This is a genomic window from Photorhabdus luminescens subsp. luminescens (assembly GCF_001083805.1).
Taxonomy (GTDB): Bacteria; Pseudomonadota; Gammaproteobacteria; order Enterobacterales; family Enterobacteriaceae; genus Photorhabdus; species Photorhabdus luminescens.
Window position 1 is genome coordinate 230,686 of record NZ_JXSK01000006.1, and the last position, 57,671, is coordinate 288,356.

The 57,671-nt window shown below is 45.9% G+C and carries 35 protein-coding genes and 3 pseudogenes (1 of these 38 running past the window's edge); 25 read left to right on the forward strand and 13 right to left on the reverse strand.

The window, feature by feature from the left end; all coding sequences use genetic code 11:
• Positions 1-83 precede the first annotated feature (83 nt).
• Positions 84-1,961, forward strand: coding sequence for a lipase family protein (locus TI10_RS15590; RefSeq protein WP_049584333.1), 1,878 nt, complete (start codon positions 84-86; stop codon positions 1,959-1,961).
• A 307-nt stretch (positions 1,962-2,268) separates the two neighbouring features.
• On the forward strand, positions 2,269-2,820 hold the full coding sequence (gene yfcD / locus TI10_RS15595; RefSeq protein ID WP_049584334.1) for an NUDIX hydrolase YfcD: 552 nt from the start codon (positions 2,269-2,271) through the stop codon (positions 2,818-2,820).
• A 147-nt stretch (positions 2,821-2,967) separates the two neighbouring features.
• Here yfcD and TI10_RS24030 read toward each other — a convergent pair.
• Positions 2,968-3,363 (reverse strand): annotated as a pseudogene (locus TI10_RS24030) (AraC family transcriptional regulator); the annotation flags it as partial.
• A 745-nt stretch (positions 3,364-4,108) separates the two neighbouring features.
• Between TI10_RS24030 and TI10_RS24035 the strand changes: the two are divergent.
• The 6 genes from TI10_RS24035 to TI10_RS15630 all read left to right on the forward strand — a co-directional run bounded on the left by TI10_RS24035 (position 4,109) and on the right by TI10_RS15630 (position 6,830).
• On the forward strand, positions 4,109-4,891 hold the full coding sequence (locus TI10_RS24035; RefSeq protein WP_074525072.1) for a DUF4225 domain-containing protein: 783 nt from the start codon (positions 4,109-4,111) through the stop codon (positions 4,889-4,891).
• Positions 4,881-5,234, forward strand: coding sequence for a hypothetical protein (locus tag TI10_RS15610; protein ID WP_049584336.1), 354 nt, complete (start codon positions 4,881-4,883; stop codon positions 5,232-5,234). The genes TI10_RS24035 and TI10_RS15610 overlap by 11 nt, the downstream gene beginning before the upstream one ends.
• The gene (locus tag TI10_RS15615; protein ID WP_049584337.1) at positions 5,227-5,583 is read left to right on the forward strand and encodes a hypothetical protein; all 357 of its coding nucleotides are present in this window, start codon (positions 5,227-5,229) and stop codon (positions 5,581-5,583) included. Before TI10_RS15610 ends, TI10_RS15615 begins: the two co-directional genes overlap by 8 nt.
• A 355-nt stretch (positions 5,584-5,938) precedes the next feature.
• Positions 5,939-6,253 carry an antitoxin of toxin-antitoxin stability system gene (locus tag TI10_RS15620; RefSeq protein ID WP_049584338.1) on the forward strand — a complete coding sequence of 105 codons (315 nt, stop codon included), beginning with the start codon at positions 5,939-5,941 and terminating at the stop codon, positions 6,251-6,253.
• The gene (locus TI10_RS15625; RefSeq protein ID WP_049584339.1) at positions 6,244-6,423 is read left to right on the forward strand and encodes a hypothetical protein; all 180 of its coding nucleotides are present in this window, start codon (positions 6,244-6,246) and stop codon (positions 6,421-6,423) included. Before TI10_RS15620 ends, TI10_RS15625 begins: the two co-directional genes overlap by 10 nt.
• Before the next feature lie 2 nt (positions 6,424-6,425).
• The gene (locus TI10_RS15630) at positions 6,426-6,830 is read left to right on the forward strand and encodes a type II toxin-antitoxin system YafO family toxin (protein ID WP_049584340.1); all 405 of its coding nucleotides are present in this window, start codon (positions 6,426-6,428) and stop codon (positions 6,828-6,830) included.
• A gap of 203 nt (positions 6,831-7,033) precedes the next feature.
• Here the strand turns inward: TI10_RS15630 and lsrG are convergent, their stop codons facing one another.
• From lsrG to lsrA, 6 genes are all read right to left on the reverse strand, one after another.
• Positions 7,034-7,333 carry a (4S)-4-hydroxy-5-phosphonooxypentane-2,3-dione isomerase gene (gene lsrG, locus TI10_RS15635; RefSeq protein ID WP_049584341.1) on the reverse strand — a complete coding sequence of 100 codons (300 nt, stop codon included), beginning with the start codon at positions 7,331-7,333 and terminating at the stop codon, positions 7,034-7,036.
• Positions 7,334-7,344: 11 nt separating this feature from the next.
• The gene (gene lsrF / locus TI10_RS15640; protein ID WP_011147358.1) at positions 7,345-8,220 is read right to left on the reverse strand and encodes a 3-hydroxy-5-phosphonooxypentane-2,4-dione thiolase; all 876 of its coding nucleotides are present in this window, start codon (positions 8,218-8,220) and stop codon (positions 7,345-7,347) included.
• A 67-nt stretch (positions 8,221-8,287) separates the two neighbouring features.
• Positions 8,288-9,307 carry an autoinducer 2 ABC transporter substrate-binding protein LsrB gene (gene lsrB, locus TI10_RS15645; RefSeq protein ID WP_049584342.1) on the reverse strand — a complete coding sequence of 340 codons (1,020 nt, stop codon included), beginning with the start codon at positions 9,305-9,307 and terminating at the stop codon, positions 8,288-8,290.
• 60 nt (positions 9,308-9,367) lie between these two features.
• Complete coding sequence (gene lsrD / locus TI10_RS15650; protein WP_049584343.1) at positions 9,368-10,369, reverse strand: autoinducer 2 ABC transporter permease LsrD; 1,002 nt, start codon at positions 10,367-10,369, stop codon at positions 9,368-9,370.
• Entirely contained in the window at positions 10,369-11,370 is a 1,002-nt protein-coding gene (lsrC, locus tag TI10_RS15655; RefSeq protein WP_049584344.1) for an autoinducer 2 ABC transporter permease LsrC, read from the reverse strand. Before lsrC ends, lsrD begins: the two co-directional genes overlap by 1 nt.
• Positions 11,364-12,899: an autoinducer 2 ABC transporter ATP-binding protein LsrA gene (gene lsrA, locus TI10_RS15660; RefSeq protein WP_049584345.1), complete on the reverse strand. Its 1,536-nt coding sequence runs from the start codon at positions 12,897-12,899 to the stop codon at positions 11,364-11,366. The genes lsrC and lsrA overlap by 7 nt, the downstream gene beginning before the upstream one ends.
• Positions 12,900-13,291: 392 nt before the next feature.
• Here lsrA and lsrR point away from each other — a divergent pair, with 392 nt between their 5' ends.
• The 8 genes from lsrR (at position 13,292) to TI10_RS15700 (ending at position 23,787) form a co-directional block, all read left to right on the forward strand.
• The gene (gene lsrR, locus TI10_RS15665; protein WP_049584346.1) at positions 13,292-14,257 is read left to right on the forward strand and encodes a transcriptional regulator LsrR; all 966 of its coding nucleotides are present in this window, start codon (positions 13,292-13,294) and stop codon (positions 14,255-14,257) included.
• 88 nt (positions 14,258-14,345) lie between these two features.
• Positions 14,346-15,938 (forward strand): autoinducer-2 kinase, encoded by a 1,593-nt coding sequence (gene lsrK, locus TI10_RS15670; RefSeq protein WP_049584347.1) that lies wholly within the window; start codon positions 14,346-14,348, stop codon positions 15,936-15,938.
• Between the two features lie 363 nt (positions 15,939-16,301).
• Positions 16,302-16,604, forward strand: coding sequence for a hypothetical protein (locus tag TI10_RS15675; protein ID WP_049584348.1), 303 nt, complete (start codon positions 16,302-16,304; stop codon positions 16,602-16,604).
• A gap of 193 nt (positions 16,605-16,797) precedes the next feature.
• A complete protein-coding gene (locus TI10_RS15680; protein ID WP_049584349.1) occupies positions 16,798-18,264 on the forward strand; it encodes a nucleotidyltransferase domain-containing protein in 1,467 nt (488 codons plus the stop codon).
• Between the two features lie 161 nt (positions 18,265-18,425).
• A complete protein-coding gene (locus TI10_RS15685; RefSeq protein ID WP_049584350.1) occupies positions 18,426-19,637 on the forward strand; it encodes a citrate/2-methylcitrate synthase in 1,212 nt (403 codons plus the stop codon).
• Complete coding sequence (locus TI10_RS15690) at positions 19,634-20,998, forward strand: Gfo/Idh/MocA family oxidoreductase (protein WP_049584351.1); 1,365 nt, start codon at positions 19,634-19,636, stop codon at positions 20,996-20,998. Before TI10_RS15685 ends, TI10_RS15690 begins: the two co-directional genes overlap by 4 nt.
• Positions 20,999-21,017: 19 nt before the next feature.
• Complete coding sequence (locus TI10_RS15695; protein ID WP_049584352.1) at positions 21,018-22,043, forward strand: MFS transporter; 1,026 nt, start codon at positions 21,018-21,020, stop codon at positions 22,041-22,043.
• 133 nt (positions 22,044-22,176) lie between these two features.
• Positions 22,177-23,787, forward strand: a complete 1,611-nt coding sequence (locus TI10_RS15700; protein ID WP_049584353.1) for an AMP-binding protein — start codon at positions 22,177-22,179, stop codon at positions 23,785-23,787.
• A gap of 73 nt (positions 23,788-23,860) precedes the next feature.
• On the opposite strand, the gene TI10_RS15705 is transcribed toward TI10_RS15700, so the two are convergent.
• The 6 genes and pseudogenes from TI10_RS15705 to TI10_RS15725 form a co-directional block, all read right to left on the reverse strand.
• A complete protein-coding gene (locus tag TI10_RS15705; RefSeq protein WP_049584354.1) occupies positions 23,861-24,859 on the reverse strand; it encodes an Rpn family recombination-promoting nuclease/putative transposase in 999 nt (332 codons plus the stop codon).
• 145 nt (positions 24,860-25,004) lie between these two features.
• Positions 25,005-26,051: an Rpn family recombination-promoting nuclease/putative transposase gene (locus TI10_RS15710; protein WP_049584355.1), complete on the reverse strand. Its 1,047-nt coding sequence runs from the start codon at positions 26,049-26,051 to the stop codon at positions 25,005-25,007.
• A gap of 145 nt (positions 26,052-26,196) precedes the next feature.
• Complete coding sequence (locus TI10_RS15715) at positions 26,197-27,123, reverse strand: Rpn family recombination-promoting nuclease/putative transposase (RefSeq protein WP_049584356.1); 927 nt, start codon at positions 27,121-27,123, stop codon at positions 26,197-26,199.
• 145 nt (positions 27,124-27,268) lie between these two features.
• Positions 27,269-28,207 carry an Rpn family recombination-promoting nuclease/putative transposase gene (locus TI10_RS15720; protein ID WP_049584357.1) on the reverse strand — a complete coding sequence of 313 codons (939 nt, stop codon included), beginning with the start codon at positions 28,205-28,207 and terminating at the stop codon, positions 27,269-27,271.
• A gap of 101 nt (positions 28,208-28,308) precedes the next feature.
• Positions 28,309-28,374: pseudogene (locus TI10_RS26685) on the reverse strand (hypothetical protein); the annotation flags it as partial.
• Between the two features lie 9 nt (positions 28,375-28,383).
• Complete coding sequence (locus TI10_RS15725) at positions 28,384-28,806, reverse strand: hypothetical protein (protein ID WP_049584358.1); 423 nt, start codon at positions 28,804-28,806, stop codon at positions 28,384-28,386.
• Positions 28,807-28,960: 154 nt separating this feature from the next.
• Here TI10_RS15725 and TI10_RS15730 point away from each other — a divergent pair, with 154 nt between their 5' ends.
• The 9 genes and pseudogenes from TI10_RS15730 to TI10_RS15775 all read left to right on the forward strand — a co-directional run.
• On the forward strand, positions 28,961-30,391 hold the full coding sequence (locus TI10_RS15730; protein ID WP_049584359.1) for a gamma-aminobutyraldehyde dehydrogenase: 1,431 nt from the start codon (positions 28,961-28,963) through the stop codon (positions 30,389-30,391).
• Positions 30,392-30,436: 45 nt separating this feature from the next.
• Positions 30,437-31,180 carry a nuclear transport factor 2 family protein gene (locus TI10_RS15735; RefSeq protein ID WP_244161615.1) on the forward strand — a complete coding sequence of 248 codons (744 nt, stop codon included), beginning with the start codon at positions 30,437-30,439 and terminating at the stop codon, positions 31,178-31,180.
• 268 nt (positions 31,181-31,448) lie between these two features.
• Positions 31,449-32,713: pseudogene (locus tag TI10_RS15745) on the forward strand (4-aminobutyrate--2-oxoglutarate transaminase).
• A 33-nt stretch (positions 32,714-32,746) separates the two neighbouring features.
• Entirely contained in the window at positions 32,747-33,115 is a 369-nt protein-coding gene (locus TI10_RS15750) for a DUF805 domain-containing protein (RefSeq protein ID WP_049584362.1), read from the forward strand.
• Positions 33,116-33,179: 64 nt separating this feature from the next.
• Positions 33,180-34,715, forward strand: coding sequence for an NAD(P)/FAD-dependent oxidoreductase (locus tag TI10_RS15755; protein ID WP_244161616.1), 1,536 nt, complete (start codon positions 33,180-33,182; stop codon positions 34,713-34,715).
• A gap of 268 nt (positions 34,716-34,983) precedes the next feature.
• A complete protein-coding gene (locus tag TI10_RS15760; RefSeq protein WP_049584364.1) occupies positions 34,984-36,306 on the forward strand; it encodes an MFS transporter in 1,323 nt (440 codons plus the stop codon).
• A 987-nt stretch (positions 36,307-37,293) separates the two neighbouring features.
• A complete protein-coding gene (locus TI10_RS15765) occupies positions 37,294-47,214 on the forward strand; it encodes a non-ribosomal peptide synthetase (protein ID WP_049584365.1) in 9,921 nt (3,306 codons plus the stop codon).
• Positions 47,215-48,012: 798 nt separating this feature from the next.
• Positions 48,013-56,895: a TcdA/TcdB pore-forming domain-containing protein gene (locus tag TI10_RS15770; protein ID WP_049584366.1), complete on the forward strand. Its 8,883-nt coding sequence runs from the start codon at positions 48,013-48,015 to the stop codon at positions 56,893-56,895.
• A 622-nt stretch (positions 56,896-57,517) separates the two neighbouring features.
• Positions 57,518-57,671 carry the start of a ShlB/FhaC/HecB family hemolysin secretion/activation protein gene (locus TI10_RS15775; protein ID WP_074525100.1) on the forward strand. It continues 1,544 nt past the right edge of the window, so the window shows 154 of its 1,698 coding nt (coding positions 1-154); its start codon is at positions 57,518-57,520; the stop codon falls past the right edge of the window.

Below are 57,671 nucleotides of genomic sequence, written 5' to 3' on the forward strand. Positions count from 1 at the left end.
TTCTCTCCCACTATTATTGGTGTATCGACCTAATAATAAGCGTCGAATTAATATTCCAGAATAAAAAAAGGAAAATAATAATTATGAGCGAATTATGCCTGGGCAGCATTATTGATAGCCAAAAAATTACAGAAAATTGGGTGGAGTTTCAATTAGTTGATGAACAAGGTAATCCATTAGTGAATATGCCTTATCGTCTGATAAGTAGCGGGAGGTTTCGAGATGAACGTAAAGGTGTGACGAATAATCAAGGATTGCTTAGGGAAGAAAACTTATCATCTGATGCGGTAACGTTATATATCAGTGCTCAACCATTAGCTGATGAAATGGAACAGCGTCCATTACGGGAAAAACGCAGTATTGGGGCGTCAGTTGTCAAACCAAAAGCAGAAACGGAAGGTCATCAATACCGTTATGTGACGATTGGACAGATAAGTGATGGCTTGCCTGTAATTGATAAATGGATAGAAGAGAAACCGCCACGTTATCATTTCCCGGACCCGATACCGAAAGGTTTTCGTGTTCTCTCAACAAACTGCCGGTATGTTTTGGAAGTATGTCCGTTTCGTGCGTGGGTACTATTGTTACATCATCAGAAAGATTATTCCTTGGTGAATGCTTATAATTTGGCATTAATGGGATTGCTGTCATATTTTGATGATAATGTCGATATAACCGGTTCTATTACTCATTTTTTTAACCGACAAATGCTGGATATATCTCAATTGCCTAGTAAGGTGGAAAAAATAGCGCGTACTCCCATTGTTTATGATGTACCATTTCGTGAACGTTACACTGATGTTGTATTTATTGATTCAAAAGCGGGTGAAAGTGGGATAGGAGATACGGAATTATTTTATGTCGCTAATCAACAGGAAATTATTGTTAGCTGGCGGGGAACGGCGAGTGTCAATGACGCTCTCACTGATATTATGTATCAACCATTAAAATTGGGTTGCGAGCCAGGAGGTGTATGCAGTGGTTTTATTAATAATGGTAAGGTTCATCGGGGTTTTTGGGAGGCATTTAATCTTATTGGTCAATTAAAAGCTCCCGGTTCTGATAAAAATATGTTTGATAAAGTTATTGATTTAGTTAAAAACCGGAACTTATTTGTTTGTGGGCATAGTTTAGGGGGCGCTTTAGGGCTATTGCATAGTGCCCAACTGAAAAAATATGATCCTTGCTTGTATAGTTATGGAATGCCACGGACATTAACCCGTAGTGCGGTAAAAGAATTAGAGGATATTACGCATTACCGACATGTGAATGAAAATGATCTGGTTACCTCTACGCCGCCGGAAAAAGACTTGGATAACTGGCTTTATGATTATTGGGGGCCGTTGGGTTATCTATTTAGTACTATTGAATTATTAGGTTTAACGAAAGGTTACGAAGTTTTCTTACATCATGGGAAAATAGTTCACTTTTATAAAGCTGATCTTATTATTGAAACTTTAAAAGAGAAGGATTTAAATAACTGTATACGGCTTACAGAGGTATTGCCTGTCATGGCGAAATTGTATTTGATTCCGTCATTGAATCATCAAACGGAAGATAATATGAAGCAAGCATTGGAGATTCAAAAAGAGTTTTTCAAACAGATAAGCGATGCTGATAGGGAGAAATGGTTTCCACGTAATGCAAACCCGACCTTAAAATATGCCTTGGGTGTGCCTGACCACCGCATGCTTAGATATATTCATTATATTGGTGATCGAATTGCAGAGCTGTTTGTTTCCGATAAATATTACTTTTATCGTGATCAGAAGAAATTATTTAAAGAAACAATGGATGAAAGGAATGATGTTATTCCTGATATTAGGCAACGTAATACACTGTTTTTGAATATGGATGATCAATTAGAGCTAGCACTTATTGATACTTTGCAAGATAAACGGGGTACTTTGGCTTTAACACGTTATACCAATATTGCTACGCGGATTGAGAAAGAGTTATGATGAAACAGAGGTGAATAAATTAAATATTAAGATTAATAAATAGACATTTATAACCAAATAAATAGAACGCCAGAAAATAATGCCGTCATAATGAGGAATATGGACGGGAGATGGTTAAGATTCTCTTTTCTAATTTTCAGGGTTGATAAGATGAAGCTATCAACCCTGTTATCATTATTAGCGAAAAGGTTGCATGAGTCGTCCGAAACGAATAACTTCATAGAGTCCTTACCGATTTGGTTGTTTTCAGTAGAATAAACATTTTGTAGATTTGCAATTTTCTGCTAATAAAAAAAGGTTTTTGAAGATGGAACAAGAGAATCAAGAGAACGTAGTGAGTGTTGAGTGGATCGATATCGTTAATGAAAATAATGAAGTCATTGCTCAGGCTACGCGTCGGCAAATGCGTGCCCAACGTTTACGACACCGTGCGACTTATATTGTCGTTCACAACGGCATGGGAAAGATTTTGGTTCAACATCGTACAATAACTAAAGATTTTTATCCGGGAAAACTGGACGCGACTGCGGGCGGTGTGGTGTTGACGGGTGAAAATATGCTGGATTCTGCCCGGCGCGAAGCAGAAGAGGAGTTAGGTATTGCCGGTGTGCCTTTTGCAGAACATGGTAGTTTTTATTATGAAGCAGAGGATTGCCGCATTTGTGGCGCATTATTTAGTTGCATCAGTCATGGTCCGTTTGCTTTACAGGAAGCGGAAATTGATGATGTGTGTTGGTTGACACCGGAGGAGATAACCGCCCGTTGCGATGAATTCACCCCTGATTCGTTGAAAGCGCTTTCTCTATGGCTGACACGTAATAACGATTTTGATGAAATTATTATCAATAGGAAAAAATGAGAATAGTCCAATAAAGAATTATCTAAATCAATCTGAGTAAAAATTAATGATGTTGTACATTCTTATTGATGAAGAGCTGGAGGATGGCTGGCGCTATCCTCCAATTAACGTGTCGTAAAATATGCGTATAGTGGTACAAGTACTATTCTATTTAAGTGGCAAATAAATATCCGTTAGTAATTCGTGTGTAGCGACTTCATGTACGAAGTTAAGGTAATGAAAGTACAGTGGGAAATCGCGCAGTTCCTCTCCGCTGGCAGGTAGCCAGTCGCGATACAAATACCGAGCACTCTCCGATAAAGAATCATGTGAACCATAATGGCGAGCTACGGCACAACGGCCACCGGGTATGGTGCCGTTGATCACTCCGAACAGATTATCCTCTTGGATTGGCGCTTCTACTGTGCCGCAAATATCAAAGTGGAAATCTTCTCCTTTTATCGTTGCCGGATCGTGTGGAGCAATACCGTAGGTTTGATTGCTGGTAACTGGCGACAGTCCTGTAGTTTTACGCCATTCGATAAAACGTGCGGCTGTTGCATTGCATCCTCCAATTAGAGAGCACTATGCCTGAATATAAGAAACATTGCCTGACTGATATTGCTGACTTTTGCATTAAGCCGATGTAGGAAACGTTATTTCAAATGAAATTCTAATCGTGTAAGGAAGAAAATAATAGCACATAGCAGGGCAATGAATTTAAAACGCATTAAATAGTAAAAAGAGCATGAAGATTTTAAACCTCTTGATCTTGTTAATAAAAATAACCGGATTCTTTAGGGATAAAAAACTCTACGGGGATATGATTATTAGGTTTGAATAACAGATAGCATTTAAAGAGTCTAAAGAATAAAATTGGGTTTTAATGATGGCTAGTGTTTAAGAAATTAAGTGTTTGGGGAAGAAAAGACTATTTGTTGTTCTATTATTGTGATTTAATGGGTATCCGTTATGATAAAAGCATTTCTCGATATTGGAGTGCCTTATTAGCTGTTGTTATTTGGTTATGAGGGAGCCAATCAATGGGGCTATTTCGTCTTAAATCAATGATAAATTGGGTTTGAGTTAAGCTGAATGTTGTTAGGAATTAGGATTATGTGGGACTAAATCATAGCTATCTGATTCAGCAATGGATGGCAGCCTTTTTATATAACGGCCATCCATTGGAATTTATAATCAGCATTCTAAGGTTCAGGGCTTACAGCGTTCTTTTGGACAGGATCATGGAATGGTTATCGCATTGTTTGAGGATCGTATGAGTCAAAATTAACGAGTTTAGAGGTTTAACATGGTGTGTTCATCAAGACAAAGTTGGCATAATTTAGAGCTAAAAATTAAAGAACTACATGAGATATCATCCAGGCTTAATTTTAGATATCTTTATGATGTTAGAAGCAGCAGTCGTTTCATTTTCGAAATAAATGAACTAATCAGAACGGTTAATTATGAGATAGGTACAAATTGCTTATCTGTTGATGGTGGTATTGCAATCCTGCAAGATGAAATAGATAATCTGAGGAGACAGGAGCTTGACCTGTTAATAAATGATAGCAAGCTATATATGATTGTTCAAAAAGAAAAAAAAGAAAAAGAGCATGAGACAACCAATTTAATTTTGAAACAAGTTGGTTTTGTGAGTGGTGGCTCTCAAATCTTTGCAGGTATTGGCATATGTGTAGCTTCTCTTGGTGCAGCGTGTGCGGGTTTTGGTGTTCCATTGTTGGTGCAAGGAGGAAATAACGTTTATGAGAATGGGTATTATCTGTTATTAAGAAAAGAGGCTTCTGGTCCGGTAAGAAATGTTTATCGTGATGCAGCTAAAACACTGGGTTATAGTGAAGCTGATGGTGATAAAATTTACGGCTACGTAGATCTGGGGGTGTCTGGATATGCAATGGCAAGATCTGTTGTGAGGCCCGGAACTTTTCGTTTATTTAGGTATATAAAAACTGATTACATCAGAGGGTGGCAGGAGATGGGGAAAATACCTTTGCTTGCTGAACTTTTCGGTGATGGTGTGACTGGATTCAGTATTTATTCGATTTCTAAAGGTGAGAAAAATGAACGATGATGTGACGTTATCCTATTATAATGTCTTTTTTGTAATTATTTATTACGCAATATCTATTTTCGTGCTTATTGTACTGTTTAAGCTGAGGGGATATGTAAGGGGCTATATTCGAGAGGTGTTTTTTACTGTTATTGTTGTGGTTGTTAGTACTGCTCAATATAGTATTTGTGTAAATGGTGGTGTGCTGGTATATATATTACCACATTATTTTAGTATTTACGATTATGATTCAATTAAGTATGGTGCTTGGGTTTTTGTATTTTTATATCCTTGTCTTCTTATTATGGATAAACCCTATAGTGAGGAAAGGAAAAGCAGAAACAATGGTGAAGAAAATGAGTGATAGTATGACATTATCCAATTATAATATCTTTTTTGTAATTATTTATTACGCAATATCTATTTTCGTGCTTATTGTACTGTTTAAGCTGAGGGGATATGTAAGGGGTTATATTAGAGCGGTACTTTTTACTGTTATTTTTGTGGTTGTTAATACTGTACAGCATAATATTGCTGTAAATGGTGGTGTACTGGTATATATATTTCCACATTATTTTAATATTTATGATTATAGCTCAATCCGGTTTGGTGCTTTGTTTTTTGCAATTGCATATTCTTGTCTTCTTACTATGGGTAAACCTTATAGTGAAGAAAAAGAAAAAGAAAAAGAAAAAGAAAAAGAAAAGGATTAATATTTATTTAATGGATTACAGAGTGAAATTTATTTTCAAGTTTATCTAAATTCTTGGAAGATAAAGTTTGTTGTAATCGTTTTGTAGGTCAATACATTCATTTTGCAAATGGCAATATATGTCTGCCTTATGGTAATTGATTCGGGCCAATAATCGCACTATAGGCGAGTGTTTAATCAATACGTGCGCATATTCAGAGTGAACGGTAACTACAAAATGTAGGAAAGGATTGCTTGCTAGACGGTGATAAAATTGTTGTCTACAGCCAACAAAATGTTGGTGGTCTCCAAATATAGGGCTATAATCTGACCTAAATTTAGATCTATATGTGACTATGTTAAATGGAGGTGTTTATATGTTACAGAAGGTTATGTGTGGTTACACCATACCCATAAGCAAGTTCAAATCCAATCCTAGTGCGGCTTTGGCGGAAGCCCAAGGGGATGCTATTGCTGTCTCATCAAACAATCAGATCCAGTTCTATGCTGTGCCTGCACATATGTATGAAGAGATTATTAATTTTGTTGAGTTTGCTCAGCGAGGGACAACTGAGTTAAAAAACATTCCAGCTAATTTTACTGGTGAAGATTTGGATATGAATCAGATTGCTACCAAGATGGCAACGAAATTCAAACATGGCTCCACTGGAGACTACGAAGAATGGTCATAAAAAGCATACAAATTTTTTCTAAGAAAGGGCAAGGAAAGCCACTAGTGATCTGTGAGTTTGATGAACAAGGAGTATTTTCAGTTACCGGCAACTTTCATCTTAATGAACGTGAGATGAAAAAAGTTGCAGATAAAATGGTGGAGTCGCTGACCAAGAAAAAGGGAATTTAACGGTGGTAAGGATATTTACATACAGCGATTTGAAAGATGTTTTGGGCGAACAAAAAACCAAAGCCTTGGTTGATGACTTCAAAGCCTACAAAGAAGGAAAAGGTTTGCCCATTACCTTTGGTCGGGATGTTCCCTATAAGTTCACGAATAACCGTTCTTACCTTGAGTTGCAACACTTGCATTATAGAGAAAGTGGTTTTTCACTCAAGCTGGTGCAATTTAGACGAACGAGTAATTATGTTTTAGTTTACTGTTTTGGGTTCTTTGACCCAAGTATCTATTTGTTAATTGCGATTATTAAGCACTGGAATCACAATGAACCTAATGACATAGTGGGAACTGACAGAGACATTGAGTTAATGAACGAGCTTGAAAAGATTGCTGAACGCTTCAGGGAAAAATTTTAATTTTGTTGAGCTTCAAGCTTGATTCTCTATTAGGATTTATTTTTGATTGATTTTACTGATACACCAGATGGAAGCAATGTTGCTCTTGGTTATGAGATATTAAGAGTGATACGGGGATAGAATCCCCGGGCAGGGTATTCTGTCCCGGGTAATTTAATTATTTAAACGATGTTGTATTTTATCGTTATATTGAAACGTTTTATTTATTTTATTTCTGGCATCACACCAATAAACGATCTCTTTTTCCTTGGTTCAGACATCAGAAAGTCAAGTTGTTCAACACATTTCAGATAATGAGGAGTTTGTTTGTGTGCGTAAGCCGCTTTTTCATCAACATAGGCTTCATAAATATAAAAGCGGGTAGGGATATTTTCATCCCGTAATACATCAAAACGTAAATTGCCTTCTTCTTTAATTGATCCCAGATGATTAAGGCGAAAAACTTCAATAAATTCATCTAATTTATCTTGCTTCACATTAATTTCAACCAGAGTTACGTGCATTTTGATCCTCCTTATTGTTTTTCACTTAAAAATAACTCGTAAGCTTTGCTGGCATTCTCATTCTGGTGTACGACGGCTTGAACTGCTTTTAACATGGCAACCGGTGCTTCGGATTGGAATATATTACGTCCCATATCAACACCGGCAGCCCCTTGATCAATTGCCTGATAACACATTTCCAGCGCCTCTTTTTCTGGCAGCTTTTTACCACCGGCAATGACAATAGGAACCGGGCATCCACTGGCAATACGCTCAAAGCCTGTATCGACATAGTAAGTTTTAATAATTTGCGCGCCCATTTCGGCCGCGATGCGCGTCGCCAGAGAAAAATAACGTTGATCCCGAACCATATCTTTCCCAACGCCGGTGACTGCCATCGTCGGCATACCGTAACGCATTCCCTGATCGACTAATTTGATAATATTCTTAATTGACTGATGCTCATATTCAGAGCCGATATAAACCTGAGCGGCTACTGCACAGACATTCAGGCGTAAAGCATCTTCCATCGCAACCGCGACCGCCTCATTGGATAGCTCTGTCAGAATCGAGTTGGCGCCGGAAGCACGCAAGACCACAGGTTTGTTGGTCGCGGGTGGAACCTGGCTACGCAGAATACCGCGGGTACACATTAAGACATCGGTATGGGGAAACAGTGGAGCGATATTGATATCGATGCGTTCAAGCCCGGTTGTTGGCCCCTGAAAATAACCGTGGTCGAAAGCCAACATAACCGTTCGATTAGTTTTAGGATTAAAAATGCGTGAAAGTCGTGATTGCATTCCCCAATCCAGTGCGCCGCAACCTTTCAGTTCGAACAGGCTGTTCTTTTGCGGGATATCAATACCAAAATCTTTACCGTCTTTAATATCATCTAAATCTGCCATTTTTCTTCTCCTAACTCACTTACATTGGGCCAGCAACCATGCGTGGCAGAATTGCTGGGCCGTAGTATTAGAAATTGTATTGATTGATATTGTCTTTGGTGAAAATGACCCGTTCAGGCAGAACAACAATACCGTTTCCTTTGGCTTCATAGCGGTAACCCTGAACGCGGTTTGGTACAACTTCAACAATGCCAATATCGGGAATATCCAATTTATCGCCGACATTTAAATCACCTTTCTTGAGTAATTCATTGGCGATATAAATTGATATTTTGCCTTGGTTGACGACATCCCATAGCCCGAATTGCTTGACAGTTCCGCGTTCAACATAAGGGCGCATGACATTGGGGGTACTGAAACCCACAATTGCAACATTTTGTCGTTTCAGATTTTCTGCCGCTTGTGCCGCGGCTGGCAGGGCGTTGGCATCCGGGGCAATAATGGCGTCCAGATCACTCCAGGCTTTTAAGATCCCTTCTGCGGTTTGTAAGGATTTGGTTGCATCGTTATAGCCAAACTGAGTCGTGACAATTTCCCAATCTGGATGTTCCGCCGCAATTTTATCTTTGGCTTCTTTTACCCATTGGTTTTGGTCAGTTACCGTTGGGCTGGAGTAGAAAAACGCGACTTTGGCTTGCTTTTTTTGCACCTGATTGGCGGCCATATCCACCAGCATTCCGCCCAGTTGGTCTGGTGTTCCTTGGTTAATATAAATTGAACGGCATTCCGGCGAAGTGTCTGAATCCCAGGTTAGAATTTTCACTCCCCGTTTCATGGCCCGTTTTAACGCGGGACATAGGCCATCCGGTGAAACCGCAGAGACCACAATAGCGTTATAGCCTTGGTTTACGAAGTTGTTGATAAGTTGGACTTGGCCGGCAACACTGGGTTCTGTTGGCCCATCATAGGTAACATTGACGCCTAAGGCTTTCCCGGCGGCTACGGCACCTTGGCCGCCACTGGTAAAAAAGCCGACACCGACCAGTTTAGGGATAAAAGCGATTCTTTCGGCGGCGTGTACCCAAGAGGCGCAAGCCAGGCTTAGTAGGCTAATTAGAGCCAGTTTTTTCAGGATTAATGTTTTCATTACTCTCTCCATTTGTTGGGTTTCAGAGGACTGTAATGTCATAAAATTCAATCTGTAGGTTTATGAAGACAATCTCTGATTTCGCCATCGCTGTATCCAGTCACGGATTTGGTGGTGGTGCAGGCTGATGGAACGTCCTACCACGGCAATAATCAACAGGGCGCCGGCGAGAGCGCTGGATACCTGATTGGGAACGCCAGCCATCTGTAACCCCTGTTGTAAATAACCAATTAATAATATAGCTAGCGCGGTGCCGATGATTGAACCTGAACCACCGTAAATATTGGCGCCACCCAATACTACCGCGGTGATTGCCGGCATTAGAAATGACGCTCCAAGGTCAGAGCGTGCTGATCCAAAATAGGAAACTAATACAATAGCGGCGATAGCAGAAGCTATGCCGGTCAGGGTATAGAGAAGATACAGTGTTCGGGCAATGGGAATTGCCGCGTAACGGGCAACTTTACTGCTTTGCCCAATCAGAAAAATGTTGCGTCCACTGTGTGTACGATGCATGAACAGCCAGCAAATAAGGACGCAGAGTAGAAATAGCATTAATGGCATAGGCAGCCCGAACAAAGTCAAATTAGCGAAATCAGTCAATGCTTGTGGAAAGCCGCCAATGCCTTCGTACCCGGTTGCGCCGGAGATGCCGGAAAGCAGTAAGGCACTGCCGCCGAACAGATATAGGGTGCCGAGTGTGATAACCAATGGGTTAATGCCGGTATATAAAATGAGAGCCGCATTGATTACTCCACATATTGCACCGACCAGTAGCGTCAAAGGAATAGCGGCGGCCATTGGAATCCCAGCCTGATTCATCACTCCGAGCGATATTGCGCACAGACCAATGGTTGAGCCGAATGAAATATCGATACCGCCACTCACAATAACCATCGTCAGTGGCAAGGCCACAATCCCGATACAGATAAAATCACTGGTACTGAGCAACAATATATTGATATCCAGCATGCGCGAATTTGCTATGCCAAACAGCAGAATTTCAATAATCAGTAATGCGGCTAAGGTGAATTCCCAGCCATAACGTTGACCGATATTCATTATGTCACCTGATTACTTTTGTCATTTTTGAGGAAACGGGCATATTTTTGTTGGCGGATATTTTTTTCGATGGCGCAACGAAGGCGGCCATCAAAAATCAACACCGCCAGCAGAACAAATCCGGCAATAAAATCGTTCCACCAGGCAGGGAGTTTTAGCAGTACTAAGCCACTGTTTATCTGTGTCAGGAAAAATGCGCCTAAAATAGCGCCGATTACGGTACCAGTGCCGCCAAGCAGACTGATACCGCCTAGCACGCAAGCTGCGATAGCTCTCATTTCCAGCCCACTGCCGGTCTGATTTGGGATAAAACCAATCTGGGAAGCAAAAACAATCCCGGCCAGCGCTGCCATGATGCCATTTACAGAGAAGGCAATAATTTGAATGCTATCTGTACGGACGCCCAGTTGACGAGCGCCTTGCAGGTTGTCTCCTGTGGCGTAAAAATTCCGGCCAAAAGTGGTTTTTGCCAGTATCCACGCCATTGCTAATATCAGGATCATTAACAGCCAGCCGATAGGTGAGATATTGAGCCATAAAGGTGCGGAAAGGCGCTTTAATTCGTCCGGTAAGCCTTCAATCCATTTACCGTCAGTAAGTAATAACATCAGTCCACGGTAAAGTCCCAACGTGCCGAGAGTGGTAACAATCGCGGGAATTTTCAACCAAGTGACCAGTGCGCCATTGATAAACCCGGCACACATACCGAGCAGAAGAGTCAACAAGCAGGAAACCGGCAGGTTAAAGCCGGCATTCAATGACATTCCCATAATCACTGCGCACAAGCCGGCAATGGAGCCGACAGAAACATCAATATTGCGAGTCAGCATAACTAGGGTTGCCCCTATGGCAAGCAAGATAAGGATCTGTGCACTGCTGAAAACAAGGGTGACAGTTTGTAAGCTAAAATATTGGTGGTCGATAACACTGAGTAAGCCAAATAGGCAAAGAATGGCAATCAATGCGGTGATTTCGCGGTTATTCTGGATAAGTTTCAACATGATGCCGCCTGTTGTGGTTTATGTTCGCCGAAAGCGATATGCATAATGGTGTCAACATCCATCTGTTGCTTGGTTAATTCGCCATTGATTTCTCCCTGATGCATGACTAATACCCGATCAGCCATGCGAACGACTTCGTCCAGATCCGATGAAATAAAAATAATAGCCACTTGTTGTTGGGCGATATGACGAATCAGTTGGTAAATATCATTGCGTGCCGCGACATCTACACCACGTGTAGGTTCATCAATAATAAGGACGGCGGGGTGAGCTTCCAGGCATTTAGCAATCAGAATTTTTTGTTGATTACCGCCGGATAGCGTTTTGATCGGTTGGTTGATATGGCTGAATTTAATATTTAGGGTTTGGCAATAGCGTTCAAGTACCGCGGTGTCATAGGCAGGGCGTATCCAGAATGTATTGCGGTTGTGGGTTAATGAGCAGATATTCCAGCCGAGTGATGAGTCGAGAAATAATCCTGATGACTGCCGATCTTCCGGCAAATAAACCAGCCCCTGAGCCAGACGTTGAGCGGTTTTTAGCCCATTAACAGAATGTTGTTTTAACTTGATTTCACCGGATATTGCAGGGCGCAGGCCATAAAGTGTTTCAGCCAGTTCTGTACGGCCTGCGCCAACGACCCCGGCCAAGCCAAGAATTTCACCAGGTTTTACGGAGAAGGTAATATTGCAGAAACCTTCGCCGCTTAGTTTTGTGACTGTCAGTATTGGTCGATCTGATGCTGTCTGAGACGGGCTATTGCTGAGATCCAGACCTAATTTTTGGGTGCCATTTAATGGTTGATTTTTCGCGACTGGTGTAATGGCCTGAATAATTTCATCAGTTGTGTAATCGCGAATTTCGCCACTTAAAGCAATACTACCGTCACGCATGACACTGACCTGACCCGCTAATTGGTATATTTCAGGGATTTTGTGAGAAATAAAAATGATACCGACGCCTTGCTGTTGTAACTCGCGGAGTTGGGTAAATAGGCGTTCGGTTTCTGCGGGCGTCAGGGAGGCGGTAGGTTCATCAAGGATTAAAATTTTCGAATTACGCATCAGGCCACGCATAATTTCGACCAGTTGCTGATCGGCAACATTAAGGCTGCTAGCGCTGACATGTAGATCTAATTGACAGCCAAGTAATGCCAGTAGCTGTTTCATTTTAGACTTATCTACCTGATGCTTTGGCAAACGAAACAGGATGTTTTCCTGTACAGACAAATTCGGAAATAGCAATGGTTCTTGTGGTATCAGATAAATACCGAGTTGATGGGCTTTAGTGGGATTAAGATGGCTAACATGATGACCACTAATCTTGAGAATGCCTTTATCCGGTTGTTCGATACCGGCAATAATCTTCATAAGTGTTGATTTGCCTGCGCCATTACCCCCTAACAGAGCATGTATCTGCCCCGGAAGCAGAGTAAAATCAATATGTTTCAGTACCATTACGCCGGAAAATTGCTTACTGATGCCACTGACTTCTAATAGTGGTGGTACTGCGGTGTTGTTATGTAACATCGCGGCATCCTCTTACATACAGGTGCGGAGGCAAACAAAATGAACATTTATATATTTAAAAAACAATTGTTCAACATGGTAGCTGTTAAATTGTGATATTGGCAATATTTAGATCACATTTTGTGAAAAATTTGCATATTCATTGCATTGTGTTCAAATTTTTGCAGTAAGACTCTGGCGTGTTATACGTTTTAATGGTTATCTGTTGAGTGCGGATAAAAGAAAGTGGTTATGTCGATAAAATCAGTGAAAGAAAAATCAGCTAAAGAGAAAAATATATACCCTATGGATTTCAAGATGGATCGCGACGGCAAGGGAGCGAATCCCCGGGAGCATAGGGAACTATGTGACCGGGGTGAGCGAGTGCAGCCAACAAAGAGGCAACTTGAAAGATGACGGGTATATCGTCTGAGGACACCTATCCGGGTAATAGCATGAGTGAAGAAGAGCTGCTTGCGCGTATTGCATGGTTTTACTATCACGATGGCCTGACACAAGGCGACATCGGCGATTTGCTTGGTTTGAGCCGGTTAAAAGTCTCCAGATTACTGGAGAAAGGGCGGCAATCAGGTGTCATTCGGGTACAAATTAACTCTCGTTATGAGGGGTGTTTGGAGCTGGAAGATACCCTGCAAAAACATTTCTCTTTGAAACAGGTGCGCGTTTTACCTGCACTGGCGAATATGAATCTTAATGCCAGATTGGGGGTTGGCGCGGCACATTTGCTGATGGCATTGATTGAACCGCAGCAACTATTGGCTGTGGGATTTGGTGAAACCACCATGTGCACATTGCAACATTTAAGTGGCTTTATCTCATCACAACAAATCAGGTTAGTCACATTATCCGGTGGCGTCGGTCCTTATATGACTGGGATCGGTCAACTGGATGCAGCTTGTTCAATCAGTATTATTCCCGCCCCATTACGTGCTTCGACGGCTCAAGTTGCTGAAACATTCCGTCAGGAGAGCAGTGTCCGTGATGTTTTGCTGGCGGCTTGTGCGGCTGATATTGCTATCGTTGGTATTGGCGCAGTGAATCAGAAACAGCAGGCGACAATTATGCGTTCTGGTTATATCAGTGGTGGCGAACAGCTAATGTTTGGTCGGAAAGGCGCTGTGGGCGATATTCTTGGCTATTTTATGCGTACTGATGGCGAACTGGTGGAGGATATGCAGATTCATCAGGAGCTAATTGGCATCTCCATGTCAGAACTAAAGACCATCCCAACCGTGATTGGCGTTGCGGGAGGGGAAGAGAAAGCCGAAGCCATTATTGCTGCGCTGAATGGTCAATATATCAATGGGTTGGTGACTGAAGAGCAGACTGCCAAAGCAATGTTGAATTTGCTGCGCTGAACCTGTATTGACTCTATCCGTGAAATAAGCAGAAAAAATTTGAGGTAAAGCTATAAGTTCAAAAAGTAATTAAACTGAGGATAGCATCATGAATCAACGCCGTAGTGCTAATCCATCGGGAAAATATCTGATGGCGCTTGATGCAGGAACAGGGAGTGTTCGTGCAGTGATATTTGATCTTGAAGGGAATCAGATCGCCGCAGGGCAGGCTGAATGGATACATCAGCCTGTACCTGATGTACCGGGTTCAATGGAGTTTGATTTAGCGACGAACTGGCAACTTGCATGCCAATGTATTCGTCAGGCGCTGAAAACCGCGCAATTGCCCGCCAGTGCTATTCAGGGGGTGGCATCCTGTTCCATGCGGGAAGGCATTGTGCTTTATAACCGCAATGGCGAGCCGATCTGGGCTTGCGCTAATGTGGATGCGCGCTCCAGCCATGAAGTGAGTGAATTGAAGGCGCTGTATGACAATACTTTTGAATATGATGTTTATCAGTGTTCAGGGCAAACATTAGCGTTGGGAGCAATGCCTCGTCTGTTATGGCTTGCTCATCATCGCCCGGATATCTATCGTCAGGCAGCGGCTTTAACTATGATCAGCGATTGGCTGGCAAATATGCTCAGTGGTGAATTGGCTGTCGATCCCTCCAATGCTGGTACGACAGGTATGCTGGATCTGGTGAGCCGTGGCTGGCGTCCCGATTTACTTGAAATGGCAGGATTACGTTCTGATATTCTTTCGCCGGTAAAAGAGACCGGTACCTTGTTAGGCTACATCACGGAGAAAGCCGCTGCGCAATGCGGACTGAATGTTGGCACCCCGGTCATTATGGGTGGTGGTGACGTACAACTTGGTTGTCTTGGTTTAGGGGTTGTCAAACCTGCTCAGACTGCGGTTATCGGTGGCACATTTTGGCAGCAGGTTGTCAATTTGCCGGCGCCGGTCACTGACCCAAATATGAATACACGGATAAATCCTCATGTTATTCCCGGTATGGTTCAGGCGGAGTCCATTAGTTTCTTTACTGGCTTAACTATGCGTTGGTTTAGGGATGCATTTTGCGCGGAAGAAAAGCTGTTGGCGGAGCGTCTTGGCGTTGATACTTATAGCTTACTGGAAGATATGGCGGCCAGAGTTCCGGCAGGCGCTTACGGTATCATGCCAATTTTCTCTGATGTGATGCGGTTTAAAGCTTGGTATCACGCCGCGCCTTCCTTTATTAACCTTTCCATTGATCCTGAAAAATGCAATAAAGCGACCCTGTTTCGTGCGTTGGAAGAGAACGCAGCGATTGTCTCGGCCTGCAATCTGGATCTAATTGCTGCCTTTTCAGCGGTGAAGCCAGATTCACTGGTATTCGCTGGTGGGGGTTCAAAAGGAAAACTGTGGAGCCAGATTTTATCTGATGTGACAGGGTTGCCGGTTCGGGTGCCGATGGTTAAAGAATCGACCGCTTTAGGGTGTGCAATCGCTGCCGGAGTGGGGGTGGGGCTTTATGATGCAATGGGGACTACCGGGGAAAAGCTGGTGCGTTGGCAACATGAATATCAGCCAAATCCTGAACATTATGAAGTGTATCAAAAGGCTAAACAGGACTGGCAGGCGATATATGCCGATCAATTAACGTTGGTCGATCATGGTTTGACAACTTCATTGTGGAAGGCGCCGGGGTTATAACTTTCAGCCGGTTGATTTGCTGATGGTTTGTTGGGTGTGCTTGCGCTGATATACGCCTTGTGCACCAAATATTTTTATGTCTGAATCACAATTCTTAAAGACAATTGTCATTAAGAATTGATTTTTTTATTAATTTATCCGTAGATTGAATAAATATCTTGATGGAATGTATCGTCGGTCAGTTATATCAGACCTTTTCGACGATGTTGAGCTTCTTATTTTAATCGGTTACGACTATGGAGAAGATCTATACCCAATGGATTTCAAGATGCATCGCGACGGCAAGGGAGCGAATCCCCGGGAGCATAGATAACTATGTGACCGGGGTGAGTGAGCGCAGCCAACAAAGAGGCAACTTGAAAGATGACGGGTATAAAACCATCTTTGTGGGGCTGTAATAAGGATACTATTGTAATAAATAGTTTTGATGTTCCGATGGAAGAAATTTTTCAGCCAAAAGTGAATTGTCTAGGTAATATTGAGCAGTCATTGAGTTATCTCTGGAATGTTTATACTGTGAGGAACCAAGGTTTATCTCAAAAGCATAAAGAGCTTAAAGAGATTTTCGATGAGCGCAAAGCAATTAGTATTAAGCTTGGAACGACTGATATTCCCAGGATTATGAAGATAATCAGCAACTATTTGGGGGGCAATTTCATCTATTAGCGAATGCTAATGGTATGAAATCTGCTTTACTCCAGAACCCAGAAGAACTTCCGGAAGTCTTGGAACAAGCATATCTTCTTAATGAACCGTTTTTAATTGAGATCCCTGTTGTTTACGATTATGACCTACTAAAACATATAGCTTAATTCGATTCATGATTTATAGACTTGATTACTTATTAGGGTAAATTTATATGGACGCAAGATCTGACTATTTTATTCAGTCCGCATTAGAAGTTTTTGGCGAGAATCTCCTTGGTATTGTGGAAACTGATTCATATCTCCGCCAACCTGATTATTCTTCTCGGTGTGTGAGGTATTTCTATGTGATTGTAGCTGACAATTTAGTCACAGATTGCATTACATCACTAAGATACCTTCAGGCGGAGTTTTTTGAGTTTACCCTAAATTATCTTACTATTAGTGAGTTATCGTATTATCCGCCTCATTGTATGTGGCAATTTACTAAGAATCCTTGGCTCTTACGGTCGGAAAAAATCGGTGATGTGGTACTCCCTGATATCAAAGGGAATCTTGATATATATAGACAAGCAGTCTTTAGCGTTGCCCATATTGCGCGTCTTTATTACCTCAGAAACTTGACGCCAAAAACTCACGTTTGGGGAGTACGCCAGTTTGGTTGGGCAATGCGTTACGCCGAATTGGGGCTATATCGTCTGCTTGAATCAACGGAGCTATCCTATATTAACAAAGATAGCGCGTATGTTTTGAAAGCGCCAATAGAAGACCTTAATTGGTTGATCACTTGCAATGTATCTTGGCAAAAGTTCGAAGAAGAACTTTTGTCCGATATTAATGTTTTTCGTGATGCTGCGGCACGGTTAAGTGGAATCGCGGAGTATTATTCGACGTTATTACAGCATTTGTACCCAGAGACACGTATTGTGCCGGCACGCGGTAAAGTCGACGATTCTCTTTCATTACAGCCTCTCATTGATCAAGTAATTATTCTCTTAAAGCAGTTTATTGGAGATAGATTATTAGCCTTTTATCTTCATGGTAGTGCTGCCCGAGGTGATATGCGAAGTGGTTCAGATATAGACTCTATCGCTATCGTGGATGAAGTCGATACCGTTATTCTTGAAGCAATCCGCTTAACACAATCCAGGTTCAAGGATTTATCCATCTCCGTATATAGTGCATCGAATGTTCATCAATATCCTGGTTTCAGAACATATGCGCTCATCAATGGAACTAAGCGTGTCTATGGTAATCTTGCTTTAGAAATGAAACCGTCATTGAAAGATGATATGTATGGCCTTATTAACAATCTATTTACTATAAGGCAAATAGCTCGTTCTTATCTGATTTCTGGTACATATGGACATCGGGCACATTATATGCTCGGACTGATGATGAAACTCACAGATCATGGTTGTTTACGCCCTTTGCAAATCCTAAAAAGTGGTTTCTATCCAACTAAGAAAACGCAGGTTTTGGAATACTACAGAGACAATGAAATTCTCACTGACATTATTAAATATACGCAAAACCTAAAAGAATGTGAGAACACGTTAAAGCAAAAATTGCTTATTGGAAGTCGAACTGAATTAGAAAACTTATTCTATTTATTACTTGACGCATGTGAAATAGTGACAGAGAGATTACATATGGTACAGGTCGAGAAGTCAATTTCATAGACGGAATGATTCTGGTTATTTCAGCTAAGAATATTACGATGGATAAAATATTAATTCGTATCTAAACATAGTCATTAGCTAGTGCAATAATTTAATTATTGTAATTCTATTTACACTAATGTGTCAGTTTAATGCACATATATTATTACGAGGAATAAAGTATGACGTCTAAAATATTGGCAAGATCAATTAACGAGTTTTTTGAAGTACAACAATTATCAGACCAGATTATTCTCAAGCCAAATCGAAAAATAAAGATGAAGATACTTGATGAAGGTTTAATGCAAACAGCCATCTGTAGAAGTAATATAGGTCGAATCGATGAAAAAGAGTTGAAGCTTGAGTACAGAGGCCATAATGTTCGAGATCTAGCAAATAACTATTCTTTTAGTGATGTTGTGTATCTTCTGATTACAGGGGAACTAAATTCAGAAGGAAGTGAAGAGTTTTTGGATATGCTCCATAATAATTACCTATCAGCACTCGAGCATATTGAAAAGTTAACACCTGTAATATTAGATACTACTCCCACTGATTTCCTTGCAATTGCAGTCCTATCTTCGCAGGGTAAATGGCTTGTTGACCGTTCTGTAAAAATAAAGGACGAACGTCTGATAATTACTGCATCTATTTTGGCAGTAATAGCTGCTGCTATTGCTATATATGTTCAAAAATATGCTATATCCGAACCTGTATTTAAAACTTTTTTCGATACTGAACGTCGTTTCTCTGCAAACTTTTTAGCAACATGCTTTGGGCAACCATGCGACGAGATCGCAGAAGAAATGCTAAACAAGTTTTTAATTCTTCATGCAGAACATGGTCTGAATTGCTCAACTGCAACCGTTAGAGCTGTAGCAAGTTCCGGCGCAGATCCATTTAATGCTGTAGCTGCGGGTATTTGCGCATTTAGCGGCCCTCTTCATGGAGGTGCGAGTGAGAAAGTTGGTTTAATGATCGATGATATACATGACAATTCTGAAAATATTAGTACTTTTATTGATGAACTAGTAGAAAGAAAGCAACGTCTTATGGGATTTGGCCATCGAATTTACAAACAACCAGACCCTCGAGCTTCTTACATGAGCGATATTCTTATCAAACAGAAGGCAAAATTCGATGTTATTTCTTCCTATGTAAATATTTCACAGGAACTTGCATCGGAAGTATCGAAAAGGCCGTATTTTTCGCAACGGGGATTATACCCAAACCCGGATCTATTTAATGGGTTGCTACTTCGTAGAGCTGGTTTCAAGTCGCACATGAATACTGCTCTCCTTTGCTTTAGCCGTGCTGCTGGTTGGTTGGCTCATTACTATGACAGTATTGACAGTAAAGCGCCAATTCTGCGACCACAGGAGCTATATTTATGAAAACAAAGCATAAACTAGTACGGAAATTAATCGTATTTGGATGTGGTCCTCATTTTTTAAATAGATATTTAGATGTTCTGTTGGAGTACCGCGATACCATTGAGGTTATGCTTATAGTTGACTTGAAATGCCGAGAAATGAAAATTCGCTGTGCATTAGATGAGAAAGGATTAAAGCCCAGAGCATACTTATTTCTTGATGAACAATACAGAAATTATCCAGATTCAGACGAAATTTACAGGTTACTTTCTGCAATTCCAGAAGCCCATCAAGCTGATGCTGTTATAGTGAGTACTGAACCAAAAGCTCATAAAGTATATGCTTTATGGGCAGCTGAAAATGGATTGAACGTGTTCATGGATAAACCAATAACCGCTCCTTATTCATCAAACGCGGAAAATTTAATAGTAGATTTCGCAGAACTATTGACTGCTTCGAGAAAAACCAACAGTAGATTTGTAATCAGTTGTGAACGTCGAATGCAATTTGGATATAGATATGTGGAAAAGTTTTTAACTGAATTCATGAGTTCATTCCAAATACCTATCACATCAATGCATGTTCATTTTGGTGGCGGGTGGTGGGTAATTCCATCGGAAATGCTCAATTTGGAAAACCATCCGCTTAAATACGGTTATGGAGTATTATTTTATTCTGGGTATCATTATTTAGATCTGGTTGCTCGCTTTGCACTCTACAATAAAAAAATACAGGATATAGACCTCTTGAAACCACATGTCAAAACAATGGTAGTACGCCCAAATGCTCTGGCGGAAGCTCTACCATTTACGACTTATTCACATGCCCTTAAGAAAGAGGATAAAAGTCAAGATCAAATTGCACGCCAATTGTCGGACTATGGTGAATTAGACTTTTCAGTAATAGGAAATTATTCCCAAGGTATTCAACATCGAATGTTTTTCAGTATGGATTTGATGGAAACAACCTTAACTGGAAGGATAATGCCGGATAGTATTCCAAGCGATGGACGAATACGACAGGAAATCGTAAATATTCACTTGGGGCGCTTTTGCTCAATTAGTATCGTATCGAATTCTTTCCGGAAATTGACAGAAGGTGACACGATACCGGAAGATTTCAGCATAACGATTGCTACCCACCCAATGTTTACCCGGAGGGGGGAACAGACTGTGTTACGAATCAACCGCAAAGATCTATCACAGTTAAATCCAAGCCTCCCTCTATGCGCGGGCTTGAATGTCCACGCAAGAAAAGAGCAGCTTCGCGATTTTTTAAGTGGTGGAGATGCGAACTCAGAGTTATCAACTCACGAAAATTCAGTTGCATTGCTTGCTGCGGTTTATGAACAGGTCTCTAAGACAAACATAGTTCCTCAATAGCTCAAGTAGAGGCCGAGTTATGAACGGAAAATTAGATCTGCTACCTTTTACTACATTTGTTCAAGGTTTCCTTTTTTGGGCCGCAGCTACTGCGGCCGTGGGTTATATACCTTTGCTTGTAGAAACGACGAATTTTTCCACAACACAAGCAGCCGTCTTCCTATCGGGAACTGCTATTGGAAGAATGGTATTCCAGCCTATTATGGGGCAATTTATCTCGCCTAAAAACTGTTTACAGGTATATGCCGGTGCATTAATTGGACTTATGTCTTGTAGCATCTGTTTATTCCTTTTTAGCAACCCTGTTAGTTTACTATTGTGTTCTAGGCTGCTGGAAGGGGCTTTTTTTTCAGGATTCATTATCTCCTGGCGAACACAGCTTAATAGATTTTCCCAATCTCCGAATTTTGAGTCGGTGAATGATAGCTATGTTATTTCCCAAAATGCTGGGCGTTTAGCAGGTCCAATGGCTGGTGGGATTATCGTTGCGAAGTTTGACCTTTATAGTGTTTTCTTATTCTCAGCAATTCTGTATTCCTTGTGTCTGATAATATTGCCCCAAAAAACTACTATCACATCTACTGACAATCATAGCCGTGAACATATTCGGATAACGTACGCTCAGCTCTTTAGTCGTAATTGGAGGCTACTCCTGGTTCACCATCTAGAATTTATGTGTCTTGGTTTATGGTTAGCCTCATGGCCTATCTTTGCTGTATATGCTAGTGGATTCAGCCCAACAGAGGTTGGCTATTCGTTTGCTATTGCAGCTGCGGGAGGTTTTTTGGTTTTACCATTGCGTAAGCTGTTACGAAAAACAGCTTTAAAGGTACGATTTGTCATCTCTCTTGTACTTTTGTTTTTGCAACCGAGCGGTGCTCTTTTGATATCAGCTCACTTAGGTCTTTGGATAATGTTACTATTGGGGGGGCTTGGTAGTACCATTTATTTCACTGCCTTTCATCAGTTTATATCGAAGACTTATCCTGTTGAACAAATTCCTGCAATTTATGGATTCTTGGGCACAAGCACATTTTTAGCTTAAGCGATCGGCCAAGCTGTAACACCATATGCTCAGCAATTTGGCGGAATCGATGCACCAATTGTTATCGACGCTATATTGCTTCTTATCATGATATTAATCGCTTTTAGAGTATATAAAAAAGGGAGTGAAAAATATGATTTGTTCTAATTCCTTCTTAAGTGAATATGATGGTGTCGCACTTTCCCCTATTTCATTTCTAAGACGAGCAGTACTGAGTAACGGAGATGATATTGCTGTAATAGATGGAGAATATTGTTGGACTTGGAGCCAATATGCATCTCGGTGTGAAAGGCTTGCAATAGCTCTGAAAAAAATTGGCGTTTGTAAAGAAACAGTGGTGTCTGCGCTTCTACCCAATATACACGAACTTCTTGAATTACATTTTGCAGTTCCAATGGCAGGTGGTATTTTGAATGCGCTCAGTACTCGAACGGACTCAAATACTTTAAATTTTATATTTAAAAAACTTAATCCTAAGGTATTGTTCATTGATAGAACCTTTATTTCACTGTTAGATGATGTTTCCCTAGACAAACAAGTAAAGATAATTGTTGTTGATGTGGATGGTGTAGTCATTTCGGAATCAATTTTTGACCGAGAATTTATTCAATATGAATCGCTGATAACTACGCACAAATTGGGAGAGTTGTCTTTTTCTCTGCGCGATGAACAACAAGCGATCAGCATAAATGTAACTTCAGGAACAAGTGGACAACCTAAACTTATTGTTTATTCTCACCGTGGCGTGTTTCTCAATGCCGTTTCTAATGTTTTGGATTGGGATATACCAAAGCAACCGATATTTTTATGGACGTTACCAATGTTTCACTGTAACGGGTGGTGTTTTCCGTGGGCTATTACCGCTCGAGGAGGTACGCACATCTGTATGCGTAAGTTTGACGCAGAAGAAGCGGTATTGTTAATGCAGAAACATAAGGTAACACATTATTGTGGAGCGCCTATTGTCCATTGCGCACTAGGGACTATTGCTCGGAAACAAGGGCTGCATTTTGAGGAGAAAATTCATGGATTAGTTGCAGGTGCGCCTCCTACAGAGATGATGTTTTCTCTATTAGATTCCATTGGAATAGCAGTAACACAAGTATATGGTATGACTGAGACATATGGGCCTGTTGTTGTGTGTGAAGAAAAGAGCGATTGGGAGAAACTCCCTAAATCTGTAAGAATATCCAAAAGGATGCGTCAGGGCATTGTCTCAAATTTGCAAGGTCAAGTTTGTGTTCTTGAGGAAAATACGGGACTACAGGTGCCTTTTGATGGAAAGACTGTTGGTGAACTTGTAATTCGTGGAAATATGGTTGCATCTTATGATCCAGATCGGCATGTGACTTTTGATACAGCAAGTAAATGGCTTTTTACGGGGGATTTGGCTGTCGTTGAAGATGACGGCTATATTAGAATTATAGACAGAAAAAAAGATATTATTATTTCTGGTGGTGAGAATATTTCTAGTCTGGAACTAGAAAATGTACTGTCAAACTATCCCGGTGTTTTAGCTGCCGCCGTTGTAGCAAAGCCAGATTCACATTGGGGTGAAGTACCGTATGCATTTATAGAGCTCGAAGAAACTTCATCTGTTACAGAGTATGAATTGAATAATTATATTTGTACGGTAATAGCACGGTATAAGCGTCCTAAGGGATATACTTTTTTAACCTTACCTAGAAATGCAAGTGGAAAAATCATAAAAGAGCAATTGAGACAATTGATTAGTAATTCCTGAGATCCCGATGTTGGGATCTCGTATTATGATTATATAGCCAACGCCCTTAATGGGATTCTTACTAGTGCCAGAATTAGTGGCGAATTTGCGCCAATTCGTCTTCGGAAAGACCGGTCATTTTCATAACGGTCGTGCGATCAAGACCACTAGCCAACATAGTGCGGGCAATCTTAATCGCTTCCTCTTTACGGCCTTTTTGTTCGCCCAGCTGTATACCTTTCTGTACACCCAGCTGTATACCTTTCTGTTCACCCAGCTGTATACCTCTCTGTTCACCCAGCTGTATACCTTTCTGAATCCCGCGTTGTTCGCCTTCAAGGCGCAGTTTTTCAGCGATAGTCATCAGAGCTTCCTCATGCTGTGGCATGCGTAATGCCAGAGTATTCAACAAAGCAGTCGGGTCGTGGGATTCTCCCGCCTGCAACATGTAGTTTATCACAGAAACCAGTTGTTCCTGAGTGGTGTATCCTTCAAGCAATAATGTGACCAATTGCTCAAGAAAATCAGCCAGGTCGCGCTGCCGAATATGTTTCTGTAGCAGCTCAAGCACGGCCATTCGTCGGTGTTTCATGATTTCGTCATCGGCAATGACGGTGATATCCACCAGCGGGAAATCTTTACTGTAGAGTTCGCTGGCCAGCTCAGGGTCATCAAACTCCTGCAACCAGCTCATTGAATATGGATATGGACTGACTTTTCCTTGGTAGAATAATATCGGTATTACCAGAGGTAGCGTTTTATGACCAGCATCAAGATGACGTTGCATCGCAGCGATCGCATAGCGTAGCAGCCGAAACGCCATATGCTTATCCGGTGAACTCTGATGCTCAATCAGGCAATACACGTAGCCATCACCCTTACCTGCTTTCAACGAATACAATACGTCACTGTAGTACGGTCGAAGATCGTCTTCGATAAAACTTCCTGACGCTAGTTGCAGCGTTTCCAGATCACACACTTCGAGTAGCGCCGGTGGTAGATGAAATTGCAGAAAATCCCTGGCGGTATCCGGATGTGTCAAGAACTGCTTAAAAATAGCATCATGCAATGTAGGCGTGGTGTTTTTCTTCATCGTTCATCATATCCTAAAACTCCAAGCTCAACTTTAACACACCCTACAGATGTTCACATGGGGGGCTATTTTATTAACCTTTCCAATAAAAAAGCGTTAGCTGCTATAGCCAACGCCCTTAATGGGATTCTTGCTGGTGCCAAAATTAGTGGCGAATTTGCGCCAGTTCGTCTTCGGAAAGGCCAGTCATTTTCATAACGGTAGTGCGATCAAGGCCATTAGCCAACATAGTGCGGGCAATCTTAATCGCTTCCTCTTTACGGCCTTTTTGTTCGCCCAGCTGTATACCTTTCTGTACACCCAGCTGTATACCTCTCTGTTCACCCAGCTGTATACCTTTCTGTACACCCAGCTGTATACCTTTCTGTTCACCCAGCTGTATACCTCTTTGTTCACCCAGCTGTATACCTTTCTGAATCCCGCGTTGTTCGCCTTCAAGGCGCAGTTTTTCAGCGATAGTCATCAGAGCTTCCTCATGCTGTGGCATGCGTAATGCCAGAGTATTCAACAAAGCAGTCGGGTCGTGGGATTCTCCCGCCTGCAACATGTAGTTGATCACAGAAACCAGTTGTTCCTGAGTAGTGTATCCTTCAAGTAATAATGTGACCAATTGCTCAAGCAAATCAGCCAGGTCGCGCTGCCGAATATGTTTCTGTAGCAGCTCGAGCACGGCCACTCGTCTGTGCTTCATGATTTCGTCGTCGGCAATGACGGTGATATCCACCAACGGGAAATCTTTACTGTAGAGTTCGCTGGCTAGCTCAGGGTCATCAAACTCCTGCAACCAGCTCATTGAGTAGGGATATGGACTGACTTTTCCTTGGTAGAATAATATCGGTATTACCAGAGGTAGCGTTTTATGACCAGCATCAAGATGACGTTGCATCGCAGCGATCGCGTAACGTAGCAGCCGAAACGCCATATGCTTATCCGGTGAACTCTGATGCTCAATCAGGCAATACACGTAGCCGTCACCCTTACCTGCTTTCAACGAATACAACACGTCGCTGTAGTACGGTCGAAGATCGTCTTCGATAAAACTCCCTGACGCCAGCTGTAGCGTTTCCAGATCACACACTTTGAGTAACGCCGGCGGTAGATGAAATTGCAGAAAATCCCTGGCGGTATCCGGATGTGTCAAGAACTGCTTAAAAATAGCATCATGCAATGTAGGCGTGGTGTTCTTCTTCATCGTTCATCATATCCTAAAACTCCAAGCTCAACTTTAACACACCCTACAGATGTTCACATAGGGGGCTATTTTATTAACCTTTCCAATAAAAAAGCGTTAGCTGCTATAGCCAACGCCCTTAATGGGATTCTTACTGGTGCCGGAATTAGTGGCGAATTTGCGCCAGTTCGTCTTCGGAAAGACCGGTCATTTTCATAACGGTCGTGCGATCAAGACCATTAACCAACATAGTGCGGGCAATCTTAATCGCTTCCTCTTTACGGCCTTTCTGTTCACCCAGCTGTATACCTTTCTGAATCCCGCGTTGTTCGCCTTCAAGGCGCAGTTTTTCAGCAATAGTCATCAGAGCTTCCTCATGCTGTGGCACGCGTAATGCCAGAGTATTCAACAAAGCAGCCGGGTTGTGGGATTCTCCCGCCTGCAACATGTAGTTGATCACAGAAACCAGTTGTTCCTGAGTAGTGTATCCTTCAAGTAATAATGTGACCAATTGCTCAAGCAAATCAGCCAGGTCGCGCTGCCGAATATGTTTCTGTAGCAGCTCGAGCACGGCCACTCGTCTGTGCTTCATGATTTCGTCGTCGGCAATGACGGTGATATCCACCAACGGGAAATCTTTACTGTAGAGTTCGCTGGCTAGCTCAGGGTCATCAAACTCCTGCAACCAGCTCATTGAGTAGGGATATGGACTGACTTTTCCTTGGTAGAATAATATCGGTATTACCAGAGGTAGCGTTTTATGACCAGCATCAAGATGACGTTGCATCGCAGCGATCGCATAGCGTAGCAGCCGAAACGCCATATGTTTGTCCGGTGAACTCTGATGCTCAATCAGACAATATACGTAGCCGTCACCCTTACCTGCTTTCAACGAATACAACACGTCGCTGTAGTATGGTCGAAGATCGTCTTCGATAAAACTCCCTGACGCCAGCTGTAGCGTTTCCAGATCACACACTTTGAGTAACGCCGGCGGTAGATGAAATTGCAGAAAATCCCTGGCGGTATCCGGATGTGTCAAGAACTGCTTAAAAATAGCATCATGCAATGTAGGCGTAGTGTTTTTCTTCATCGTTCATCATATCTTAAAACTCCAAGCTCAACTTTAACACACCCTACAGATGTTCACATAGGGGGCTATTTTATTAACCTTTCCAATAAAAAAGCGTTAGCTGCTATAGCCAACGCCCTTAATGGGATTCTTACTGGTGCCGGAATTAGTGGCGAATTTGCGCCAGTTCGTCTTCGGAAAGACCGGTCATTTTCATAACGGTCGTGCGATCAAGACCACTAGCCAACATAGTGCGGGCAATCTTAATACGGCCTTTCTGTTCACCCAGCTGTATACCTTTCTGTTCACCCAGCTGTATACCTTTCTGAATCCCGCGTTGTTCGCCTTCAAGGCGCAGTTTTTCAGCGATAGTCATCAGAGCTTCCTCATGCTGTGGCATGCGTAATGCCAGAGTATTCAACAAAGCAGTCGGGTTGTGGGATTCTCCCGCCTGCAACATGTAGTTGATCACAGAAACCAGTTGTTCCTGAGTGGTGTATCCTTCAAGCAATAATGTGACCAATTGCTCAAGCAAATCAGCCAGGTCGCGCTGCCGAATATGTTTCTGTAGCAGCTCGAGCACGGCCACTCGTCTGTGCTTCATGATTTCGTCGTCGGCAATGACGGTGATATCCACCAACGGGAAATCTTTACTGTAGAGTTTGCAGGCCAGCTCAGGATCATCAAACTCCTGCAACCAGCTCATTGAGTAGGGATATGGACTGACTTTTCCTTGGTAGAACAATATCGGTATCACCAGAGGTAACGTTTTATGACCAGCATCAAGATGACGTTGCATCGCAGCGATCGCGTAACGTAGCAGCCGAAACGCCATATGCTTATCCGGTGAACTCTGATGCTCAATCAGACAATATACGTAGCCGTCACCCTTACCTGCTTTCAACGAATACAACACGTCGCTGTAGTACGGTCGAAGATCGTCTTCGATAAAACTCCCTGACGCCAGTTGCAGCGTTTCCAGATCACACACTTTGAGTAACGCCGGCGGTAGATGAAATTGCAGAAAATCCCTGGCAGTATCTGGATGTGTCAAGAACTGCTTAAAAATAGCATCATGCAATGTAGGCGTAGTGTTTTTCTTCATCGTTCATCATATCCTAAAACTCCAAGTTTAACTTTAACACACCCCACATATGTTCACATAGAGGGCTATTCACCTCAACCTCCGGGATCAATTAAACGTTGCTAACTAAAAACCACATCATGGGCAGTAATAGGATAACCATCAGACCACTTTATTCTTTCTCTTAAATGAAATAACTACACTTTATTATCTTTGGTTTCCCAATTGGCTGCTAAATCGAGATTTAACTTACCATTAATAGCTGTGTCAATTAATTCACTAAAAGAAGTCGTGAATAATATCAAATTCAATATCACTTTAAACTTTATGGACATCAAGAGATTTAGACTCTGAACCATTATTATGACAACAGTATTCTGGTTAGTTGCCAGTTGTGTACCAGGAGGAATAATTGTTGTATGAGATAATATCAAATCTCTAAATATAGTTTCTGCGAATAAAGATATATTTTTCATTGACTTTTTTATCATCATTTCTTCAATAAGACTTTGTTTTTTTAATATTGATATTGCCTCGATTGTAAATAATCCTGCCGAGAAATATTCCCCGAATCTTTTCTTCCAGTTAAAAAATTCTCGATCCTGCTCACAAAACGACATATTTTCCTGAACAGGAGAGTCGAAATTTATATCTATGTGTCTAATTACTCTTTTATTTTTATTTTTTAGTTGAAAAATTAACATCTATATAGTAATTGAATATATTAAGTTATAGGTTATATTTTATATTATCCAATCCATTAGGGAGAGATTTATGGCGGTACCAACGCTCAGGCATTTTATTAATAGTCAGTATGTTGAATCTAAAGGTTCCGAATATTTTGATCTAGTAAGCCCGGTCACTGGTGAAATTTATGCTCGTTCTCCTAACGCGACTGTAGCGGATGTTGATGAAGCTTATGCAGCGGCTAAAGAGGCATCCAAGATCTGGCGGCGCAGTACACCGTCAGCACGTCAGAAAGCATTACTGGCATTAGCCGATGCGGTGGAAAAAAACGCTGAGCGCCTGATCGAAGCGCAAAGCCGCAATACGGGGCAGCTCAAGCATCTGATTGCCTCTGAGGAAGTTGCGACGTCAGTAGATCATATCCGTTTCTTCGCTGGCGCCGCCCGTTTTCTAGAAGGTAAAGCGACTGCTGAATATCTTCCTGATATGACGACCAGCATCCGGCGCGAACCACTAGGCGTGGTGGGGCAAGTGACGCCGTGGAACTACCCGCTGATGATGGCAGTATGGAAGATAGCGCCTGCGCTGGCAGCGGGGAATACTGTGGTGCTCAAACCGAGCGATACCACGCCGGAAAGTACTCTGTTGCTGGCTGAACTGGCCGCTCCGTTCTTCCCTATAGGCGCATTCAACGTGGTGTTGGGTAATGCCAGCGCGGGCGCTCTGGTTGTTTCACACAAAACGCCAGCTATGGTTTCCATCACGGGTTCCGTGCGCGCAGGTTTGCAGGTTGCCTCTTCGGCGGCGGCTAATCTCACCAGAGCGCATTTGGAGCTAGGCGGCAAAGCGCCAGTGGTTGTTTTCGCCGATGCGGATATGGACAAAGCGGTGGAGACCATTGTTACTGCGGGGTATTTCAATGCGGGTCAGGATTGTACGGCAGCCTCGCGTGTGCTGGTGCATGAGTCTGTTTACGATACCTTTGTCGCCAAACTGGCGGCGGCAGCTAAAGCTACCCGCTTTGGCTCTCCGGAAGATAAAGAGGCGCTGTATGGGCCGCTCAATAATGCTCGTCAGTTGGAGCAGGTCAAAGGGTTTATTGCGCGTTTGCCCGCTCATGCCTGTATCGAAACAGGAGGCCGTCAGGCCGAACGTTCGGGTTATTACTTTGAACCTACGGTAATTACCGGTCTGGAACAGCACGACGAAGCAATCCAGACTGAGATTTTCGGCCCGGTTATCACGGTGCAGAAGTTCCGCGATGAACAGGATGCCATAGAGAAAGCTAACGACGTGAAATATGGATTGGCCGCCAGTGTCTGGACTCGCGACCATAGCCGCGCGTTGCGCCTATCACGTGAACTCGATTCCGGTACCGTCTGGATTAACACCCATATTCCTCTTACGGCAGAAGCGCCGCACGGCGGCTTCAAGAGCTCTGGATATGGTAAAGATCTGTCGGCTTATGGCTTCGATGAATATACGCGTATCAAACACGTGATGAGTTCCAACGACTGACACAGGACATCCGTAATGATTCAGAATAGATCTCCACGCGACTTGGTGTCGCGTGCGCACCATGAGCTGTTTACTGACCGTGATGTAGGGGCGCTTGAGCGTTATTTTGCGCCGCATTTCATCGAACATTCCCCGTTGGTCAAAGATGGTCTTGCCGGATTGCGTGAGCTGGTCTGGACACATCCTGAACTGCGCCACGAAACGTATCGTGTACTGCAAGATGGTGATCTGGTCGCCATCCACGGTCGTTTTACGGGATTAGATGATTGGCCGTTAGTCGGTTTCGATCTGTATCGGGTTGCCGACGGCTTAATCGTAGAGCACTGGGACGGCCTGGCGCCGCAGGCTGCACCCAACGCCAGTGGCCGGACTCAGTTAGACGGCCCGACTGAAGCAGGCCATGACCATGACCGAGAGAAGAATCGCGAGCTGGTGGTCAACTTTTTTACACGTACCCTGATCGAGGGTCACTACGAAGAGTTTGGAAACTACACGAATGGTGAATTGTTTCACCAGCACAGCCCCGATATTCCCGATGGTACGGCAGCAGTCACCTCGTTTCTTAAGCAACTTAGGGATGAGGGGCAAGGTCTGCATTACACTAAAATTCACCGTACAGTAGCTGATGGGCAGTTTGTTCTGACTCATTCGGAGGGGAGTATCGCCGGAATGCGTCACAGCTACTTCGAGCTATGGCGCATTGAGAACGGCAAAGTGGCTGAACTTTGGGATGCTATCACCCCGGTACCGGAGGACGCAAAAGCGCTGCATCGCCACGGTATTTTTTAGCGTTGATCGATACCCGGCGCGGATGTCATGGCGGCAGCTTCGTATGTCAGGTTCCCGTTGAGACAATGCAGAAATATTACCTGTTGCGGTTGATGGCTTCAGGTGAACTGGCGGATTTCAGCGAATCTCACTGTGCAGTGATCGGTCACAGCGCGAAGCTTGTGGTCGCGATGCTCTACCAGCTCTGGGAGCTATTCACATCGGGCGTCTGTCTGTTGAAGCCCGTTTATTTCAGATTGCTGAGGAGGTTTCATTTATGACTGAATCTATGTTAGCCAAAAGACGCAGCGCGGCTATTGCAAAAGGCGTGGGCGTGACCACACAAATCTATGCGGAGCGTGCGGAAAACGCTGAAATTTGGGACGTTCAAGGGCAGCGTTATATCGATTTTGCCGCCGGTATCGCCGTGGTGAATACCGGTCATCGCCATCCGCGCGTTATCGCGGCAGCCAGAGAACAACTGGAACAGTTTACCCACACCTGTCATCAGGTGGTGCCCTACGAAAATTATGTGGCGCTGGCCGAACGTCTGAACCGCTTGGTGCCTGGTAATTTTGCGAAGAAGACCGTCTTTGTCACTACCGGGGCCGAGGCGGTGGAAAATGCAGTGAAGATCGCGCGTGCCGCTACCGGGCGCAGTGGCGTGGTAGCTTTCAGCGGCGCTTTTCATGGCCGTACCTTCCTCGGTATGTCATTAACCGGCAAAGTTGCACCGTACAAAATGGGGTTCGGCCCGCTGGTTAGTGATGTTTACCGTGTTCCGTTTCCGATCGGGTTGCATGGCATTAGTGTGGAACAAACGCTGAATGCGCTGGAAAATCTCTTTAAAGTTGATATTGAGCCCACGCGCGTTGCTGCCATCATCATCGAACCGGTACAGGGCGAAGGTGGTTTCTATCCTGCTCCTCCCGAGCTGCTCAAAGCTTTGCGTGAGATCGCCGATTGCTACGGCATTGTACTTATCGCCGATGAGATCCAGACCGGTTTCGCGCATACTGGCAAACTGTTTGCTATGGAGCATCATGAGGTTGTTGCCGATCTGACCACGATGGCGAAAGGTCTGGCGGGCGGTTTGCCGCTGGCGGCTGTAACGGGACGTGCAGAGTTGATGGACGCTGTAGTGCCCGGTGGTCTGGGGGAACTTATGGTGGTAATCCAGTGGCGATTGCGGCCGCCCATGCGGTGCTAGATGTGATCGAAGAAGAAAAGCTGAATGCGCGGGCGACGCAGTTGGGAGACCAGCTAAAACAGCGTCTGCATGAACTGCGACCACGTGTCCCGCAGATCGCCGACGTGCGTGGGCTTGGGCTGATGATTGCGGTGGAGTTTAACCATGTGGACAGTCAGGAACCCGATGCCAGCTTTACCAACGCGGTACGTCAGAAAGCGCTGGAGCGTGGTCTGATCCTGTTGATGTGCGGTATACACGGCAACGTGATCCGTTTCCTTCCGCCGCTGACCATACAAGATAACGTTTTTAATGAAGCGCTCAACATTCTGGAGTCTGTGCTGCTCGATCTGACAGGACAGTAGATAGAACCTGCTGCCTCACAAGAGGGGATAACAATGTGCTGGTATTTAAAGGTATTAAAGAACTATGCATGCTTCAGAGGGCGAGCCGGGCGTAAGGAGTTCTGGTGCTTCGTTCTGTTCCAGATCCTGGCTGTATTTATTATCTCTTTCCTTGAAAGATACTTTGCCGTTGCCAATCCTGAAGTTTATATGGGCTGGTTCAGCGCTGTCTATTTGTTGCTCACGTTTTTGCCCACGTTAGCAGTGAATGCCCGCCGCCTACACGACATCAACTGTAGCGCTTGGTGGTTATTGCTGCATCTCATACCGTGTATCGGCACTGTTATTCTGCTGATTCTCGCTGGTCTGAAAGGGAGCTCTGGCGGCAATAAATACAACTCAGATAGCCAAACTCACTCATAGGGAAACTCTCCAGACCAGGCCAGCGGGTGGATTTCAAGATCACGACAGGAGTACTGAAATGATAATGAATAGAAGAGACTTTATTGCTACCGTCGCGACGCTCGCCGGGGCGGGAGTGCTTTCATCCATACTTCCCAACTTATCCCTGCTCGCCCGGACTTTAACCGAGGCTGATGCTTCGGCCATCAATGTTGATAAGCTCCGGCCGACACTGTTGCAGGATGCGCAGCATAGAGCTAGCCGGTTGGGGTTGGATCCGCGCATCTGGAGCTGGCATAAAGACGCTGCTGCTGACGCCATGCCAGCCAACTATTATGAAGCTTCTTTGGCTGACTGGCCGGCTTTTGGAAGCTTGCCTGGAGACCAGAACTGTGAGGTTGTGGTTATCGGCGGTGGGTTGCTGGGCGCTTCCACGGCATTGCATCTTGCTGAGGCGGGAGTGGACGTGATTCTGGTTGAAAAGGATAACATTGGTTCAGGAGCTTCTGGCCGCAACGGGGGACAGATGACCCCTGGGTTTGCACGTTGGGAAGCTAAAACCGTTCTGGAAAAACTTTCATTCGATGAGGCTAAACGCTTATGGCGTTTTGCATCTATTGAAGCGATGAATCTCGTGGATGAACTCCGTGAGCGTTATAGTTTCGAATGTGATCGCAAATATGGTCATGTCACTGCTGCGGTGCACGCAGGCCATATGGGGCCGTTGGTGGCTAATGCCGATGCCCGGCGCCAGTTGGGAGATACGGCGATGAAGGTTATCGGACCGCACGAATTGCAGGAAGAGTATGTGCGTTCGGGCATCTACCACGGAGCAAATATCGACAGTATCGGCGGGCAGGTCCAACCTCTGGCGCTGTTGCGTGGTCTGGTTTATGGTTTCGCCAGACTGGGCGGGCGAATCTATGACAGCACGAAAGTGAAGAGCATCAAGCAGGATGCTGGCGGCACAGTCGTAGAAACTGAGCGGGGGATTATCAGGGCAAGTAAAGCTGTGGTATTGGGTGTGCATGTCTCCACGGGTGAGTTTATCTCCGGCCCTTCCACTACGATGCCTTTTTTCTCCTACGTGGCGGTAACGCCGCCGTTGCCAGTGGATGTCAAAGAGCTGATCCCGTCAGATCTGCCGGTCTACGATACACAGTTACAAGTTGATTACTATCGTGCGGTGCGCAACAACCGCCTGCTGTTCGGTGGACAGGGTACTGGCAACTCTTGGTCGCCGCGTGATGTGAACAACTATCTGCTTGAGCGAATCAGAACCGTGTTCCCGCAGTTGGAAAAAGCCGAACTGGAATATTCTTGGGGCGGGATCAGCGATCTGACCCTGAACGGCGCCATTGATGCCCGCAAGAGCGGTGACAGAGTACCCGTGTATATGGTACATGGTTGGAGTGGTCATGGAGTGGCGCAGACGGTGCGCATTGGCAAAGCTATCAGCGACGATCTTACCAGACGCAATGACGACTTTACCATGCTTACCCGCATTGACCACGTGAATCTCCCGTTGGGTTCCTATCTCTCTCCGGTAGCCATTCCGTTGGCTAAGGGGGTTTTGGGAGTAATAAGTACGTTTAATCCGGCAGATATGGTTTCGTTCTGAACAGAGGACAGAGGACAGAGGACAGAGGACAGAGGACAGAGGACAGATATTTTCAAGTGAAGATATGTCTGTCAGTCAATGGAAATATTTCATGGGAATGTTATAAATTGAAAATAATAACGTCAATTATTTTTTATTGTGATAATGTTAACGTAAATAAAAGTAATACAGAAAACATTAAAAATAAATTTTCTTTATATCTATTATTAAGCGGATAATTTATCTTTATAATTAAGGATGGTGAATTTCTTGGCATTGGTGGTTCAAGGTGAATAGCATTAAAACAGTGAGTATCCAACATATTATTGATAATCAAAAGTTTTCGAAAGTTCAATGGCAAGTATTAATTCTCTGTTTCTTAATTGTTGTTATTGATGGTTTTGACACGGTATTAATGGGGTATATTGCATCAGCAGTGATCGATGATTTTAAAGTAGAGGGCGCTGTTCTTGGGCCGACGATGGGTGCCGCTCTTGTTGGGTTATCGTTGGGTTCGATTTTTGCCGGTCCACTTGCAGATCGGTTTGGTCGAAAGTCAGTGTTGACAATATCCGTCACAGTTTTTGGCCTGTTAAGTCTTGCTACCGCTGTTGCAGATTCAATACAGACATTAACTATTTTGCGTTTTTTGACGGGGTTAGGTCTTGGGGCGGCAATGTCAAATGCAATAACTTTAATATCTGAATATGCGCCAGAGAATCGGCGATCTTTGTTAATCAATATTGTTTTTTGTGGTTTTCTTGTTGGCGCATCGGTAGGCGGGGTAATTTCTGCATGGATTATTCCACATTTTGGTTGGCAGGGAGTTTTGATTTTAGGTGGTATTTTGCCGTTATTTTTATCTCTATTTCTCTTTTCTCTATTACCTGAATCACTTAGATATCTGGTTTTGAAAGGGGGAGAAGAAGGTAATATAAGACGAATTTTATCTAAAATGACCGGCAATACTTTAAATGATATAAATAAGTTTACCTTTGATGAAGAAGAAATTATACATGAATCATCAATCAAAACGGTTTTATCCAATCGATTCTTACTTGGTACTATAATGTTATGGATAACTTATTGCATGGGAGCATTGGTTTTTTATGTTCTGACAAGTTGGATGCCATTTTTAATGAATGATGTTGGTTTCAGTATTAGCATGGCGGCAATACTGACAGCATTATTTCCTTTTGGGGGAGTAATAAGTACGGTTTTTTCCGGTTGGTTAATGGATCGAATTAATCCTCATAAAGTGGTTGCAACTAATTATGCTCTAACGGGTATTTTGGTCTTTTTTATTGGTCAGGAAGAAAATGTATTATTATTGAGTATTCTGATATTTCTTGCGGGGATGGCGCTAAATGGCGCTCAGGGGTCGATGGGGGCAATCGTCGCACAATTTTATCCTACCCATTGTAGGGGAACGGGTGTTGCCTGGATGTTAGGATTTGGTAGATTCGGTGGGATTTTTGGCGCTTTATTTGGTGCAGAACTGATCAAGCTTGAATTAAGTTACAGTAGTATTTTTGCCATTTTATCTATTCCCGCTATTTTAGCTGCTTTATCATTAACATTTAAGGATGTGAGTTATAGAAGGAATAAATAGATAATTTTATAAAAATAACAATTGGTTAATATATTAAAAATAACTAGCATTAATATTCGTGTTATTTTTGAAATAATATTGATTTTAAGGTTTAAATTAGTGCCGCCATTTTTTATGATTTCAATAAATAATTTAATATAGGTATTTAGTTATAAATGTATATGGTGAAAAAGTTATTTTTATATTTAAAGTTTAAATGAGATATAGAGTGTCTTAAAGTTAAATTATTTAAATGGGAGGATATTTAATTTATGCAACAGTAAATATTATTGAGTGGTGTATAGATTGCTCTGTATATTATTATAAAGCAATGAAAAATTAAATTATTTTAATTTGAAATTGTTTCTCGATGGTTGTTGACATAATAATATCTGTATTTTTACGCTCTAACTATTACAGAATGTATGTAATTAAGTTAAATATAATTTTTATTTTTGCATTTTTGCTATATTCGTTAGCGGTATTGTCTTATTGTTGAAAAATAATTTTTTATGAATTATTTTTAGCTTGGCGTTATATTTTGATATAATTGAATGCACAGGATTATTTTATACCTATTGAATAACTTTATTTTGAATTAGTATATCATTTTATTATTGGAGTAGAGATTATTTTATAGGTGATTGTCAAAGTAGTATTCTGATAGTTAGATATAAATTGGTCTGTTTTGTCTTTAAAAATACTTAGTTTTTTGTGAAATGGTTTTAAGTGGGTATTAATGGCAAATGGATAAAATATAAAGGTTATTTGGTAATTATGGATAATAAATGCAGTTAATGGTTAAGTTTTTAATTATAGAATTCGGCGTTAGTCAACAAAAGTTGCAGTCAATTAATTGAGCAGTGGCATCCGGTGTTTGAGTCTCTTGGATAGATAGCCGATGTGTCTATTTTTATTTTTGGTCAAGAAGTAGGAGAGAAACATTAGTGATGACTGTCGGGAATGACGGTTTTCAAATTTCTAACAGATTCATTGAGGTAGTAGTAAATGAAAAATAACTTTGCTAAAGCGGGAAGTGCGTTTAAAACTCAGACGTCGAAAAATATAACCGACGCGAATGACGTTCCACAACAGACTCAAAATACAAAGAATATCCTTCAGAGACTGACATCCAGTGAATTATTTTGGTATGAGCGTCTTGCTGCTTTGCAACCCCTCCAGTTACCTTTCGAAATCGCCGGAGAACACACAGAACCCAGATGGACAATGAGCGCTTGGCAGTCTCCTCTACCAAAAAAGGGTGAAGAGGAGCCATTGCGAACGTTGTTACAAACATTTGTCATTTATCTTGCGCGTCTGACTCAGCAGACGGTATTCCAAATCGGTTGGCGCGTGGATGAAGTTAAAGATGAATCGGCAAATCTGGCGACGGTGGTACCTATGGCCGTTGAGGTAGAGTTTGATAAGCCTTGGCGTGAGGTAGCTGGCTGGGTTAATAACGAGCTGTCCCGGTTGGCGCAGCATGGTACATTTAGTTGTGATCTCTTTTATTGCTCTCCTTCATTGCATGCTATCCCGGCGTTGGCAACAAGTCGGCCATGGCGAATCGCCGTCTCGTTGATAAAGGATGGTAGGCCGCGTGATCAGAAGGTATCTGGCGAATTACTGACCCTCCAGATAAATGCGCAAGGGGGTTTTCGTTGGATCTACGATGAAAACCGCTTGAGCACGGAAGTTGTTTTACGGATGAGTGAGCACTTACAGGTGTTGGCAGCATCGAAAAATATGGGGGATGAAATTCCTGTTGGGCAGCTTAATTTGTTGCCTGAGGCTGAACGCACATTGCTACTGGAAACTTGGAACGTCACTGAAACCCCCGATCCTAACCCGTTATGTATTCACCAGTTATTTGAACAGCAGGCAGAGCAAGCCCCGGAAGCTACGGCGCTAGAATACCAAGAGTACAGTTTCAGTTATGCCGAATTAAATGCCCGCGCCAACCGACTTGCCCATCAACTGATTGAATTAGGTGTCATACCGGACCAGCGGGTAGCGATTTGTGTAGCGCGCACCCCGGCGATGGTGGTAGCGCTACTGGCGGTGCTGAAAGCTGGCGGTGCTTATGTGCCGTTGGATTCAACTTATCCGGCGGAGCGTTTGGCGTATATCTTGAATGATACAGCGCCGTCAGTGGTGTTGGCTGATGAAAGCGGGCAGGCGGCGTTGGGTGAAGATGCCTTGGCCGGGCTGACAGTGCTTGACCCGAATATTTCGCCTGACCAGCCGGACAGTAATCCATTGGCGGCTTCATTGACGCCGCATCATCTGGCCTATGTGATTTACACCTCCGGTTCAACTGGGCAGCCGAAAGGGGTAATGATAGAACATCAGGCGATTTATCAACGTCTTCTGGGCGTTAATGACACCTATGCCGTTACTGCGCAAGATCGGGTGTTGCAATTTGCCGCGTTTGCGTTTGATGTTTCAGTAGAAGAATTTTTCTCGGCATTATGCAATGGGGCCACACTGGTTATCCGGGATGATAGCTGGTTGGCTTCGGTACGGGAATTTATTGCTTTAACCCGGCGACATCATATTACTATCGTTTCTCTGCCGACCTTATTCTGGTCTGAACTGGCGGCCAGAGAGGCCGGGTTGCCGCTGCCGGATTGTCTCAGGCTGATCATGATTGGTGGTGAGGCGGTAAAAAGGAACGCCATTCAGGACTGGTTTATGCAGGAAGGCTACCGGCCCCAATTATTGAATGGTTATGGTCCGACGGAAAATACCGTGACGGTAACTTATAAGGAGGTGTTATCCCCGGAGGATGCCCGCTCTATCGGCCAGCCGGTTAAAAATTCCCGCATCTACCTGTTGGATAAATATGGTGAATTGGTACCGGTAGGTTGCGTTGGTGAAATGTATATTGGCGGCGTCGGGGTGGCTCGGGGTTATCTGAACCGGCCTGCATTGAGCGAAGAACGTTTTATACCTGATCCCTTTAGTTCGGTATCTGGTGCGCGGATGTATCGTTCCGGGGATTTGGCTCGCTACCTGCCGGATGGTGACTTAGAATTCTTGGGCCGTAACGACGAGCAGGTTAAAATCCGCGGCTTCCGGGTTGAGTTGGGGGAAATTGAAACCCGCTTGGTGGAACACCCGGCGGTGCAAGAGGCAGCGGTGCTGGCGCTGGATGACGGGCAGCACAAACGGCTGGTCGCCTATGTGGCGGCGGAAGCACATGAGAGATTGGCTGCTGATTTGCGTGAATACTTGAGTGCGATTTTACCTGACTATATGGTTCCGGTAGCTTTTGTACGTCTGGACGCCTTCCCGCAGACCCCGAGCGGCAAATTGGATCGCCGGGCATTACCAGCGCCAACAGAGGAAGATTTTGCCCGTCAGATTTATGAAGCCCCAAAAGGGGAAGCCGAAATTACTCTGGCGGCTATCTGGCGTGAATTATTGGGCATTGAGCAGATAAGCCGGCATGATAGTTTTTTTGCTTTAGGCGGCCATTCCCTGCTTGCTGTACGTATGATTGAACGCCTACGTCACTTGGGATTGACACTAACGGCGCGCGATCTGTTCCAGTCTCCGGCGCTGTCAGACTTGGCCCTAGCGTTGGGGCAGCATCGGGCTGTGATCGTCCCACCTAACGTCATTACGCCGGCCACTACGGCGTTGACGCCGGAGATGTTGCCGCTGATTGATTTGACTCAGACTGACATTGACCGCATCGTTGAGCTGGCGCCGGGTGGGATAGCTAATATTCAGGATATCTATGCATTATCGCCGTTGCAGGACGGTATTCTGTTCCACCACCTGCTGGAACAGGAAGGCGACCCCTATCTGTTGCTCTACCCGGTGGTCTTTGCTAACCGATCTCTGCTAGACCGTTATCTGGCGGCGGTGCAACAGGCGATTGATCGTCATGACATCCTGCGGACGGCGTTTATTTGGCAAGGATTATCAGCCCCGGCGCAAGTGGTTTTGCGCCGGGCACAGTTGTCGGTGATGGAACTGACGTTAGATCCGGTTGACGGCCCAGTCATTGACCAGCTAACCCGGCGTTTCGATCCGGGGCATTATCGTCTTAATTTGAGTCAAGCACCGCTACTGCATTTTGTTATCGCTCAGGAAACTGATGGCCGCTGGTTCTTACTGGAATTGGAGCATCACTTGATCGGCGACCATGAAACGATGGAATTGATGCATCGTGAAGTTCAGGCGTATTTTGCCGGGCAGGAAGAGCGCCTGCCAGCGCCAGCCCCTTTCCGCAATCTGGTGGCTCAGGCCCGGCTCGGCGTAAGTCAGGAAGCACATACCCGTTTCTTTACCGACATGTTGGCGGAAGTAGATGAGCCAACGTTACCATTTGGACTGGCGGAGGTGCATCGTGACGGATCTCGAATGACGGAAGCCCACCGGATGCTGACCACCACGTTAAATGACCGTCTACGCAGTCAGGCTCGGCGTTTGGGTGTTAGTCTGGCGGCGTTGTGTCATCTGGCTTGGGCACAGGTGCTGTCGCGTACCAGCGGACAAGAGAAAGTGGTGTTTGGCACCGTCCTGTTTGGACGCATGGCGGCAGGGGAAGGGGCAGACAATGGCATGGGGTTATTTATGAATACCCTGCCGTTGCGATTGGATATTGATGATACCCCGGTACAGGATAGTGTGCATATGGTGCATCTGCGACTGGCGGAATTGCTGGAGCATGAGCACGCTTCACTGGCGCTGGCCCAGCGGTGCAGTGGTGTTCAGGGTGAAAACCCACTCTTTAGCGCTCTGTTCAACTATCGTCATAATGAGCAGCCGGTGACGCTGGATGAAACGATGGCCGGGATTGAATTCCTGGGCGAGCAGGAGCGGACTAACTATCCGTTTGGGTTGTCGGTGGAGGATGGTGGTTCCACGTTGGGACTGACTGCTCAAGTGGTGCAGCCGTTTGATCCCGATCGGCTATGCGGTTATATGCAGCAGGCGCTGGAAAGTCTGGTGGAAGCGCTTGAGCAGGCCCCGGAGACGCCGATACGTGTGTTAAATGTCCTGCCTGAAACGGAGCGGACATTATTACTGGAAACCTGGAATACCACGGAAACTCCGTATCCTGACCCGTTATGTATTCATCAACTGTTTGAGCAACAGGTAGAGAAAACCCCGGATGCGACGGCATTAGAATATCAAGATCAGACTTTCAGTTATGCCGAATTAAATGCCCGCGCCAACCGGTTGGCCCATCAGTTGATTGCGCTGGGCGTAGTGCCGGATCAGCGGGTAGCGATTTGCTTGGCTCGTTCTCCATCGGTGGTGGTAGCGCTGTTGGCGGTACTGAAAGCCGGTGGGGCCTATGTGCCGTTGGATCCGACTTATCCGGGAGAACGTCTGGCGTATATTTTGAATGACACCGCCCCGTCCGTGGTATTGATTGATGAAGCTGGTCGGACGGCGCTTGGTGAACAAACGCTTGCAGGATTGACGTTACTTGACCCGAATACTCAATCAGACCGGCCGGACAGTAACCCACAGGTAGCCGAATTGATGCCGCAACATTTGGCTTATGTCATCTATACCTCCGGCTCAACTGGGCAACCGAAAGGGGTGATGATAGAACATCAGGCGCTGTATCAACGTCATTTGGGTTTTAATGAGACCTATGCCGTCACGGCGCAAGACCGGTTATTACAATTTGCCTCTTTTGCATTCGATGTTTCAGTAGAGGAATGCTGCTTGTCATTGTGTAATGGCGCCACGTTAGTGATGCGTGATGAGCATTGGCTGACTTCGATGCAAGAATTTATTGCCTTAGCCTGGCAAAACCGAATCACCGTGATGTCACTGCCGGCGTTATTTTGGTCCGAACTGGTTGCCAGAGATAATGGATTACCGTTGCCGGATTGCCTCAGGCTCATCATCATTGGCGGTGAGGCAGTGAAAAAGAGTGCTGTTCAAGAGTGGTTTACGCGGGAAGTCCATCGTCCCCGACTATTGAACGCTTATGGCCCGACGGAAAATACCGTGACGGCGACCTGTAAGGAGATATTATTCTCGACAGATGATCGTTCTATCGGTCGGCCGGTTAAAAATACCCGCATCTACCTGCTGGACAGAGATGGTCAGCCGGTACCGTTAGGCTGTGTTGGCGAAATGTATATTGGCGGTGTGGGCGTGGCTCGGGGTTATCTTAACCAGCCCGAATTGAGTATAGAACGTTTTATACCTGATCCCTTTAGTCCGGTATCCGGTGCGCGGATGTACCGCACTGGTGATTTAGCTCGCTACCTGCCGGATGGGGACTTGGAATTTCTGGGCCGTAACGACGAGCAGGTCAAAATTCGAGGTTTCCGGATTGAACTGGGGGAGATTGCAACCCGATTGATGGAGCACCCGGCAGTACAAGAGGCGGCGGTGTTGGCGCTGGAGGGCGGGCAGGGCAAACGTCTGGTTGCCTATGTGGCAGCGGAAGCGAATACGGAGTTGGCTGCCGGTTTACGTGAATACTTGAGTGCGACTTTACCTGATTATATGGTCCCGTCAGCTTTTGTGCGCTTGGATACCTTCCCGCAGACCCCGAACGGCAAGTTAGATCGCCGGGCATTACCGGCGCCACGAGAGGAAGATTTTGTCCGTCAGGTTTATGAAGCTCCGCAAGGGGAGACGGAAATCGCCTTGGCTGCCATCTGGCGTGAGTTATTGGGCATTGAGCAGATCAGCCGACATGACAGCTTCTTTGTGTTGGGCGGCCATTCCCTGCTCGCTGTGCGCATGATTGAACGCTTGCGTCATCTGGGGTTGATGCTGACAGCGCGTGATCTGTTCCGATATCCGGTGTTGTCAGAATTGGCGCAAACATTGGGACAGCATCAGGTTGTAGTGGTGCCGCCTAATGTCATCACCCCGGCCACTACGACGCTGACGCCGGAAATGTTGCCACTGATTGATCTGACTCAAACTGATATTGATCGCATTGTTAGGCAAGTACCGGGCGGAGTCGCCAATATTCAAGATATCTATGCCTTGTCGCCGTTGCAGGACGGTATTCTGTTCCATCACTTGTTGGAACAGGCAGGCGACCCGTATCTGTTGCTCTATCCGGTGATCTTTGAGAATCGCTCTCTATTGGACCGTTATCTGGCGGCGGTACAACAGGCGATTGATCGCCATGACATCTTGCGTACCGCTTTTATCTGGCAAGGATTATCCGTTCCAGCACAGGTGGTTTTACGCCGGGCACAGTTGCCAGTGACGGAACTGACGCTGGACCCGACTGACGGCTCAGCCATTGACCAGTTAACCCGGCGTTTTGATCCGGGGCATTATCGTCTTGATTTGAGTCAGGCCCCGCTACTGCATTTTGTTATCACCCAGGAAACCGATGGCCGCTGGTTCTTACTGGAATTGCAGCATCACTTGATTGGCGATCATGAAACGCTGGAAGTGATGCACCGTGAAGTGCAGGCCCATTTTACCGGGCAGGGAGATAGTCTGCCAGCGCCAGTTCCTTTCCGCAATTTGGTGGCTCAGGCCCGGTTTGGGCGGAGTCAGGCAGAGCATACCCGTTTCTTTACCGACATGTTGGCGGCGGTGGATGAACCAACGTTACCATTCGGACTGGCGGAGGTGCATCGTGACGGATCTCAGATGAGGGAAGCTCACCGGGCGCTAACAGCGACATTAAATGATCGCCTGCGTAGTCAGGCCCGGCGTTTTGGCGTCAGTCTGGCGGCGTTATGTCATCTGGCCTGGGCGCAGGTGTTGTCGCATAACAGCGGGCAGGAGAAAGTGGTGTTTGGCACCGTCCTGTTTGGGCGCATGGAGGCAGGAGAAGGGGCAGACAATGGTATGGGGCTGTTTATGAATACCTTGCCGTTGCGACTGGATATCGATGATACCCCGGTACAGGATAGCGTGCGGGCGGTACATTTGCGACTGGCCGGGTTGCTGGAGCATGAGCATGCTTCACTGGCGCTGGCCCAGCGGTGCAGTGGTATCGCCAGCGGTACACCGCTCTTTAGCGCTCTGTTCAACTATCGACACAATGCCTTATCGGCAACGTCGGATGACATCATCAGCGGTATTGAATTTCTGGACGGACAGGAACGAACGAACTATCCGTTTGGACTGTCGATAGAAGACGGTGGTTCCACGTTGGGGCTGACCGCCTTGGTGGTGCAGCCGTTTGAGCCTGATCGGCTATGCGGTTATATGCAACAGGCGCTGGAAAGTCTGGTGGACGCGCTTGAACAAGCCCCGGAGACGCCAGTACGTGCGCTGAACATCCTGCCTGAAACGGAACGTACATTGTTGCTGGAAACCTGGAATACCACGGAAAACCCGTATCCTGACCCATTATGTATTCACCAACTGTTTGAGCAACAGGTAGAGAAAACTCCGAAGGCGACCGCGTTAGTGTATGAAGAGCAGTGTTTCAACTATGCTGAATTAAATGCTCGCGCCAACCGACTTGCCCATCAACTGATTGCATTGGGCGTCATGCCGGATCAGCGGGTGGCGATTTGTATGGCACGTTCACCGGCGATAGTGGTGGCCTTGTTGGCGGTACTGAAAGCTGGCGGGGCTTATGTGCCGCTAGATCCGACTTATCCGGGAGAACGTCTGGCGTACATTCTGAGTGACACGGAGCCGTTCGTGGTATTGGTTGATGAGGCTGGCCGGGTGGCGTTGGGCGAAGAAGCGCTTACCGGGTTGACAGTGCTAACTCCGAGTACCTTGCCAGACCAGCCGGACAGTAACCCACTGGTAGCCGAGTTGACGCCACAACATCTGGCTTATGTCATCTATACTTCGGGTTCAACCGGACAGCCGAAAGGGGTGATGATAGAACATCAGGCGGTATATCAACGTCATCTGGGTTTTAATGAGACTTATGTGGTCACTGCACAAGATCGGTTGTTACAATTTGCTTCTTTTGCGTTTGATGTTTCAGTAGAAGAATGCTGCTTGTCATTATGTAATGGCGCCACATTGGTCATGCGTGATGATCGTTGGCTGACTTCAATGCAGGAATTTATTGCCTTAGCCTGTCAGAACCGTATCACAGTGATGTCGCTGCCGGCGTTATTTTGGTCCGAATTGATTGCCAAAGATAATGGATTAACGCTACCGGATTGCCTCAGGTTTATCATTATTGGCGGTGAAGCGGTCAAAAAGAGCGCTATTCAGGACTGGTTTATGCAGGAAGGCTACCGACCCCGACTATTGAACGCTTATGGCCCAACGGAAAATACCGTGACGGCGACTTGTAAGGAGATATTATCCCCGACAGATGATAGTTCTGTCGGCCGACCGCTTAAAAATACCTGTGTTTACCTACTGGATAAATACGGTCAGCCCGTCCCATTAGGCTGCGTTGGCGAAATGTATATTGGCGGCGTCGGCGTAGCACGGGGCTATCTTAACCAGCCGGAATTGAGCGCAGAACGTTTTATTGCAGATCCTTTTAGTCCGGTATCTGGTGCGCGGATGTATCGCACTGGGGATTTGGCCCGCTACTTACCGGACGGCAATCTGGAATTTCTTGGCCGTAACGACGAGCAGGTAAAAATTCGGGGCTTCCGGATTGAATTGGGAGAGATTGAAACCCGGTTGGTGGAATACCCGGCGGTGCAAGAGGCGGCGGTGTTGGTATGGGAGGATGGCCGGGGCAAGCATTTGGTCGCCTATGTGGTAGCGGAAGCGCATGAAGGTCTGACTGCCAGCTTGCGAGCTTATCTGAGTGCTATTTTGCCAGATTATATGGTGCCGTCAGCTTTTGTGCGTCTGGATACCTTCCCGCAAACCCCGAACGGCAAGCTAGATCGCCGGGCATTACCGGCACCGCGGGAGGAAGATTTTGCCCGTCAGGTCTATGAAGCGCCGCAAGGGGAAACTGAAACAATTCTGGCGGCTATTTGGTGTGAATTATTGGGTGTTGAGCAGGTCAGCCGACATGACAACTTCTTCGCATTGGGCGGCCATTCACTGCTCGCTATGCGAATGACGAATATTGCCGCTGGTCGAGGAATGGTTTGCACATTGAATACCTTGTTCCAATTCCCAGTGCTGGCTGAACTGGCCGCAAAAATCACCTCGGATTTGCTGTCACAGCCGCAAAACAGCGCTATATCGGTACGACCTGATGGGACAGAATTGCCGCTGTTCTTTGTTCCCAGTGGCATGGGTGACTACTCCTATGCTTTCGGGCTGGCTCAGCATATTCCGTCGGGCTACCCGATTTATGCGCTGCCTTGGCCTGCCATCAGTGAAGAACCGATGTCAACGATGGAAGAGCAAGCTGCCAGAATGATTACCTTGATGAAAGCCGTTCAACCGGTAGGTCCATATCGGATAGGTGGTTACTCTTCTGGCGGCATATTGGCTTATGCCATTGCCCAACGGCTTTTGAGTGCTGGTGAACGGGTTAATTTCCTGGGGCTGATTGACACGCTTGCTCCTCATTGCTTTGGTCAGCAGATAGAGCAACCAAAACATCAATTTTTTACCGAATTGGTCAGGCAATTAGGGGAAGAACATTCTGAACAGGTTGCGGCGTTGTATCAACGAATCGATGAGTTGAATTTGGTGCAGTTTATTGCAGCGGCGCAGGAATTGGCGTTATATCCCGTCAATTTGAGTGCTGACTTAATAGCGAAGCGTTGGGAACAGATGGAGTATTATGAGCAAATAGTCAGAAATTATGAGCCACCCGCATTAACGGTAACGTTGCATCAGTTTTATGCGGTGGAACCTTACCCGTCTATTTCTTTTGTGGCGGATGAAAAGTCAGAGCCTTTAAATATCGATTCATCTCTAGGTTGGGCGCAGGTAATAGCCGATATTTCGCTTAAGCTCATTGCTATTCCGGGTGACCACTTTAGTTTATTGGAAGATGATGAGAATAAAATTGCTTTAGCTCAGGCCTTAAATATGGCGCTGGCAACCCGTTGTGAAGGGGAGGTGGTATAATACTAATATATTAATGATTTAACCTTGATATAAAAATCCGGTATATATTTTTTTATACCGGATTTTTATTGAAAAATAAATGAAATGATAATTGCAATATAAGTTATTTAGTCAAGATTTTACTATTGTTATTATTTTTTATTTTATTTAAATCTGATGTGGTTTTGCATAGTAATTTCAATATAATTAACACTTTGAATGCAGTAGATATTATATAAGTTCAGTAAATAGTGTTCTAAAAGGCGGTTGAAACAGGTTAATTAAGGAAAGATAGGAAATATTATTATTCATGATAAAAGTAAAAAAACGTTATTCTTGAAGTGATCCCAAAAAGTTGGACAGGTTACATTAAGCAGCTAATAATACCTGAGTTCGGAACTCTACCGGACTCAGGCTATTTAATTTCAAGCGAATTCTTTAATCCTTCACTTGCACTATTAAAATCCAACCACCTGAAATATCAAGCCTAAAAAAATCAGATATAACATTCGGTCAATAAATAACCTTTCTGAGGTTCATCACTTTATTTATTCAATGTCTTATAAAAAACACAACAATATGATTGGAAAATATATCCACATATAAATAATTACATTAATAAATAGTTCATGTTATTAATAATTGATATTTAGATATATACAAAGTTGATTATATTAAAACGTTATCATTTATATACCTTCGACCCGGCCGTATGTGCGGGAATCCCACGGTAAATGTATTGGATAACAAATCCGTATTGACCGACAGCCTTTCGCGGTGCGAAGGGCTTCCCTCAACAACAGACAAAGGATCACTGTAATGGCTTTTATACCTATATCTAAAGATTTTACGAAACTGCTTAATACTCTGATCGAGCGACAGATCAAGGCGGCGGGTCGTCAGACCGAATGGTTTAACATGAGCTCTGACGAGCGTGCTGATTACATCAGGCAGGTAATCGACCGGCTACAAGAAATGCAGCAGAGTACCTTAAGTGTGCTGGCTGCCCAGCATTTTCAGATGCAGGACAACCCTATTTCTGTCGGCGACCAGTTGCAGACGTTACAGAAAATACGGAGGCAGATGAACAATGTGCGCGGCACGCCGGCGGTCAACGCCTACAAGCAGCAACTGGACCGCGACATCTTGTTATACCGTCGTCAGCAAACGGCCATAACGCACTTTGACAGTACTTGGGGCAAGGCTTTGGACATGCTAAGTCCCGGCGGCTTAAAGATTCTGAATGCGGCGCCCCTGAATACGGCGACTCTGAAGGAGGGGACCCCGAAGGAGGCGCTCCTGAAGGAGGATAAGGCGAACAAGCGGGCTAAGCTGGATGCTGAGATTAAGCGTCTGGAACAGCAACTGGCCGTACAGGTAGCCGACTCTACATTTAGCCAAAAATATGTGACGCTGTTTTCCGAACTGCAAGCTTACAAGGACGTCAATGCCCTCTACAACGCTTTTCTTAATGCATCATCCTCTAAGGAACAGGCTGCGGCCCTCGACGCGTTGACCAAGGTGCCTCAAGCCTCCGATGATCTGCCGGTAAATATTTCACTACTGATGATGGAGGAACGTCCTGGCTACATCCGCATGAACGTCGCGTTGGTCAATGCCAGCACTGATGGCCGCTTCAAGGACTTCTTTCTGGAGAACGGTAAGTTGGTCGTACCGACGAATGGGGTACTCAACTTCTCCTTCGGTACCGCAGCTCGCTCTCTGGCCTGGCAACAACAATACCGGCTCAAAAACGAGCCGCCATCCTCCCGTTCGCCGACCTATGCGCCAATTCGCTCGGTGCTGGTTAAAACTGCATTCGTCGAGAAGTACTTCGCCAATTATCTGGTTTCGGAAAGTACCTTGCGCGAAGGTTTCAAGGCGCAGTTGCTGGCTGACGGTCACAAGATGCTGCTGACCAACGTTGATCGCAAGGTGCCGAACCAGATTGGGATTCAGGTATCCGGTCAGGCTCTGAATACCACTATCCCCCGTGAGGTGCCATTGCCAAGCGCCTTGAGTGACCTGATCAATCAGAATGCTGATATCTCCAGCTTCCAGACTATCGGCCTGGAGGGATTTCGCCAGAACAGTTACCGCCCGGATCGTGACGGACTTTTCGTCAATATCCATGAGCTGGAACGCTCGGTCGGTTTTGCCAGTCGCCAGTACTTATTGGAAATGCCTCAGAGCAAAACACAGGGTAAATCCCAAAGCAAAACCTACCTGTCCGCAACACCCTTTGTGGTGATGAGCGTTGACGGCGACAAGATTAGCAGTAGTCACTTGAGCAAGGCGCAGACCGCCGAATTGTATCAATACAACGCCGCATTTTTTGAGAAGTTGGATCAATTGCGAGACGATGGGGAGAAGGCCAGTCGTTTATTCAAAGACAGCATCGAACGCGCAGAGTTCGAGCAGCAACTGGCGCGTTTGCTCGAACGCAACCACATCACCCCCGCAGGGGTGTTGGAGCCGAAGTACACTCGTGACAGCATGCGCGATATCAAGGGCAATAACCTGAACAAGGTGCTATGGGAACAGGCGTTCGCCGCTTCGGTCTGGCAGAGCGCCGATAATGACCCGCTGCTGTTCGGGTTGGCGGAGGGTCTGGTAGAAAACTCGGTTGTGGTCAAGGTTCTGCAAAGTGGCTATGTGCAAAGTGACATTGCCCAAGCCAAGAAGCTGCTGGAACCGCTGTACGAACAATGGCGCGTTCAGGCTGTCGAAGCGGAAACCCTGCGGGTTGATAAAGCCAATGCAGCACAGCATCCAAACAACCCGAAAATACTGGTTTTTGATAAGGCCACGGTTGAGCACTCACTGGATAGCAAGTTGCTCACCCTGTTGTTAGCCGGTCCCCAGCTCCTTGAGAGCGCCGATGCGCAATTGCGCTCGGAGGTTGAGGCGGCGCTGTTGAGTAATGAGGGCAGGAGCCTGCGCAAACAGGTCTTGTTCCATGCTTTGCGCCCGGTAGCTGATGGCCTTTCCAAGGCTGCGGTCCCGGTCAATTCCCACCGCAAGCTGGGTGGCTCCAAGGTTATAATCAATAATCGGTTGAATCAGCCTGACCCGTATCTAATCCTCAATACCAACTCTGAGGAGCTGGCGTATCACGATGGTTCGTACCTGATCAAGGACGATAAATACCGCAGTTACAACCAGTTCCGTCCGGACCCTAATAATGACGCCACACGTTACATGAATGACTTGGACACCCCGTTCGTGGGGGGGATTTCCGGGACCACCCAGACTGTCAGCAATGCTTTGCCGGAATTGTTCGATAGAACGTTGAGCGTCAGGGAGTACTGGCAGTTCCAGATGGCTAATGCGGCCTTCATGATCCGTAACGGCTATCATTCGTTCTTCGAAACCTTTTACGTCGCTGCGCGTTATGAACCGAAGGGTACGGGCAGTATCGGCGAGGACATGTTGCAGATGTTCGACAAGTACCGTGCTGAAGGCAATAAGGAGATGTTGCAGGGTGAACTGTATGACGGAGTGATGGCGCGAATCCTGCCGATCGTCAATCAGGGTTTGTCAGCGGCTGATGAGTTTCATCCACCGCGTTTTACCCGCATTGGTCCAATGTCGGCGCTGTTGGGGCAGGCGGTGAAGGATCTCGAACTCAAGGGCGGATTGGTGTCTGTAGATGATAGATTTGAACCCCGTCAAGGTAGTGCTGATATCCATCAGTTTGTTGCTGATCCTACACAGTTCGCTAAAACCCATACCATCAGTGCCGAGGCGTTGGTCAAGTCGGGCCGCCTGCCAGCGGAGGGTAATGTTCAGTTGGTGAAGGTCACGCCTAACTTGTATGAGCTTGAATACACCGAGCGAAATACCAATGATATATCGACAAACCACGAGTTGGCGTACTTCCTTGGCTACAACGGTTCGGATCAGGCTAATGCGGTACCTGCCTATGTGGACATTCCCAAGCGGGCGGTACTGGGCAACTTCCTCTTCACTGGTACGTTGTCGGGCGGCTCGCTGGTGGTGACCAGTCTTGACGCTAATACCTACCGGGTTTACCACGATGGTCGGGTCAACAGTTCGCTGTTGTACGACAATGTGGTGATGGCGGTCGACTATAAGGATTACCAAGTATCCGGTACCACCGAGGGTCTTGCCACAGCGTACATGCAGTACGTTCATGGCGAATGGCAACTGGCGTTCCAGCGTCAAGAATATCAACGAGATGGACAGCGGGTCTGGCCGAAGTTGCGCGATGGTGGAGAGCCACTCTCGATCCAGGTCGCCGACAGTCAGGTGGGGCAGCGCAATCAGGGCAAGTTTGCCACCTACCGCGAGCAGGTTCACCAACAACTGAAGAAGGTAGCAACGCAGTTTGGGGTGTCGGTCGAAGGGGTTGCCGACGATGTCTACACAGAAGGCGTGTTTTCTCCTGAACATCCAGAGATTGCCGCCTGGACCCGGTTGCGCGAAGCTGTTCAGGCCAAGATCTCTGCCGATATCGACCAAGTGGTGGGCAAGCGCTACCAGCTCCAGGAAGCACGACACACTTCAAGCGATACGGCTTTGATCGACCAGCAGATCAAACAACTCAATCTTACGCAGGACTACTACAGGGCGCAGTACGATTCAGTATTGCGTGAATCCGATTTTATCGAAAAGACTTGGTTCTGGCAGCATATCAAGGCTAAAGACGGCAGCGCTGCGGTGGTACGGATTGACGATACGGCTATCCAAGATGGGGAGCACACCAGCAGCGTGGGTGATCGTTATGCGATCGCCGAGGCTTACCAGCGTGGTGTGTTGGACGCCGCGTTTACTAATGGCTTACGCAACTTCCGTGAGATCAAAATCCCCGGAGTGGATAATGAAACGTCAGTTCTTGACATGAAGCGTCTGTTTCTTGAGAGAAAACTCACCGCCGAGCAACGGGGCGCCTTGAGCGGTCGCATCACCGAAACCAGCCAGGCCGAATACATCGATAAGGTACTACGGCAGACTGCAGTGTTCAGTGAGGACTTCCATGATGCCGGTAGTGTCTTCAATCGCCTGGTACCACAGGACTTTTATTTGTCGCTGGTTGGTGACCAATCCGGTGGCCGTTGTTACCCCTTGGTCAGGGCTATGGCTGTGGCATTGGCTAGTGGCGGTGAGACCGGCATCAACAATCTGGTGCAAAAACTGTTCTTCGCTTCCGCCGACCCGCAGGCAGGCAGCTCCACGCTGCTCAAGAACAGCTTGATCCGGCTGCACTCTAATGTTGAAGCCGTTCAAGCTTCCACGGAACTGGGCCTGTTCAATTTGTCCGAAGTGGTGTCGCGGCTGACCACAACGACCGACACTGCGATGTTCGCGCTCAATACTCAGAATCACTCGATGATGGTAGGGATCACTGACACAACCGAAGGGCGTCGCTATTACTTCTATGACCCGAACGTCGGAATCTTTGCTTTCAAAAATACTGATGATTTGTTCAAGGCGATGAACACGCACTTGGTGGAGCGCAATTTGGCCGTACACTATGGCTCATTCGGCAGTCAGTCGGTGCCAGCCTTCAACTTGATTGAGATCTATACCGGTAAGATGGCTGAGGTACCTGTGGGCAATGGTCTGAACGTGGCCGACTTGACCCGGTTCGAGGAACTGGCCAGTGTCATCGGGCAACGGCGCCAGGTCGAGCAGGTGGTGAGAGCGCCAGAGCGGGTCACAGAGGACTTGCGGCTAAGTACCTTGCTCAAGACCCTTGATGCCGAGCAATTAGGGGCACGGTTCGAAGTTGCTAGCACTCAGTTGGCGCAAGAACACCAATTGGACAGCCATTGGCTACCGATTATTGCCACGACCGAAGAGCTGGGAGAAGGTCGTTACCGAGTCCAGTTCATCAACCGTGACCAACCCGAGCAGACCCGCTGGCTGACCACCGACGATAGCACGTTTGTCGAATTCCGGCGCTTCGTCGATGAACATATGAGTGTGCTGAATGAGCACTTTACCCTGGAGAATGGTCGAATGCAGCTTCGCAGCGGGGGTGGCGAGGTCGCTCCGGTGGACGGGTTGAACGCTGGGTTTATGGTCCAGACGCTGATCCAGTGGTTTGCTGACAAAAACCGCCATGATGCTGCAAGCGGAGTGGCTTCGCCTGATTTAGCCACTGCACTCAAGATCCACAGCTATCTTGGTCTGACTCAGATGGCCCACGGTAGTCTCCAGGATGTAGTCAAGATCACTGAACTGGTACGCACGGCGCTGCGCGGCGAAGTGAAAGCCGCCGAAACTTCGTTTAAGGACTTTGCTTTGAGTTTGGGCCATACCGTCAATGAAGGTGCCGGTATATTGTTTGGTGGAGTCATGGTCGGTCTGGATGCCTATGAGCTGGCCCATGCCGAGAATGATGTACAGAAAGCCGTGTTCGGTACCCAACTGGCGTTCGACTCGGCCAGCTTCGTCACTGGCGCAGCAGGGGTGGGCGCCGGGTTGGTCGGTGCCTCGACGACTGCGGCAGTACTCGGTGGGGCCGGGGTGATCCTTGGTGGGCTCGCAGTGGGCTTTACGGCGCTGGCACAGGCTTTTGGCGCGGTTGCCGAGGATGCTAAGGCGGTAGGTCGTTACTTCTACGCGGTTGACCATGCCTACGACAAAAATGGCTATGATCATAAAGTCGAGAACGGGAAGCAGGTGATGGTGCCCCTGCCTGGGGCGGTAGTCAAGCGTCTCGACCTGCAAAAGAGCCAGATAGTCTTCGATAGCCAGTACATCTACCGTACCCATTCCGGCTCTACCGGTTCGGGGGAAATCAATTACTTCTTCTGGATCGGCGACTTTCCGCGAATGGTCCTCGACCGTAATCAGGCAATCGAGGTACGCAGCGGCATTGGTTACAAGGTGGCTTCCAAGTCCCTTGAGTACGGCGACAGTGTAGTGATCTTGCCGGGCACGCCCAAGTCCTACATCAGATACGAGTATATGCTGCTCCCCGGCGCTACCACACGCCATGACACTGGCTTTGACGTTATCCGCAGGCTTGAGGAAGACAAGCGGTTCGACTACGACTTCTACATCTTTCCGGGTGAGCAGACAATCCGCAAGATTCATCATGAGTATGTCGATACCTCGATTGAGGTGGTGCTCGATCGGCGCGACCGGCAACTGGTGGTGCCTAAGCTACCCAAGGAGCTGCATGGCTACCTGCGTTACGAGATCAAGGGTGCAGGTGGTAAGTACCAGATCGGCCTCAACGAAGGCACCCGAGTTAAGCTCACGAACGTTGTTGCCAGTGAGTGGATCATCGACCGTAGTCAGCTAACCAGTGACAGCATCAGCGTGTCGAAGAACCAGTTGGTGGTCGGCGGGGTTGTGGTAGAGCTTGACCTAACCCAGGATAAGCCGGTATCGGTGGTCAACAAGGGTGAGGTGCACGAAGTCGTTTTCTCTAACTCGAAGCTGACCGTTAATTTGGTTAGCGTAAATGCGGACGGATGGCAGGGAAACGGCCAACAAATCGAGCAGCACCTAAAGGAATTGAATAAGGCGCATCAGCTACACGGACATTACGTGGTAGTCGAGAACTACCGCCACAAGGGGCGAGATGTCGGTCGAGCGTTCTACGATGTGGTCAAGGACCGTATGCTGTTTACCGATACCAGCCAGGAACAGGCCAGACATGCCCAACTGGGTGCGGTGGTAGATGACTATGCCTATTTCTACGACGCCGATAACGTGGCGGTGTGGCGGGTAGACATCGCTACCGGACAGGTCGATGCGCAGTTTGAACTATGGTTCAACCAGTATGACGGTAAGATCAGTCGGCTATGGCAGGAGGGAAAAACCGTTTACCTGGCGCGCCATTATCGGCTAAAGGAACGGCTAAAGGAGCGGCCAGAGGAGAGGGGGGCTGAGCTGGGTTATCAGATCTTCGGTGACCGAATGGAGTTAGTTAGTGCGATGGGTGATGATGAGTTGCTCCAGCTTTCGGCAAGTACTAGCCGACATGATGATGAGCTTCAGGTCATACGCAAGGGTTATGAGAGCGATGGTATCCCGCGCGAGATTCCGACTTATACGCTGGGCGCACGGTTGATCCAGCCGACCAGTGCGGAGCTGATCACGGTGTTCGGCTTGGATGAGGCTCGCGCTCCGCACCGCTACTGGATACGTACCAGCGATAGAACGTTAATCAAACCAAATCTGGAGCCGCCGGCGGATAAAACCTTGAATTTCGAAGAGCGCAAGCAGACCCGCAGTGCCTGGGATATTCCGGCCGATCTGGTGTTGGCGGGGAGTATTCCGCAGCCCGGTGGCAAGGAAGTGTTTTTCTTCTACAGCAAGGAGAAAAAGGCTCTGTTCCGCCAAGAAGGGCCAGGGCAGAAGGTACTCGATGCCAACCAGCCGAGCGCATTACGGGTCACCACGCCGGACTTAGCTAATGTGATCAATGTGAACGGTCACCTAATTGCGATAACCGAGGATGGGTATGTGGCTCAGCTTGATGCACTGGGACAGCTTAGCTACGCAGCGGTTAACGAGCATTGGCTCAAGAAACATACCCGCTGGTGGCAGGACTTGGCCGGTGTTACCGGCTTTAGAGCCACTCTGGCGGTGTTCGGGGTTAACGGCGCCAATGGCAACCAGCTACCGGTGTGGTACCACAACGGCCAAGTAGTGGTGGCTTCGGCTCCCCTGCAAGACAAGCATCTACAGTTCCTGGGTTTTGAAGCGGACGGTTCCAGCGCACGACTGTTCGAACTCGCCAGCGGTAAGTTGTATCGTCAGCCGCCTATGACGGCCAATGCACTGGCTGCCGCGTTTGGTACCGAAGCGGTGCTTGAAGCTTCGGCGCAGCTTCCCGCTGCCAGTGAGCTGACGCCTGAATTGCACCTCAAGGCGGCGGAGCAAGTTGATGCCGGGCTGCGCTTGACCACCGCTAAGGGCGAAATCCTGCTGCGAACCAATGACGGCAAATTACAGTTGGTTGCCGTCGACAGAGACTGGCGACAGGACAACCTTACCCATCTGCTGCAAGCGCTTGCTGAGGTTGCCGGTCAGTGGCCTAACAAAGGCGTGCTGACCTTGCAAGGCAATGAAACGCGAGGATGGTTTGATGTCGACAGTGGTCAATTGTTCTCCGTCGGTGGTATCCCTGCCGCCGCAAACAACCTGCGTTTCGTCGGAGTTGATGCCGGGAAGAAGGGCGCCTATGTGTACAGTCCAACGGACCAAGCGTTGTATCGGATTCAGGGCGGTGGTGTGCATTATACCGGTGTCGAGCGCATTGGTTCGTCGCTGTTGCTTCAGGGTGGGGGGATGAACGGTCGTCAGGACGAGCTGACACCTCCGCTGATTGCCGGTGTCGACAGCATGGTGTTGCATGGTGGGGTTGATAGCGATACCTATCGTTTCAGTGAGGCGATGTGGTCCCATTATCGCACGATCGTCATTGACAACGATGACCCGAGCGAGTCCCTGGACTACTTGATTATTCCGGTGGTCGATGCGGAAAAAATCCTCGTCAGCCATCACGAGGATGACCTGATATTGACCGACTTGGTCAATGATACGGTTCTGGTGATGCGTAAGGTGTTTGGTGATCAGGCAGTGACGCACCGGCATCTGAAAATCAAGCTGAAAGGTTCCTCGTCGGTAATCAGCGTTGATCACTTGGTCGAGTGTTTTACCGGGATGGGAGTGGATGAGGATGGCTTATTTGAACTGTCTTGGGCCATTCAGTAACCGGTGATGGTGTTTGCGAGCACCTGCCGCAAAACTGTCAGACCACATAGCGGTACTGGTGCCTTCATTGTTTTGAACTAGCAAGAGAAACCACAGGAAGGGCGCAAAACCCTTCCTGTTTCTTGGCTCCAAGCAGACCATGATAAAACTTATCGAACATCGACGCGGAAATCTACGTAGTGCAGGCACGGATGCGGTTGCTCGGCTAATGTGAGGAAGTTTGAGATTTATATATTCAACATTCTGGTGGTGGCGTAAAAGATCCAGTCTGGAGGAAAATAGTACAATGGGTTTTATTATTTAAGGGATGAATTGTCTGTCTTTAATAATATTTGAATATAATGATATTCATTATTTTTTTTAATTATATTCATGGTATTTTTGTTTTTTTGTTAATCTAAAGATTAGATTAATGTTCTTAATGTTATACATGGTGTGTGCTGGTAATATTAGTTTCTTGCCTTTTTATTGCATATTTATAGTTAAATGGTCTAAATGTTTGCCTTTGTGATTAAGGGTCAGCCAATTAACTTGAAAATAAAACAACTTCAACCATAATACTTTATCTCAAATTCCCCACTAAATTATTAAATAAAAATTAAGTATAATAATTGGTTCAGCGATGATAATGGTAACTTCCGACAAAATAATCGCAGGGCTGGCTGGATGGGCTGTATTCGCAATATCTCCCGTACAGGCCGATGACCAACCCTTTATTCATCAAAAACAGCAACAGCAGGCGCAGGAACAGCGTCTGGAAGCCAAGTCCCCAACCG

What these genes read in the sequence shown, in the direction of transcription:
- TI10_RS15700 (WP_049584353.1), top strand. Translation starts at nt 22,177, where the DNA reads ATGATTTGTTCTAATTCCTTCTTAAGTGAATATGATGGTGTCGCACTT.
- TI10_RS15615 (WP_049584337.1), top strand. Translation starts at nt 5,227, where the DNA reads ATGAGTGATAGTATGACATTATCCAATTATAATATCTTTTTTGTAATT.
- yfcD (WP_049584334.1), top strand. Translation starts at nt 2,269, where the DNA reads ATGGAACAAGAGAATCAAGAGAACGTAGTGAGTGTTGAGTGGATCGAT.
- TI10_RS24035 (WP_074525072.1), top strand. Translation starts at nt 4,109, where the DNA reads ATGGTGTGTTCATCAAGACAAAGTTGGCATAATTTAGAGCTAAAAATT.
- lsrK (WP_049584347.1), top strand. Translation starts at nt 14,346, where the DNA reads ATGAATCAACGCCGTAGTGCTAATCCATCGGGAAAATATCTGATGGCG.
- TI10_RS15680 (WP_049584349.1), top strand. Translation starts at nt 16,798, where the DNA reads ATGGACGCAAGATCTGACTATTTTATTCAGTCCGCATTAGAAGTTTTT.
- TI10_RS15765 (WP_049584365.1), top strand. Translation starts at nt 37,294, where the DNA reads ATGAAAAATAACTTTGCTAAAGCGGGAAGTGCGTTTAAAACTCAGACG.
- lsrF (WP_011147358.1), bottom strand. Translation starts at nt 8,220, where the DNA reads ATGGCAGATTTAGATGATATTAAAGACGGTAAAGATTTTGGTATTGAT.
- TI10_RS15620 (WP_049584338.1), top strand. Translation starts at nt 5,939, where the DNA reads ATGTTACAGAAGGTTATGTGTGGTTACACCATACCCATAAGCAAGTTC.
- TI10_RS15710 (WP_049584355.1), bottom strand. Translation starts at nt 26,051, where the DNA reads ATGAAGAAGAACACCACGCCTACATTGCATGATGCTATTTTTAAGCAG.
- TI10_RS15625 (WP_049584339.1), top strand. Translation starts at nt 6,244, where the DNA reads ATGGTCATAAAAAGCATACAAATTTTTTCTAAGAAAGGGCAAGGAAAG.
- TI10_RS15750 (WP_049584362.1), top strand. Translation starts at nt 32,747, where the DNA reads ATGTGCTGGTATTTAAAGGTATTAAAGAACTATGCATGCTTCAGAGGG.
- lsrD (WP_049584343.1), bottom strand. Translation starts at nt 10,369, where the DNA reads ATGAATATCGGTCAACGTTATGGCTGGGAATTCACCTTAGCCGCATTA.
- lsrC (WP_049584344.1), bottom strand. Translation starts at nt 11,370, where the DNA reads ATGTTGAAACTTATCCAGAATAACCGCGAAATCACCGCATTGATTGCC.
- TI10_RS15705 (WP_049584354.1), bottom strand. Translation starts at nt 24,859, where the DNA reads ATGAAGAAAAACACCACGCCTACATTGCATGATGCTATTTTTAAGCAG.
- TI10_RS15715 (WP_049584356.1), bottom strand. Translation starts at nt 27,123, where the DNA reads ATGAAGAAAAACACTACGCCTACATTGCATGATGCTATTTTTAAGCAG.
- TI10_RS15730 (WP_049584359.1), top strand. Translation starts at nt 28,961, where the DNA reads ATGGCGGTACCAACGCTCAGGCATTTTATTAATAGTCAGTATGTTGAA.
- TI10_RS15675 (WP_049584348.1), top strand. Translation starts at nt 16,302, where the DNA reads ATGACGGGTATAAAACCATCTTTGTGGGGCTGTAATAAGGATACTATT.
- TI10_RS15685 (WP_049584350.1), top strand. Translation starts at nt 18,426, where the DNA reads ATGACGTCTAAAATATTGGCAAGATCAATTAACGAGTTTTTTGAAGTA.
- lsrB (WP_049584342.1), bottom strand. Translation starts at nt 9,307, where the DNA reads ATGAAAACATTAATCCTGAAAAAACTGGCTCTAATTAGCCTACTAAGC.
- lsrA (WP_049584345.1), bottom strand. Translation starts at nt 12,899, where the DNA reads ATGTTACATAACAACACCGCAGTACCACCACTATTAGAAGTCAGTGGC.
- TI10_RS15590 (WP_049584333.1), top strand. Translation starts at nt 84, where the DNA reads ATGAGCGAATTATGCCTGGGCAGCATTATTGATAGCCAAAAAATTACA.
- TI10_RS15755 (WP_244161616.1), top strand. Translation starts at nt 33,180, where the DNA reads ATGAATAGAAGAGACTTTATTGCTACCGTCGCGACGCTCGCCGGGGCG.
- TI10_RS15695 (WP_049584352.1), top strand. Translation starts at nt 21,018, where the DNA reads ATGAACGGAAAATTAGATCTGCTACCTTTTACTACATTTGTTCAAGGT.
- lsrG (WP_049584341.1), bottom strand. Translation starts at nt 7,333, where the DNA reads ATGCACGTAACTCTGGTTGAAATTAATGTGAAGCAAGATAAATTAGAT.
- TI10_RS15725 (WP_049584358.1), bottom strand. Translation starts at nt 28,806, where the DNA reads ATGTCGTTTTGTGAGCAGGATCGAGAATTTTTTAACTGGAAGAAAAGA.
- TI10_RS15720 (WP_049584357.1), bottom strand. Translation starts at nt 28,207, where the DNA reads ATGAAGAAAAACACTACGCCTACATTGCATGATGCTATTTTTAAGCAG.
- lsrR (WP_049584346.1), top strand. Translation starts at nt 13,292, where the DNA reads ATGACGGGTATATCGTCTGAGGACACCTATCCGGGTAATAGCATGAGT.
- TI10_RS15690 (WP_049584351.1), top strand. Translation starts at nt 19,634, where the DNA reads ATGAAAACAAAGCATAAACTAGTACGGAAATTAATCGTATTTGGATGT.
- TI10_RS15770 (WP_049584366.1), top strand. Translation starts at nt 48,013, where the DNA reads ATGGCTTTTATACCTATATCTAAAGATTTTACGAAACTGCTTAATACT.
- TI10_RS15610 (WP_049584336.1), top strand. Translation starts at nt 4,881, where the DNA reads ATGAACGATGATGTGACGTTATCCTATTATAATGTCTTTTTTGTAATT.